This window comes from Flavobacterium branchiophilum FL-15, from assembly GCF_000253275.1.
Lineage (GTDB): Bacteria > Bacteroidota > Bacteroidia > Flavobacteriales > Flavobacteriaceae > Flavobacterium > Flavobacterium branchiophilum.
On sequence record NC_016001.1, the window covers coordinates 3105514 to 3163184 of the forward strand.

The window sequence follows — 57671 nt, forward strand, 5'->3', positions numbered from 1 at the left end:
ACCGATAATTGCAACAATAGCAGCACAGTGATTATCTTTACTATTTTCATTATTATTATTTATTAAAAATTGTGTTTAAAAATTGTGTAGAAGAATTTACAACTTCTTCAAACCACGGGTGAAAAAACCAGAAGGAATGAGGAGCATTAGCAATATTTTTTACTTCATAGTGAATCCCATAGTCTCTTAACTTATTGATCATGTCATTCTCTCCGGCATGAAAACGGGTAATTGGACTATTTATAAAAAGTATGGGGGGTGTTTTACTGTTGCAATGTTCTAGTGCAGAAGCTTCCTTCCATATATTTGGCACCTCTTCATAACTTCCGTTTAACCACAAAGTTGCTAGTTTTCCTTCTTGAGACTCTGGGTGGTTAAAAGCTAAAATCCCGTCGAGATTGATAATGGCTTGAACATCTGAATTATTATTTTCAATATGCTCTTCAAATTTTCTATTGCCATTTGTTGTTCCTATTAAAGTTGCCATTTGCCCACCCGAAGAACATCCTAATACAGCAATTTGATTTTTGTTTATTGAATATTTTTGTGCGTTTTTTTTAACAAATTGTATTGCCGATTTAATATCCAATATCCCAGCAGGGAATTTTGCTTCGTCTGACAATCTAAATTCAACGCAAATACAGGTAAAACCATTAGTTGCAATTTCGTGAGCTAAACTATGCATTTGTGTTTTGTTGCCCGACTTCCAACCGCCACCATGAATAAGTATAACTCCCGCATGACTATTGTTGTCTTTTTTGATAAATATATCTAAAGTTAAATTTCTGTTTTGTATTGTTTTATAAGAAACATCATTAAATAATTGTACCTTATTATTAATTGGAAAAACAGCTTTTTTGATAAACGGAAATTTTTTTACTTCTTTATTATAAGTACTATGAATGGTATATGACGTATCAATGATAGCTTGAGAAAAGCAGCAATTAAAAGTCAAAAATAACAATAGCACTTTCATGATTGTAATCGATTACAGATTTATAACTTTATAAAAATAGTCGTTTCATTATCTATTTATTTTACTTTTAGATTTTCCTTCCACTTTGGATATTTTTTCAAGACTTCTTTAGGTTCGTTTCCATACCATTTATAACCAGTTCTTCTTTCATATCCAATTTCAGATAAAGCCTGTTTTTTAATGCCATCTCTATCACAAAAAAAAGGTTGATTGTTATTCAATTCCATAAATCGTGCCCAAATTGGTTCTGCATCAAGGCTTTCAACCAGAACTTTGTCTGTTTTTTGCTCCTTTTCAATTGGAATACTAATCACTTTATATCCTACTATTTTTGTAGCTTCAAACCATTTATGAGCCGCTTCCACCGATTGGATTATTTCTACTGAAGGATTTTCAATAGCCATTAGTAATAATACAATTTTAGCCGATTCACTTCCGCTTAAAGATGCCAATTCAAATGCTCTTGCGTTTGCAGGTGCCAAAGAAAATTCATCATATTGAGCACACCAACCTGTCAAAACACCATTTTGCAAATACTGTGTTTTTAGGATACATTGGATTCCTTTATCAAATGCAATAACCGATTTAGTGTAAATTTCTGTTGGAATTTCAATGGTGTTATACTTGGAATGGACTTTGATAACGTGTAAAATATTTAAGATGTTTGCCATCAAATCATCATTATAGGTAATGTGTGTGTAATAGCCTTTTTTTAATGGATAAAATTGCGGCCAACCTCCGTTATCATACTGAGCCACAAGCAAATAGTTCAATCCTTTTAAGAAAGCATTTTTATATTTTTCCTCTGGAAAATGACGATACACATTAGCCAAAAAGACCATTTCTTGGCAAGTTGCACCATTATCAGCCGTACAGCCTGTTGGGTCGTTTTTTATTTTTAGCAATTGACGCACCTCATTATCAGACAATGAATTTTGCATTTGAATATTTTTGGGCCAACCACCAATATCTCTTTGATATAACAGTACATTTTCAGCAATGTTGTGAGCCTCTTCAGATCCAAACCATTGCTCCTCTTTTGATGCCATAAATTTATTCCAATCAGTAACTTTTTCTTGTGGTTTTGTTTGCTTGGTGCTTTCTATAGCTTTAGCATCTTGTGCAATTGACTTGCAAGAAACCGTAAAAAACAATACCATTAATAGAATTGAAAATTTCTTCATTTTTATAAATAATTTAAAGCAATCTCATTTTTTGTTAAACAATATAGAATCAAATTCAATATGCAAAGTTACAAAACCAAATTTATAAGCATTCCCTTTTCATTTAATGCTTCCAGTCTATTTTTGAAATCAAATAATTTGTCGTAACTAATTGATTTACAATTAAAAAAACTTCATATTACTATCTATTTAATTCTAAAGCAGCCAAAATAAAAGGACCCGTTGCTTTTGGATCATCGTCTTTTTTTCTTTCATTTATGTAATAGGAATATGACCCATCTCGATACGGTTTGCCTCCTAAACCCGCTACTGCACAAGCCTGAGTAATATGTATTTGACCATCAGCATCTGTTTTTATTAAATCTTTTATAAGTGCATCAAAAGCTTTATTGGCCATTTTAAAATATTTTTTTGGAAGATATCCTTTGTTTGCTCCTTTTGCCAAAGCATAAATAAACATAGAAGATGCAGAAGATTCAATATAATTTCCTTCACTTGATCCTTTATCGGTTACTTGATACCAAAGTCCCGATTGATCTTGTTGCTTGATGATACTTTTTGCAATTTGATTTAAATAATTTACTAATTCTTTGTGCCTTGGATGTTCTTTTGGAAAAAAATCCAAAACATCAACTAAAGCCATCATGTACCACCCCATGGATCTAGACCAGAAATTTGGTGAGCACCCAGTTGTTTTATTTGCCCACGGCATTTGCTTGCTTTCGTCCCAACCATGGTACAATAAACCCGTAGTGGCATCTGTTGCATTTGCTTGTATTATTTTGAATTGATTGGAAACATCATCTAAATCCTTTCCGTTTTCAAATTGAGTTGTATAATGCGTATAAAAAGGTGTGCCCATATACAAGCCATCGAGCCACATTTGATTTGGATATATTTTTTTATGCCAAAAACCACCACTTTGTGTTCGTGGTTGATTTTTTAATTGATTTCTCAATTGTTGCATTACCTTTAAATACCTTTCATCTGCTGTTGTTTCATACAAATCAAAAAGGATGTTTCCTGCTGCAATCATATCGATATTAAAATTGTCATATTGATACGATTGTACATTTCCTAGACTATCTATGGTTGCATCTGCATAATTTTTTACATAGTCAAAATATTTTTTATCATTTGTTTTTTGATATAATTTTTGAAAAGAGGACAAAACCAAACCGTGCACATAATCCCATTTGGGTGCTGTTTTTTCATCAATTTGAAAGGCTTCAGGATGTCGTTTCATGATCGACAAAGCCATTTTTTCAGACCATTTTATTGTATTCGGAATTTGATTTATTTGAGCAAATCCATTTGAAAAAATAAACAAAATAAAAAAAAGGCAATAACTGTTTTTTTTACACATAATAATGATATGAAAATGAGAGGTTAATTTTATAAATATACCTCTCATTTTTTATTAATAAAAACAAATCAAACTACTAATAACCATAATCATTGGTTAGCTGTCCATTACTAGATTGAATGAACACCAACCAAATTGGCCAAAATTGTCTATTATCTGGATTTACTCCTGCTTTATACAATGAATTTATTTTTGTGTTGTCTAAAACATTCCATGCAAAAGAGGTATAACCAGCCCCAGGATTTGTAAGCTCCCCATGATTTAAACCATAAATATTCAAAGTAACATTATCTGCATTATATTTAAAATATAAAGTTGAAGCTACATCAGCATATTCGCCTGTATGTTGTTGAAGTCTAGACATTTTACTTTTTGCATCGTCTAATTTTGTTTTTAATAAATTCCAACGAATCAATGCTTGTTTACGTTCCATTTCGCCTGTAAATTCAAATTTATGTTCGTCAACAATAGCATTAAACATAGCACTTTTGGTGGTCAAAGCATTCACATAACCATCTACTTTTACAGCATGCTGAGCAGGTGCAAATGCTCTTCTGCGAATTTGTTTCAAATAATCGGCAGCGGCACCGGGACCTTGCAATTCGTTTGCAGCTTCGGCAGCCATTAATAAAACCTCAGCATATCGCATATAAATTTTATTTACACCATCGTCATTGGTAGAAGTTACTCTACGGTTCATCCATTCGTATCGGTATTTACCAAAATACCATTTATTTAAAGCACCTAATTGTTGTTTGGCAGTTGGAAAGCCGTTTGTTAAAACAGTGCTACTTGCTGTTCCATATCTATAAGGCACACAGGTTACATCTCTTCTTGTATCTGCAACATCATAATCATAAAACACGTGAGGAAGAGGGCCTGCAACCCCGCCTTTATTGGTTCCATTGGCTTGAAATTGATCAACTGAAGCGTGTGCAACAGCAAATGTGAATAACATTCTGCCTCTTCCTTCTGCAAATGGAATTTCCCACAAAGATTCACCACCAGCTGCAATATTTTCTTGATTGTATTTTTTCCAAAAAGTTTCAAAAGAAGATTCTAAATGTGCAGAACCACTTTGAATGATAGCAGTACACTCGCTTAAAGCCAATGAATACATCGTTTGAACAGATAATGCGGCATCGTTACTTCTTCTTATGCCATCAGGATATTGTTGAAAACCACTTGCTACCATTGCTAACCTTGCTCGCAATCCTTTTACAAAAGCCTTGTTAATTCGTTCAACGCTAGAAGTAGCAGCACTTTGACCAGGCCAAGGAACAAGAGTAGCAGCTTCACCTAAATCTGCAATAAGTTGTTTGTATATTACATCTCTGTTGGTTTTTGGCAAATAAATGGTTTTTGTACCAATTGGTTCAAAACGAGCAGGTACATCTCCCCAAGTTTTTAATAAGTCTGCATAATAAATAGCTCTCAAAGTTAAAGCTTCGCCCAATAAATATCCCATTTCATTACTAGAAGTTGGGTTTCCATAATTACGAATGCCACGAATACAAATATTGGCACGTTCAATTCCGGCATACATTTGAGCCCAAACGTTATTTGAAGTATTCATTTGACTGTTGTTCGATTTTGCATCATAAGTACACAAATCGGCCTTATCATCTGCAGTTGATTCAGAAGTATTATACCATTCCGAGTCGGTATTGAGTCCGTACCAAGGCAAAAAACGTCCTCTGTATGAGTTGGTTTCACCTAATGGAATTTTGATGCCATCCACAGCACCTTTTGCTAAATCTGGATTAGAAAAAATTACAGATTCATCGAGAGTTGATTCAGACGGAGCGTCTAAATACTCATCACAGGAAGTAAATAATCCTGATATTAATAGGGTCGTAATTAATAATATCTTTTTCATAATTCAATTATTTTATTTATTAAAAATTTAGATTTAATCCAAATACAAACTGTCTGCTTCTTGGATAAGGAGATGAATCTACACCTGGTGTTAAAGGCGTATCTCTTCTTGTTGATACTTCTGGATCTAAACCAGAATATTTGGTTAATACAAATATATTGTTACCTGTTACATAGAATCTGAATTTAGAAACTCCCAATTTGTCAATTAATGACTTTGGTAATGAATAACCCAATGTTAAGGTGTTTAATCTTAAGAAAGAACCATCTTCTACCGCCCAGTCAGAAAAAACAAAACGGTTCATATTTGGAGACCATAAGGTGGTATTGGCATTCAGTGCCGCTAACGCTGTTGGGTCTGTTACCAATTGTCCTGCCGCATTAATATTGGTCCATCGAACGCCACCTGCAGCTTGGGTGCTTAAATTTCTATATTGACCGTTTACATTTGAAGTTGTGTACTCAATTTTATCTGCATTATAAATATCATTTCCATAGCTATAATTAAAAGCGGCAGACAAATCAAATGATTTCAAATTGGCATTAATCACAAATCCACCGGTGTGTTTTGGATTGGCATTTCCAATAACGGTTTGATCCTGAATATTTACTACACCATCTCCGTTAATATCTTTCAATTTCATACTTCCAGGAACAACAGTGCCTACAACAGTAGATGCGTTTGCAACTCCTGGTTTCAAAGTATATATACCACCCGAATAATTGAAATCGGACACTTCATAACGGCCATCATTTTGATAACCATACATCAACCCAATTGGCTCTCCAACATTTACAACGAAATCATTTCCGATAGCCGTTGAAGCCCAGTTTGTAGCTTGTCCAAAATTGGCTAATTCGCCTAATGAATTGATTCTGTTTTTATTAAAACTTATATTAAATCCAAAACTCAATCCATAGTCTTCTTTATCTAATGCAATTAGGTTTAAAGATGCTTCAATACCTGAGTTTTGAATTTCACCCACGTTTCTAAATTGGTAATCATATCCTGTTCCTGGAACTGGGAAACGAACTAATAAATCTTGAGTTAAATTTTTATAAACTTCAACAGTACCATTTACTCTTCCGCCAAATAAGTCATAATCAAGACCAACATTTTGAGTTATGGTTGTTTCCCATTTTAAATTGGGATTTGCTAAAACTTTTGCCGCTGACCAATAATTTGTTACGCCATTAATCCATGCAGATGATGTCGATTGAAAGGTTTGCAAGGTTTGCCCTGTTGGAATATTATTATTTCCTGCCTCACCATAACTTATTCTTAATTTAAGAGCTTTGACCCATGAAACGTTTTTCAAGAAATCCTCTTCTGAAATTTTCCAAGCTACCGCTGCAGAAGGAAAGAAACCCCATTTGTTGTTTCCTAAAAATTTACTAGAGCCATCGGCACGATAGGTTGCTGTAAATAAATATTTATTATTAATATCATAATTTACTCTACCAAAAAATGACACTAATTTATCGTCTGGATTGACAAAATTATTAACCGATTGGGGTTTTCCTTGTGAGGTAAGATTCATGGCGTCTTCAAAATCAAATAATTTTGGCAAAGCATGAATTGTTTCTGTTTTGGTTGTCGATTTATAATTGATAGTTTCTTGACCAACCAGTAATTTTAATTTGTGTTTGCTACCTAATAAATCTTTGAAATCGTAATTTAATGTGTTTGCAAATCTAAATTTATTATCCACTCTGTCGCTTGTAACAAGTGCAGACAACCCTTGATTTTCTGCTAGAGGAATATTGTCCACATAATAGGTTGAACGGCCATAAAATCTATTATCAGAATAAAAATAATTATCAAATCCAAAATCAGATTTAAAATCTAAATTTTTGGCTAAGTTCCATGAAATTGCTCCAAGTAAATTGTAGTTTTTTCTGGTTTGCAAACGATCATTATCGGCAACAGCCACAAATGGATTTACTAAATAAGAAGAAATTGCCTCATCTGTATTATCAGTTGTAACGCCAGTGAGTGAAATTGGGGCATACCCAACAACGTGTCTTAATCTTGAATCGGAAGACGATACTTCATTTTTTTCATTTGCTCCACCACCTCTAATTTCTGTATCAGAATAACGCAAAGTAAACGACAAATCTATTTTATCACTTGCTTTATTTTTTAAATTTAAAGAGATATTATTTCTCGTAAAATCAGAACCAAGCATGATCGCTTTTTCATTATATCTTGTATAATTGAAGTTATAATTGACTTTTTCGTTACCACCTCTAATTCCTAAATCATTACTTTGAGTAGTTCCCGTTCTGCCATAAATTTCTTTTTGCCAGTTGGTTGTTGCTGCGTTTGTAAATTTATTTGGTTGCCAAGCCCCAAACGCACTCACATAAGAAGGCAAAATATTATTTAGTAATGCATATTCGTATTGCCAATTGGAATAATCTTGAGCATCTAAAACATCAATTGTTTTAGCTATTTTTTTATTTCCATAAAATGAATTAAAACTTACAGACACTTTACCGTTTTTGCTTCCTTTTTTGGTAGTGATAATGATGACCCCGTTGGCCCCTCTTGAACCATAAATTGCAGTAGAAGAAGCGTCTTTTAAAACGGTCAGGTTATCAATATCTGAAGGAGAAACATCATTAATGCTATTTACAGGAAAACCATCCACAATATACAAAGGTGCTGCATCTTGGGTTAAAGAACCACCACCTCTAATTCTTATGTTAATTTCTGAATCTGGTGCTCCTTCTGCCGAGGTTACTCTTACACCTGCAATACGACCTGTTAATGTTTCTGCAACGCTTGGCATAGTGATTTTTTTCAAATCATCGCCAGAAACTACTGATACAGACCCTGTTAAATCTGATTTTTTTCGGGTTCCATATCCAATAACAACCTCATCGAGTTTGGCTGCGGTACTTTTCAAAACAATACTTAACGTTTTTTTGTTATCTACGACTTGAGACAATTCCTGAAATCCTATATAGGAAAATACCAGTACACTTTTTGAACTTGATACTTGTATTTTAAATTTACCATCCAAATCTGTGCTTACAGCATTTTTGGTTCCTTTTTCGACTACGTTAACGCCAATTAATGTCAATCCAGTATCGTCAAATACGGTGCCGCTAACATCTATTTTTTGAGAGAATGCACTTTGCCCATAAAGCAAGAACATCAAAACCAAAAACGAAAAAAAACTTTCAGTTCTTTTTTTAAATAAAATTCTAATACTCATAATTTTCTTTTTTTTGTTATTTAATAGGTGATTATTGTTTTTTTGGACTTTCTATCAAGGATCCATTGATATAGGTATTTATAAATTTTAAATTTTCAACATTTTCTATAGCATAATCCGTTTCCACTTTTTCTATGGTAACTTCTTTAAAACGGATGTTGCTAATGGGAAACCCCGGATGTCCTTTGGCTAAAATTCCGTATAAACCGCCGTTTTTTATAGTGCTATTTTCAATAAATATATTTCTAACAATGGGCATAAAAGTACCCGTTTGATTGCCATGAACACCATAGTGCAAATCGATACCCAAAACCGATTCTTTGACTTCACCAACAGTAATATTTCTTACATAAATATTTTCGATTATACCACCGCGTCGGGTATTGGATTTTATTCTAATTGCCCTATCCAGTTCCGGACTATCCATGATGCAATTTTCTACAAAAACATTGCTAACTCCGGCTGAAATTTCGCTTCCAATCGTTACACCACCATGACCATCAAACATTTTACAATTTTGAATTAAAATGTTTTCACTTTTTATGGCAACCCTTCTGCCATCTGAATCCCTACCAGCTTTGATGGCGATACAATCATCTCCCGTATCAAAAGTACAATTGCGAATAATGACATTTTTTGAATATTCAGGATCGCACCCATCGTTGTTGGGACCATGACTTTCAATATGTATTCCATCAACAATAACATGATTTGATTTTATAGGATGAATGATCCAGAACGGGGCATTTACAATTTTAAAGTCTTTGAGGTGTACATTTTTACATTCAAAAAACTCAATGAAATTGGGTCTCAAATAATTTCCATCGCCAAAAACACGATCCTTAACAGCCATTCCTTTTTCGGCAGACTCCATTAGTTGTTTCACATTTTGTATTGGATCCCCTTTTTTCCAACCATAAACACTTTTGCCACACCAAGGCCACCAGTTATCATTACTGGCTTTACCATTTAAAATTCCTTTTCCAGTAATTGCCACGTTTGTTTTATTGTATGCATAAATCAATGGCGAATAATTCATGAGCTCTGTTCCTTCAAAAGAGGTGTGAACTAAGGGATAATCTTTTGGATTGGTACTAAACACTATTTCTGCTCCTTCACTTAGATGAAGATTTACGTTGTTGTCTAAATGAATTGGCCCAGTAAAATAGGTTCCTTTTGGAATTAAAACCATGCCGCCACCTTTTTCTGAACATGTTTTGATTGTTTTGTTGAAAACAACCGTATTATCAAACACCCCGTCTGAAATAGCACCATAATCCATTACGTTGAAGGTTTTATTTGGAAACACAGGTGGTTGAACATCTTTAAAAATGGTGTTGAGTTGGTCCCAATTGGAGTTTGATTTTTTCTCACTAGACAATTTTGAAGCACACGAAATCAAGAGCAACATGATAAGTATCGAAAAAGAAACTTTAAAGGATGTATTTGAAAACTTCATAATTATAAAATTAGTACTATTATTGTCCTATTGCAGGGCATTATTTCATTTAATGCAATCGATTGCGCAAACATAAAAATTATATTTTGTTTTACCAAATAAAAAATCATATTTATAAAGAAAATTGTTTTTTTTTATTCGTATTTCAAAAAAGTAAACAAATTGTTGCTTGGATGAAAAATAAATTAAAGATTCAAAATCTACATTTATTATTTTTGCTACATTTACCAGAAAAAAAGGACTTAGACAATGAGTGAAAAGAAAACAATTTATGATATAGCGCAAGTACTTAATATTTCTGCAGCCACTGTATCTAGAGCGTTAAATAATAATCCTAGAATAAGTAAAGTTACTTGCGACCTTGTTAAAGAAACTGCCGCTAAACTTAATTATAAACACAATAAATTGGCCGCAGCATTAAGAAGCGGAAAAAGCAACAATATTGGCGTTATTGTTCCAAGAATTGACAGTAATTTTTTTGCCTCTGTCATTCGGGGAATTGAAGAAGAATTATACCCTCATAAATATAATGTCATCATTTGTCAAACACACGAAAATAGTAAACGAGAAATTGAAAACATCAATACCTTATTAAACGCACAAGTTGATGGGGTATTTATATCCATCTCCAATGTGAGTTCAGAAAATGAACAAGTGATTAAACGGGTAATAAAAAGCAACGTCCCTTTGGTTTTTTTTGATAGAAAAATGAATGTAGATGGCGTGAGTTCAGTAACTATTGATGATTTTGAGGGAGGTTATATAGCTACGAAACATTTAATTGATGAAGGTTGTACTAAGATCGCACATCTTTCTGGAGATCAATCCCTTGAGATATTTCAGAATCGTTTTAAGGGATACCAACAAGCATTGCTTGATCATGGAATTGTTTTTGAAGAAGACTATGTAATAAGAACCAAAAGTAGTGTTGATGCAGGAATAAATGCAACCAAAACATTGTTAGCACTAGATAATCCGCCTGATTCGATTTTTTCATCGAGTGATTTTGCAGGATTAGGTGCCATTCAAGAATTAAAAGAACAAGGCATTTCTATACCAAAAGATTTTTGTGTTGTGGGTTTTGGTAACGAACCTTTTACAAAATTTATGGAGTTATCTATCTCATCTATAGACCAATCGCCCATGATGATGGGTAAAATGGCAGCCAAAGTGTTTTTGGAACAAATTAATAATACCGAAAATATAAAAATAGAAAAGAAAGTTGTTCTTGTGCCTGAGTTACTCACTCGAAAATCTTCCAATAGACAAAATCAATAAAAATAGGTGTAGTTTTGAAGCTACACCTTCTTTTTTTTAATACAAATCTATCTTGAAAACTGATGTTGCGTTAGGGATAGTAGTGGAAATCCTTTTTTTGGGTGGGTGCGGGCTTTTTCTGCCTGCACCCACCCAAAAAAAGATTGCAACGAATAGCCCGACCCTTGGGGAACGCCCAAAATATTCTATTTCTGAATTGTCTTTTTTATAAAGAAACCCCTCGTTTCCACGGAATAAAATCATTTTGGTTTAAAATAGCCGCTTTGGTTTTAATTTCTCCACTAGCTACTTTAATAATATATTCTAACATTTCGTCTGCCATTTCTTCAATCGATTTTTCACCAGTAATAATTTCACCCGTGTTAAAATCGATAATATCAGACATTTTATTAGCCAATTGCGTGTTCGATGACACTTTTACAACTGGAGCAATTGGATTTCCTGTTGGAGTTCCTAAACCTGTTGTAAATAATACCATATTGGCACCTGAACCTACCATTGCAGTAGTACACTCAACATCATTTCCTGGAGTACATAACAATGTAAACCCTGGCTCGTTTATGTATTCTCCATAATCGTAAACCCCTACAATTGGAGAAGTTCCACCTTTTTTAGAAGCTCCTGCTGATTTCATTGCATCTGTAATCAAACCGTCTTTAATATTACCCGGAGATGGATTCATATCAAATCCCGAACCGGCATCAACCACTGATTTTTCATACCATTTCATTAATTCTAAGAAACGTTCCCCATCTTTATCATCTATACAACGGTTTACTAATTCCTGTTCCACTCCACATAATTCTGGGAATTCAGAAAGGATGGTAGTACCCCCTAATGCCACTAATTTATCAGATAAAACACCTAATGTTGGGTTAGCTGAAATTCCAGAGAATCCATCCGAACCACCACACTCTAATCCAATTGTTAATTTAGATAATGGAGCTGGTTTTCTAACAATTTTATTAGCTTCTTTAATTGCAGCAAAAGAATCTTTTACTACAGTACTCAACATTTCTTCGATAGTTCCAATAGATTGTTGATCGTAAATCAAAACAGGCTTATCGCTGTTTGGATTAATCGCTTTCATAGCATCTTGGAAAATAGAAATTTGTAAGTTTTGACAACCCAAACTTAAAACAGTAGCACCTGCTACGTTGGGATTGTTCACGTATCCAGCCAAAAGCTTAGCTAATGAGTGAGAATCCTGACGAATTCCGCCACAACCGCCTTGATGCTGAATAAATTTCACATCAATATTTTCAAATAAATCAACTTCTGCTGATTTTGTAACTGCATCATCAGCTCCCGTTTCAGAATTTACTAAAGAGCGAAGTAACAATTGGTAATCGTTTTCTTTTGGTTTTTTCAATTCTTTTTCGAAAATTCCTTTTAAGATTTCGATATTTCTGTTCTCACAGAATACCAATGGGAAAAACAACCAAACATTTTCGGTTCCAACCTGACCATCTGTTCTATGAAATCCCATGAAAGTTTTATCTTTCCATTTGTCAACGTTAGGAACATCCCAACCAATTGTATCTGTTTTACCTGTTACTTTAGCACTTTCGTGTTTAACATTTGCAATAGTGATTACATCTCCTTTAGCAATTGTTTGACTTGCTTTTCCAACGATTACACCGTACATAATAATTTTGTCTCCAGATTCAAAATCTTTCATCGCAATCTTATGCTTCATTTTAGTATCTGATAATACTACAACGTCTTCTCCTTCAAATGCAATAGTTTCTCCAGCAATCAGATCCACTAAAGCTACCGCTACATTATCAGTAGGATCTACTTTTATTAATTTTTTTTGCATGTTATTATCTTTTTAAGGATTACTAAACCAACTTATTTACTGATTCTATCAATATTTTAGTGGGTTTTATATGAACCTTTGTTTATACAAATTTGAACTTTTAATATATTTTAATGAACTTAAATAACATTTTTACCATAAAGAGAATTAAGCATCAATAACTTATTTTTTTTATAACTTAATGAACCTTAGTGTCTTAATGTTTAAATAGAATTTTCACCATTAAGAAATTAGGCATTAATAACTTGTTTTTTTTATAACTTAATAAACCTTAATGTCTTAATGTTTAAAAAAAAATTTCACCATTAAGAAATTAAGGGATTAAGAAAATTAAGCATTAATAGCTTGTTTTTTTTATTCTAACTTAATGAACCTTAATGTCTTAATGTTTAAAAAAAATTCCACCATTAAGAAAATAAAACATTATTAATTTTTTATAATAAACCTTAATGCCTTAATGTTTAAAAAAAATTTTCACCATTAAGAAATTAAGGGATTAAGAAAATTAAGTATTAATAACTTGTTTTTTTTTAATTCTAACTTAATGAACCTTAATGCCTTAATGTTTAAATAAAAATTTCACCATTAAGAAAATAAAACATTATTAATTTTTTATAATGAACCTTAAAGCCTTAATGTTTAAATAAAATTTTCACCATTAAGAAATTAAGGGATTAAGAAAATTAAGTATTAATAACTTGTTTTTTTTTAATTCTAACTTAATGAACCTTAATGCCTTAATGTTTAAAAAAAATTCCACCATTAAGAAAATAAAACATTATTAATTTTTTATAATGAACCTTAGTGCCTTAATGTTTAAATAAAATTTTCACCATTAAGACATTAATATTGTACTTTTAATTGTTTTAAAATTAAACCAAACCTTCGTGGTAAAATAATTATTGTTTACTAAAATTTACAAAACCTTGTTGAATTCCATTGGCTTCAATTTCATTTAATGCATGCACTACAGCTTGTGAAAGTCCTTCAACCTGGTTTAAATCTTCATCCCAGAAATCGGTATTTGCTAAAACTGCAGCAACAACTGATTCTATATTTCCTAATTCCCAAGCTTTTTTAAATGCTTCAACTAATTCTGGAGTGTCTTTTACCGGTAAAGCTTCATTATTCCAAGTTCCTTTATAAAATTGGATCAAACAAGCTAATGAAAAAGTCAAACTTTTAGGCAATTTTTTAGTAGTAGTATAATACCCTAACAAACTTGGCAAAACTCTTACTTTGAATTTTGAAATTGAATTTAAAGCAATGTCCGCTAACGCATGCTTGATAAATGGATTTCTAAAACGATCCATTACCTCTTCAGCATAAGCCGTAATTTCATTTTTATCCATTGGTAGCGTTTCGCTAATTTCAGCGATTACCTTATCGACAAACGGCCCCGTAAAACCTCCATTAACGGTTTCCATAACCAATTTGTTCCCAAATAAAAGAGAAACAGGAACCATTGCAGTGTGTGCACCATTCAAAATTCGAACTTTAATCATTTTGAAAGGACGAATATCGTCAACAATCTTCACGTTCAAATCTGTTTTATCGAATGGAAGTTTGGCTTTCAAATCTGCTCCTCCTTCAATAGCCCAAAGGAAAAAGGGTTCAGCAGCTACAATTAAGTTGTCTTGATACGCTAATTTGCTGTTGTACTCTTCAATTTCAGCTCTTGGGTATCCCGGAACGATTCTGTCAACCAAAGTACTGTGATAGGTGCAATCTTCTGAAACCCATTTAACAAATGCAGCATCTAAATTCCATAAATCACAGTATTGTAAAATGCATTTTTTTAATGTCTCAGAGTTATAATCTATCAATTCACAAGGAATAATAGTTACTGCTTTTGAAGCATCTCCATTGAAATGTTTGAATCTTTCGTATAATAAAACAGTTAATTTAGCAGGAAAAGCTGCAGGCGGCTGCATATCTGGAGTGTCTGTATCCAGAAATTCAATTCCAGCTTCGGTTGTGTTTGAAACAATAAACTGAAGTTCCTCTTCTTTAGCTAATGCCAAATAATCTGCAAAATCACTATAGGGATTAATCGCTTTTACGATATTGGAAATCAACTGTATATCTTGAATTTTTTCTCCTTTTTTGATTCCGTTCATAAACAGCGTATATAAACCATCTTGATCGTTAATCATATTTACCATACCATCCTTCAATGGCTGAACAACTGCGATACCCGCATTGAAATCCACTTCATTGTTTAATCTTTGAAAAGCGTAATCCACAAAGGCTCTCAAAAAATTTCCTTCTCCAAATTGAACTACTTTTATGGGTAATCTGTTTTCTAAACCTGTACTTTTTCTGTTTAATTTTTCCATTGTATTATTAATTCGATGCTATTTTATAATTACCTAAATTAGAATAAACGACTTATTTTCTTCTTCTTAATACCCCCCATTAGAGGAATAGCAGGGGATATTTTAAAAAATAATCATAAGCCGTTTATTACCATTTTATACTCCTCCAAAATTGGTAAACCCTCCATCAACTGTAATCGTGGTGCCTGTGACAAATTTTGAGGCATCACTTAACAACCAAACCAAAGCCCCATTTAATTCTTCTGGGCTTCCAAATCTTTTGTAGGGGGTGTTTTTTATGATTAAAACCCCTCTTTCTGTCAAACTTCCATCGGGATTCGTTAACAAAGTTCGATTTTGTTCTGTTAAAAAAAATCCCGGTGCAATAGCGTTCATCCGAATGGCATCTCCAAAGCGATTGGCTAATTCGGTTGCAAACCATTTGGTATAAGAATCAATAGCCGACTTTGCCATGCTGTACCCTAAAACCTTTGTTATAGCCAACTGAGAAACGACTGAAGAAATATTGACAATACTTCCTGAACCATTCTTTTTGATTGCTTTTCCAAAAACCTGTGTAGGCATTACTGTTCCCATCAAATTCAATTGCATCACATCTTGCAATGCTTGGAAATTAAGTTGAAATATATCCTGATTCGGTTGTACAACTGCATCCGGTATATTCCCTCCTGCCGCATTGACTAATCCATCTATTTTTTCATAAGTAGCAAGCATTTGCTGGCAAGCTGATTCCAATTGCAATTCATTTGTTACATCAGCAATTAAAGCCAAGGCTTGTCCGCCTTTTTGATTAATTGCAATTGCTCTTTCATTTGCGATTTTCTCGTTTCTCCCTAAGATTCCAACGATACCACCAGCAGCAGCTATCGCTTCAACGAATGCTCCTCCTAGGACACCGGTTCCTCCGGTTACAACGATTACCTTGCCCGCTAATGAAAAATTAGGTTCCAATGAATTATAAATTTGTTCTAACGGTTTGTACTAAATGCAATACTTTTTTTGTTTCTGATTCAATAGTGGTATAATCTTGATCAGCCATTAACTTTTTGCTGATTAATTTACTACCCATCCCCACTGCAGAAACTCCTGCTTTAAACCAAGCTTCAATATTTTCGTGTGTAGTATCTACTCCTCCTGTTGGCATAAACACCAATTTTGGAAAAATATCTTTGATGCTACTCAAATAATCAGGCCCTAACATATTGCCGGGGAATAATTTTATAAAAGTTACTCCCGCATTTTCAGCCGCAATGATTTCTGTTGGTGTCATACAACCTGGGCTGTATAAAGCGCCTTTTCCAATCAAAAATGTAGCAACTTCAGGCACAAATCCCGGACTGATAAAAAAATCTGCACCAACGGTAAAATATTCTTCGGCTTGTTCTACATTTTTAATAGTTCCAATTCCCAATAATAAATCGGGCATTTCTGCATTTCGAACTTCAATCATTTTGGTGAAATTTCGCAATGCTGCCTCACCTCTACTCGTGTATTCAACCGCTTTGATTCCACCTCTATAAATGGCTCTCAAAACCTCAATAGTTACATTCTCGTCTTCATTGTAATACAATGGAAGCATGCCTTGTTGAATGATAGCGTCTGTTATTTTTTGTATTGTACTCATATTCTATTTTATCTTGAAACCAGCGCCGATCCATCGCCATCTATCATGTTTTCAACTTCCTTAAGTGTAACCAAATTATAATCCCCCGCGATACTGTGTTTTAGTGAGCAAGCCGCTACAGAAAAATCAACAATACGTTGTTTGTTGTTAGGTTGAGAAATCAATCCGTAGATCAAGGCACCCATAAAAGCGTCTCCACTTCCAACACGATCTACCACTGGAGTAGCTTCTCTAACCACGGAATTATAAATTGCTTTTTTATCATACAAAATTCCGCCTATTCTTTGATGCGAAGCACTTACCGAATAGCGTAAGGTTGTTGCCATTGTTTTTAAATTGGGACACCAATCAAATAACCTATCGTAAACAACAGGCAATGAATTCGTATCTTGATAATCTGGATTTACCTTGGCTTGACCTAACATAAAAAAAGCCGTATCAATATCACCTAATATCACATTGGTAAAGTGTAATAATTCAGGCATAACCTCAGCAGGAGTTTTTCCATACTGCCATAATTTAGATCTGTAATTCAAATCGCAAGAAATGGTTAATCCCAATTCATGAGCTGCTTTTACAGCTTCCAAACAGGCTTTAGCAGCTGAATCTGAAATAGCCGGTGTTATACCGCTCCAATGAAACCAAGTTGCTCCTTTGAAAATTTTCTTCCAATCAATCATTCCTTTTTCAAGCGATGCCATGGCGCTATGAGCTCTGTCATACACCACATTACTGGCTCTACTTCCGGCACCAGTTTCCAAGTAATAGATTCCTAAACGGTCGCCACCAAAAAGTACATTTTGAGAAGCCACATTCATTTTTCGCATTTCTTTTACTGCGCACATACCAATTTCATTGTTCGGTACGCGAGTTACAAACTCGGCATCAATTCCATAATTTGCTAATGAAACCGCTACATTAAATTCGCCACCACCATAAGTAGCGGTAAATCCCTTTGCTTGTTCAAAACGCAAATGACTCTCTGTGGAAAGGCGCAACATGATTTCGCCAAAAGTGACTACTTTGTTCATAATCTATAGTTTAAAAAGAGTTTTTCAAAATTTAGGGCATGTACCGATTAAAATTTGAAATATTCTTTTGCATTATTGTAACTGATATCAGATACCATTTTACCAATCCATTCCATATCATTTGGCAATTCCCCTCTTTGGATTTCGTCTCCTAAAAGATTACACAAAATACGTCTGAAATATTCATGTCTTGGGAAAGATAAAAAGCTTCGTGAATCGGTTAACATTCCGATGAAACAGCTAATTAAACCCATGTTTGATAAGGCATTCAATTGTTTGGTCATTCCGTCTTTTTGATCTAAAAACCACCATCCAGAACCAAATTGTACTTTTCCTTTGACACTACCGTCATTAAAATTTCCAATCATCGTTGCCATCACTTCGTTGTCGGCTGGATTCAAATTGTAGATGATTGTTTTAGTCAATTTATCTTTGCTATCTAAGGCGTTTAAAAACCCTGATAGTTTTTGTGCTTGTGGATAATCTCCAATAGAATCCCAACCAGTGTCAGGACCTAATATGCGGTGCATACGTGCATTGTTATTTCGTAAAGCTCCCAAATGCAATTGTTGTACCCAACCAAATTCATGATAGGTTTCAAATAAGAAAAATAAAATCGCACTTTGGAATTTCAAAGCTTCTTCATTCGTAAGTGCAGCGTTGTCTCTTTTCTTTTTGAAAATCGCGTTGACTTCACTTTCGGTATAATTTTCAAAATAGACTTGATCCAAACCATGGTCACATAATTTGCATCCGTTTTTGTCGAAATAGTCAATTCTGTTTCGAAGTGCAGCACATAAATCAGCATACGAATTGATGGAAACACCAGCTACTTCTCCTAAAGTATTGATGTAGTCATTATAGCCATCTGCAGTAATTAAAATAGCTCTATCTGGTCTAAATGCCGTACTTACTTTTACTTCAAAAGCACTTTTACATAATTGTTGGTGGTACTCTAAATTATCGATTGGATCTTCGGTAGTACACACAAATTCAGCATTCACTTTGCGAAGCAAATTTTGCGTGCTGTATTGTGGCGAATTGATTTTGGCAGAAGCCTCTTCATATATTTTCTCTGCTGATTTTTCATTCAACAAATCGTAGATATCAAAATAACGAGCCAGTTCTAAATGTGTCCAATGGTACAAAGGATTACGCATCGTATATGGAACCGTTTTAGCCCAATTCAAAAACTTATCTTTATCAGAACCATTCCCGGTAATGAATTGTTCATTCACCCCTAAAGTACGCATCGCACGCCATTTATAATGATCCCCATTGATCCAAACTTTGGTTACATTATCAAAAATTTTATCCTCAGCAATAAACTGCGGAGACAAATGATTGTGGTAATCAATGATAGGCTGGTTTTTAGAATAATTATGGTATAATTCTTCTGCGTATTTATTCTCTAATAAAAAATTGTCGTGAATGAATGTTGTGCTCATGCTATTTTAAAAAATAATTAATTTTCGTTTGAAGGTTTACCTATGGTAGCCAAAATACCACCATCTACATAAACAATTTGTCCGTTTACAAAATCACTAGCTTTGGATGCCAAAAACACCGCGGCACCAGCTAAATCTTCTGGGTTTCCCCAACGAGCAGCAGGTGTTCTGTTGATGATGAATTCGTTAAATGGATGACCATCCACTCGAATAGGTTCGGTTTGAGAGGTAGCAAAATACCCTGGACCAATTCCATTTACTTGGATGTTGTGCTTGGCCCATTCAGTAGCTAGATTTCGAGTTAACATTTTGAGTCCACCTTTGGCAGCAGCATAAGCCGAAACGCTATTTCTTCCCAATTCACTCATCATGGAGCAGATGTTGATTATTTTGCCTTCTTGTCTTTCAATCATTTGTTTGACTACCAATTGCGACATGATAAAAGGCCCAACTAAATCTACATCGATAACTTGTCTGAAATCGGCAACCGACATGGTCGTAGCCAATTCTCTTTTGATGATTCCGGCATTATTCACTAAAATATGAATGTCGCCTAATTCTTTCGCAATCAAATCTATATTCTCAGCAGCTGCTTTTTCATTGGTTACATCAAATAAATAGCCTGAAGCTTTGTACCCTTTATTGCTATAATAGTGCAATGCATCTTCCATTTTAGAAGGTGTTGTTCCCGTAATTACTAATTCAGCTCCGGCATGTGCCAATCCTTCTGCCATTGCCATACCCAAACCATGAGTTCCGCCAGTAATCAAGGCTCTTTTGCCTGTTAAATCAAATAAATTCATCGCTTATCGTAATTCGTTAGGTGCCACAATATCCATATCGCCATAATCTAAATTCTCACCCGCCATTCCCCAAATAAAAGAATAGTTTGACGTTCCCGCCCCAGAGTGAATCGACCATTCTGGAGACAATACCGCTTGGTTATTTTGCATGAAAATGTGTCGTGTGTTTTGAGGTTCGCCCATAAAATGACTGATGGTTTGTCCTTCTTCTAAATCAAAATAGAAATAAGCTTCCATTCGTCTATTGTGTGTATGAGATGGCATTGTATTCCAAATATTTCCTGGTAACAATTCGGTTAAACCCATTTGTAATTGGCAAGTTTCAACCACGCTATTTACAATCAGCTTATTGATGATGCGTTTGTTGGCAAATTTTTCTTCTCCTAAATGCACAATCTCGGCATTTTCTTTGGTGACTTTTTTGTTTGGAAATTTGTGATGCGCTGGAGCCGAATTAATATAAAACAAAGGTTGTTCTCCATTAGTGGCAGAAAAAAGCACTTCTTTACAACCTTGTCCTACATACAAAGCCTCTTTTTTATCTAAGAAATAATCCACACCATCCACAGTTACTTTTCCGCTTCCACCTACATTGATAATTCCTAATTCTCTTCGGTCAAGAAAATGCTCTGACTTCAAATACGGAATCGTTTCTAATTTGATACTTCTATCAACAGGCATTATACCCCCAACGATATATCTATCATACATCGAGTAAGTTAACTGGATTTGATTGGGAACAAAAAGCGTTTCAATTAAGAAATGCGCTCTCAATTCGCTTGTGTTATATGTATTCGCATCTTTTGGATGAGATGCGTATCTGAATTCAAAATTGGTCATTTTCTATTTATTTAGTTATACTAAAAATTTTCTTTTAATAATTACAAATCAGTAATCGGACTGTATTTTGGCACCAAGGTTTTCATTACCGACCAGCCAATTAAATAACAAACCGCACAGATTGAAAAGATAATGAAGTAACCCGCTTCGATTCCTTCAAAACCCATAAAAGCCATATTCGTTTCTTTTGTATAATCGAATAACACCCCTGAACCTTTATTAATAAGGGTAGAGCCTAATCCGCCTGCTAATCCGCCAATTCCTGTTACCGTTGCAATGGCTTTTTTAGGAAACATGTCGCCAACAGTGGTGAAAATATTAGCCGACCAAGCTTGATGCGCTGCACCCGCAATACCAATAATAATTACGGGCAACCAATACGAATAGTGTCCCAAAGGTTGCGCTACTAAAGCCAACAAAGGGAAAAATGCAAAAATCAACATTGCTTTCATTCTTCCATCATACGGATTCATTCCTTTCTTATCAACAAAATAGGTTGGCAACCATCCGCCAATAATCGAAAGTAAAGTAATCATGTACAATACAAATAATGGCAAAGCAGCTTCTGTTGAATCCATGTTATAAACCGAACTTAAATAGGCTGGTGTCCAAAATAAAAAGAACCACCAAACTCCGTCTGTCATGAATTTTCCAAAGGCAAAAGCCCAGGTTTGTTTGTAACGAAAACAATCTTTTAAACTTACTTTGGTAGTCGTTTCAGCAACATAGCCTACTAATTTGCTATCGGCAATTACATCTTGTTGAATGTATTCTAATTCTTCAGGACTAACTTTGGGATGTTTTTCAGGTTTGTCATATAAAAACACCCAAAATCCCATCCATACAAAACCTAAAGCTCCTATGATAATAAATGCCATTTCCCATCCAAAAGCTTTTGCAATAAAAGGAATTGTAATTGGTGCTGCCAAAGCGCCAATAGTTGCTCCCGAATTAAAAATACTGGTAGCAAAAGCCCGATCTTTCTTAGGGAAATATTCTGCAGTAGTTTTGATTGCTGCTGGAAAATTGCCCGCTTCACCCACTGCTAAAACAAATCGTGCAAAAATAAATAGGGTTACACTGGTAGAGATAACCATACCGGTGTCATTCACGTTTTCAATTATGTCCTTTGCTCCTTCAAAACCAACCAACCAATTTCCAGTTAAAATTCCTGAGGTGGCAATACCTGCAAAAGCATGTAAACAAGCTCCAACAGACCAAACCCCGATAGCCCAAAGAAATCCTTTTTTGGTATCCAAAATATCCACAAAACGACCTGCAAACAATAAAGATACCGCATAAAAAATAGAAAACAAAGCTGTTATATTACCATAATCATTATTCGTCCAATGAAATTCTGGTGCAATAAAATCACTCCAAGTTAAGGAAAGCACTTGCCTGTCTAAATAATTGATTGTTGTGGCAAAGAAAAGTAAACTGCAAATGGTCCAGCGGAAATTTCCTTTTATGTTTTTTTCTTCTTTCATTTTGAATAGGTTGATTTAGTAAATACGATTTAATTTGTTATCAACACAATAAAGTGCAATCGATTGCGCAAATATATATTTAATATTTTAAAAAACAAAGAATATTTAAAATAACTTCAATTTAACTTGTGATTTACCAATAATTTTCTAAATTAATTAACATCTAAAAACAAGTGCTAATAAAAAAAGTAAAAATAAAATATTGATAATCAAATAGTTATAAACCAAATGGAGTAGCTTTTTGGTGTTCTAAATAAATCACATTTGAAAAACAAAAAAAATAGTTTCATAGCTAAACTACAAAACTATTTTTAATCAATCTTTAAATTTTTGAATTTTTATATCTCACTTCACAAAAATCTCCTTCAATTGCCCAATAAGATTGCCACTTCCCGAAACTGTAATCTCTCCAATTTTATCCGAAATTTTCTCCACATATTCCATTTCTTTCAACTTCCACAACATCTCATTTTCTTCCATCAATTTGGCGGTGTTCAACATGTTTCGCATCGCAGCGGTTTCTTCTCTTCGCATAATGCTGTTGGCTTGTGCCTTTTTTTCAGCCATAAGTACCTGATTCATAATCTCTTTCATCTCGCCAGGCAAAATCACATCTCGAATTCCAGCATCAGAAACCTCCAAGCCCAATCGTTCCATTTTTGTGGCAACTTCCTCCAAAATAATGTTGGCAATAGTGTCTTTTTTACTCAACAATTCATCTAAAGTGTAAGTGCCTACAAACGCCCGAAGTGCCAATTGCAACATTACATACAACTGTTTTTCAAAGTCTTTGTTCTCCACAATCGCCTTCATGATGTCTGTTACTTGGTAGCGAGCAAAGAAATTCATTCGCAAAGTGGCTTTGTCTTTGGTAAGCAATTCTTGACCCAAAATTTCGATTTGCTGTTGCCTAACATCCACTTTTTTCACCTCAACCGGAATGGCATTGTTCCAAAAATAATACACCCCTGATTCCAATTTTTGCTGAAAAACATCATTCACAAACAACAAACCTTGCTCATAACTCATAATTTGAAATTTTCTAACATAACTTTTCACTTTCATGTTTTCCAAAATCGTTTTAGAAATTGGTTCCGAAATCGCCACTTTAGACAAATCCACTTTGGTAAAACTGTTTTCCTGATATCCTTTCCAAAAAGCATAACGCCCCGTTCCCAAAACCTCTCGAAACAAGCCGTTTACAAAATACAAAACAATCTCGTGTTCCTTCACTTCAACTACTTCGAGCATGGATGCCAACGTGCTGTTTTTCAATGCAATAGTCAATTCAATTGGTGACACAAACGACTGTTTCATATCATACAATTTTACCTCATTAGTACCCCACAACCAATAATTTCCTTGGTTTAAAACTTGGTCCAATGCTCGGTTTTTCATTACCAAACCCACTTGGTACGCCTCAATTTTTACTTTTTTTATCATTTTTTTTAATTTTTTAGATTTTTTTTTAATTCTTTCGATTTTTTTAATTTTTTCGATTTTTTTTATTATTTGGGCAGCTATTCCGCCCTCCGTTCCCGCTTTTTTTTCTTGCCAAAACCACTAGCCGCACAGGCAAGAAAAAAAGAGCTCCACTCAGGTCGGGCTGCGGGCATCCGTGTTCCAAAGCCATTTTTCGTTAAATTGAAAATCATCAATTTGTTCACTTTTAGACTCATTCGTTTGTACTTCTTTATTTCTAATCAAAAAAGCCATTGCAAATTCTAACTTAATGATTCTTAATGCCTTACTGTTTAAATAAAACTAATTTTAAAATTTAATTTTTTTAAAAAAACACGTAACGAAAATCCAAGCTCAAAAGCGGAAAACAGTGAGTTAGCAACGGCATTGAGAGGGTTTTTTATCGATTCAAACCCAAAATAAATCGGGTCTTTTCTAATAAAAATAAATCCCAACGGCATGGAAAACGAAGCTGATTTCAGGCTTTATCACCTGTGTTTTTAAACCCACATTTTGCAAGTCAAAAACCGACTTTCGTCCAAGTGTTTTTTATTGATTTTTAGTTTATTAAGCGACTAAAAACGCTCCAAACAGACTCACATCTGTTACTCTGCCAATTGAGCAATCACCTGTTAAGGCGGGGATTCGAACCCTAAATAAGCTATTATTCTAACCAGACTGAATTATTTATCCCGAAAGATAAAATGGGACTCGAACCCATGACCCATAGCGTGGTGGAATTTTTTGGAAAACCCCGAAACCATCAAATCAAGTTGCATAAGAAACCGAGATACAAAACTGCATCAGTTCTCACAATAGTGCCTTTCTGAAACACCCAACTGGACTTGTTTGATATTTTTATTTATTTCATTTTCAAAGAACGTTTTCATTTCAACAATGCAAAGATGCAATCGTTAGTACGTAACTATTTTGCGTAGAAGAAAAAAAGTTGTAATTTTGTAAAAAAACGAATGAAAATCCAAAATATATACCCCAATTTAATGCTCAAAATAGGTTTTGAACCCAATCAAATTTCAATACTTTGGGAAGCATTGGCACAAAAATACAGCTCAAAATCAAGGCATTATCACAATTTGACCCATTTGGAAGAAATGATTACTTGCTTTGAACACTACCAAACAGAATTGAAACAGCCGCTAGAAGTGTTGTTTAGTCTATTTTATCACGATTATATATATAGTGCAACAAAAAAAGACAACGAACTCAAAAGTGCCGAATTTGCATGTAATTTATTGAAAACCAATGCCATATTGGATAAAAATTTGGTGTTTGAACTCATTATGGCTACTAAATTGCACCAACACAATTCGGTTGCAGATGTGAATTGGCTCATCGATTTTGATTTGAAAATTCTGTCCAAAGATTGGGAACAATACCAGATTTATTGCAACCAAATCCGAAAAGAATACCGCATTTATCCTGATTTTCTATACAAACCAGGTCGGAAAAAAGCCTTGGAACATTTTCTCGAACAGCCATTTATTTATCAAACAACGGCTTTCAGAGATTTATATGAAAAAACAGCTCGAACCAATATTGAAAAAGAAATTCAAATGCTTACTTAAAATCACCACCCATGGCACAAAACAAAAACGCTTTAATTCGGTACAAAACCATTGATAAATGTTTGCAAAACCAGTATAAACAATGGACACTTGAGGATTTAATAAATGCTTGTAGTGAAGCACTTTATGAATTTGAAGGTAAAGAAAATCCGGTGAGCAAACGCACCATTCAACTCGATATTCAGCTCATGCGGAGCGAGAAATTGGGGTACAATGCTCCCATTGAAGTCTATGACAAAAAATTTTACCGTTATGCCGACGAAAATTTTAGCATCACCGATATTCCGCTGACGGAAACCGACATCAATGTCCTCACCGAAACCGTTTCGATGCTGAAACAATTCAAGGATTTTTCGCTTTTCAACGATGTTTCGGATATTGTCCAACGATTGGAAGATAAAATCTATGCCGAAAAATCACATACACAACCCGTGATTCATTTAGATAAAAACGAAAAGCTAAAAGGACTTCCTTTTTTGGAACAAATTTATCAAGCCATTATCAAAAAAATTGTTTTGGTAGTAAGTTATAAATCCTTCAAATCACAAGAAGCGAATCAGTTTACTTTTTATCCTTTTTTACTCAAAGAATTCAACAATCGCTGGTTTATGGTGGGTAAAAGAAAAGAATCGCACCCCATTTCCAACCTCGCCTTGGATCGGATTGAGAGCCTGGATTTCAACTTTCAAATGCCCTTTATTGCTACCGATTTTGATGCTGAAGCATTCTACAAAAACGTCATTGGAGTAACCGTTAATACAGGAGTGCAACCCCGAGCCATTCGCCTTTGGATAGATGCCACCAATGCGCCTTATGTCCTAACAAAACCGCTCCACAATTCGCAACGTCATTTGCAAACCAACGAAGACGGCAGCATTATCATCAATCTTTTTTTGATTGAAAACTACGAAATGGAACGTCTCTTCCTTGGTTTTGGAAACGGACTAGAAGTGCTCAAACCCGAACGTCTTCGCAATAGAATGAAACGCATTTTAAAAGAAGGTTTGATGCGATATGAAGCCGAAGATGGCATATAAATTTTATACCTGAAACCACTATTTTAATTATGTAAGATGCTTAATATCGATTAATTAATTTTAAAATTCATTAAAATGGGTACACCATTTTAGGAGTTACAACACAATCCAAACGAATATCAGTGTCAGATACATTGGCTATTTGGTTTTCTGGTTCAAAAAAAGAAAGCCCTATTTTCAATACATTATCTCTACATTTTTTAAGCATTTTATCATAAAATCCTTTGCCATACCCCACTCGATTGCCATGCGTGTCAAAGGCCAAAAGGGGTACAAATACTACATCTAGTAGCTCATTTGGAACGACTAAACCATCTTGAGGTTCTGGTATTTGAAAAGCATTCAGCCGAATCGTGGTATGATCTGTCAATAAAAAGTGGGCCATTTCCATGGTTTGAAAATTGGATTGCGACACAACAATTTCTTTGTCTTTTCCAGCTAAAATAGGTAAAATAAATTCGGTATTGACTTCGTTTTGTTTTTGAATGGTTAAAAAAATATGGTAATAGGAGAAATCCCAAATAGGCAATGTCAATAATTGATTAGCAATTGCTATACTATAACCTTCCGTTTCAATGGGACTTAAATTGGCCCGCTTTTGTTTGTAAAGGATCCGAAGTTCATTTTTAGTTATCATGGTGCAATAGAAATGAATTTAATATTATATAAAAAAAAGGTTGCCTATAATTATAGGCAACCCTTTGTGGAGCGAAAGACGAGGCTCGAACTCGCGACAACCAGCTTGGAAGGCTGGAGCTCTACCAACTGAGCTACTTTCGCAGGATGTAATGGATAAACGAAAAAACCGCTTAGAGCGAAAGACGAGGCTCGAACTCGCGACAACCAGCTTGGAAGGCTGGAGCTCTACCAACTGAGCTACTTTCGCATGATTAACAGTGCAAATATAAATACAAATCATTGTTTATTGCAAATTTTTTAATGAAAAAATTAAATATTTTTTATAATTTTGCATTTTTATTTTGATTATCAACTGTTTATAATATTGTTTTTTTTTGAAATATGGTAATAAAATTGGATCCGTGTGCTGTTTTAAGTGTGCGTCAGAGCGTTTTGCGAATTGGATTACCTTTAGAATCTTGTGTTTTTGAAGGCGACAATGAGCCAAACACACAACATTTTGGTTTTGTTGTGGGCCAACGCATTGTAGGTGTAGTAACTTTGATGAAAAAAGAACACCATCAGCTGAACCATCAAAATTCATTTCAGTTGAGAGGCATGGCTGTTTTAGATGCTTTTAGAGGTCAAAATATAGGCAATGCCCTTTTGAAACAATGCGAAATAGCAGTAGCTTCTTTTGAAAAAAGCCTTATTTGGATGAATGCCCGAAAAGGAGCTTTAGATTTTTATTCAAAATTTCAATACGAAGTTGTTGGCTTTGGTTTTGAAATTGATCAAATAGGTACGCATTTTTTGATGAAAAAAGAATTTTATCGTTAAAAAATGTAACTTAACGAAATGTGTATGCCCTAAAAAAATATAATTTATTTTCAACTTTTTTTGATTTACTTTTGCATCATGAAAAAAAGTTTACTTCTAGTATGTATCATTATAGTGAGTTGCCAGTTCCGAAACACAGAATTGGCATCCGATGGCTTTACGTTGATTCAACTTTTTGATAACACCGAAAAATTAAAAATAGATTCTACTTTAATTCTACAAACCAACAATAGTACTTTATTAGATTTTTATCGAAAAAATGACTTTAACACTGTTTGGCAATCAGAAATTATTCGTAAAAATATACTCTCAGAACTCCATAATTGTCATCTCGAAGGATTGGATCCTATGGATTATCGACTGAATGTTTTGCAACAATTTGAAGAAAAACATTTGTTTTTAAACGATGCCGAGATGGTCAATTACGACATTCAATTAACCAATAGTTTACAAGATTATTTAACACACGTAAGCATTGGCAAACTGAATCCTAAAAAAATATATTCTGATTGGGATTTGAAACCAAAAGAATTTGATGTTAATGAAATTATTAATACTGCACTTAAAGAAAATTTCGAAAACAAACCTTTTGAATCTGTAAAACCTACTAATAAAAATTATGTAGATTTAAAAAAAGCTTTACAAATAATAGACCAATTACCCAACGATTATACTACTCCTTTGTCTTTCAAAATGAAAGAAAAAATAAAACCAAACGACAAACACACTAAAATTAATTGGATTAAAAAACGGTTAATGTATTGGGATTATCTATCGAAAAATGATTCTATTAACAATGTTTTCGACAAAGAAACTGTTGCTGCGATTCGGTTATTTCAAAAAAATAATGGCTTGATTTCCGATGGAATTATTGGAAAATCAACGGTTACAGCACTTAATTTTAACAAAAGTGAAAGACGAGAACAAATTATTGCTAATTTGGAAAGATGGCGCTGGTTTCCAAACGAATGGAGTGCTCATTATGCTCTTGTAAATATTCCAAATTATCATTTGAATGTTTATAAAGACAATGAATTGGTACAAAACTATAAAATCATTGTTGGAACTGATAAACGAAAATCTCCCGTTTTAACTTCAAAATTAGCATCGGTTGTTTTTAATCCAACTTGGACAGTACCGCCCACAATTATAAAAGAAGATTTAATACCCGAAATGAATAAAAGCAAAAGTTATTTGAATAAAATGAAAATTATTGCTTATGATTATAAAAAACGTCGCATCAATCCTTGGATTTGGAAAGAAGAAGATGCGTTCAAATATACATACGTTCAAGATCCAGGTATTCATAATTCTTTAGGATTAATGAAAATACTATTCAAAAACAAATATGCTGTTTATTTGCACGATACCAATCATAAAGATGGGTTTTCAAAAAACATTCGCAGCTTTAGTTCGGGTTGTACCAGAGTTGAAAACCCCTTGCTTTTAGCAAAATATGTATTGAATGACACGGTTAATTACAATAATGTCAAGATAGATTCTATAATCCAACTCAAAAAAACAAAGATTATCCCAATCAAAGCGTCAATCAATTACTATCAACTGTATTATACAGCATGGTTAGAAGGCAAGCATCTTGCTTTTAGAGAAGATATATACAATTTAGATGCAGAATTGTATTGCAAATTAAGAAACAAATCTTATTAAAAATTACTCTTTAATAAGATACTTACCGCATTTCCACCAAAACCCACCGCATTAATTAATACTTTTTTCATGCTTCGGCTATGGGTAACGTAGGCTGTGTTGGGTACTCCAATAAAAGTTTGGTGCTGCATCATAAGCAATGCAAGTTCTAAACTCAAAGTTCCAGAAGCACCAAAAGTGTGACCAATTTTCCATTTATTAGTTGTCAGTAAAGGTAAATGAGCACCAAATATTTTTTGAATGGCCTTAAATTCAGTCAAATCGCCTTTTATGGTACCCGGAGCGTGCATGACAATGGCGTCTATTTCAGATAAAGCGGTGTTTTGAAGGGCCATTTTCATCGATTTTTGAAAACAAGTAGCCTCGGCAGATATCGATATATTATGCTCTAAAATTTCTGTCGCATAGCCAAATCCTTCAACAAATGCTAATGCGTTGTCTTTTTTTCCAAATTCCAAACAACAAACTGCGGCTCCTTCGCCCAAAATCATCGTGTTTTTGGTTTTGTTTAAATCCAAAGCCCTATTAGGAAAAGGACCTGTTTCTGTTGAATAAATTTTCAATGCTTGCATTTGTGCCAACGTAAACGGGGTCAATGGAGCCTCGCTGCCTCCAATTAAAAATTTGGTGGCCATACCCGATTTGAGCCAAGCAATGCCATTTAGCATGGCGTGCAATGCCGTAGAGCAGGTTATGGAATGAGATATTTCGGGCCCTGTACATTGCAAGTCGTGCCCCACCCACGAAGCAATGTTGCCCAAAGTGGTTGTTGGCGAACTCAATGTTTGTGCTTTGCCCGTTTTTAAAAATGTTTCAAAATGGCTTTCAAATAATTGTGTTGCCCCTCTTGATGAACCAATATTGATTCCAAAAACAGCTTCAGGTGTCCAGCCCGCTTGCCTAACAGCACTCCTTGATGCTGCTATTGCAAACAAAACGGCATCGTCCAACGACTTGTATTTGGAATCCGAATGTCGCAATTCTACCATTTCTGCTTTCAATGAAGCCTCTAAGGCACTCACCCAATACGTGTTTGCACCGCTTGTTATAGTGCTAAAGGTTGTTTGGTTTTGTAAGTAATGCTCCCAAATACTTTCGGCTTTATTACCCAAAGCCGATACGGATGAAAATCCTGTGATACTGATTGTTGAAGTCAAAAAAATTACGGTTTTATAAAATTCTTAATAATGTCATCAAAAAGCATCAAAATGTGATGCTATTGGGTGCAAAATTAAACAATTTCTAATGCACTTTCGATAGTTTGATACACTTTTTGCAATTGGGCTGTCGAAATAATATAAGGAGGCAAAATATAAATGATGCCCCCAACAGGCCGCAAAATAACCCCATTTTCTATAAAAAAATGATATAATCTGTTGCGTAATTCACCATAATAAGCAGCATCCGCCACTTGCAATTCTAATGCAAAAATAACTCCTAAAACTCTGGTTGTTGCCACTTTTGGATGTTTCTGTATATGCCTTTCAAATGCCAAATGCAACGCATGTACTCTAGCAATATGTGCCTGCATGGTCGTAGTTTGCAACAAGGTCAAACTGGCCAATGCCGCAGCACAACCCGTTGGATTTGCCGTAAATGTATGGCCATGAAACAAGGCTTTGTGCACATCTTCATCGCAAAAACCATCAAATAGGGCTTGCGTAAAGGAGGTTATCGCCATGGGAATTGTACCTCCCGTCAAAGCTTTAGACATACAAACCATATCGGGCTGTTCTTGCAAATAATCGCAAGCAAAAGTTTTACCTGTTTTGCCAAAACCCGTCATCACTTCATCTGCAATGGTAAATACATTTTGTGTTTTACAATATGCCATCAATGGGTCTAATGCTGCGGCTTCATACATCACCATTCCTGCTGCCCCTTGAACGAGTGGTTCAAATATAAATGCAGCACAATCATGCGTTGCTATTGCTTGTTGCAATGCTTCAAAACTCATCGCTTCTTTTCCTGCAATGGGCACTGGTATTCTAACTACGTTAATCAATTGCCCTTTAAAAGCTTCCGTAAAAAACGAAATCCCGCTGGCTGCCATAGCCGCAAAAGTATCGCCATGAAAGGCGTTTTCAAATGCTATAATGGTTTTTTTGTGCTGATTTTGATTATAAAAATATTGCAAAGCCACCTTCAAAGCTACTTCTACTGCGGTAGATCCATTATCCGAAAAAAATATTTTCTTTTGATTATTAGGCAATATCGACAACAGCTTTTCCGACAATAAAATGGCGGGCTTGTGCGTAAAACCTCCAAACAAAACATGTTCTAATGTAGTCAATTGCTCATAAATGGCCTTTGCAATGTCCTGGTTTGCATGTCCAAATGGATTCACCCACCATGAGGCAATCGCATCTATATATTCCTTGCCATTTTCGTCCCAAACCAATGCGTCTTTGCCTCGAAAAATTGTAATGGGTGGCCGTGCCGTTTGATGTTGTGTATAAGGATGCCAGTTGTGGGCTTCGTCTCGTTCGGACCAGCTTGGTGTGTTAGGATTCATATCAGCATTTGTTTTAAAAAATCCGAAAATAAGTCGGCATAATAAGCAACAACCATTTTGTCAAAATAAGGCTCCTCTTCTATTCTTCCTATAACGGGAACTCCCGTCTGAGAGGCTATAATACTTTCGCTCGCCTTGTTTTCGTCTCCCGAAAAAAGGAGTCCACTCACGCTCAAACCCCTGCTTTTCAAACAGGCAATCGACAGCAAAGTATGATTGATACTGCCCAAATAATGACGGCTTACCAGTATCACTTGATCATTTGGAGCTATCAAATCTACAACAAATTCCTTTTCATTTATAGGTACCAATAATCCCCCTGCCCCTTCTATTACCAAAACATTCGCCGTTTCTGGCCTTACAATTGCTGATTTTTCAATACAAACACCATCAATTGCTGCTGCCAAATGCGGACTCGCTGCTGTTTGCAATTGATAAGCATTCGGATAAAAAACACTCCTCCCATTGGAAACCCATCGTTGCACTTTTTGAGTATCGCCATTATTTATATCGCCCGCCTGTATAGGCTTCCAATAATCTGCCTCCAAAGCCTCAACCACTACAGCTGCCGCAATCGTTTTGCCAACATCTGTGCCAATACCGGTAATAAAAATTGCCATATTTTTTTTGAAGCAAAGTTCGTAAAGTTTTGATCAAATCTACAAACAAATCCACGCTTATTTACATTTGATATACCAAGTTTATATCAATAAACTGGGCTACGAAACTTTTTTTTTACTCATTTTAACAAAAACGAACCAATAGATTAGGCTATTTTATACCAAACACTTATATAAAATAGTCTAAAAATGTAAGGCTATTTTTTTTCAAGATTTCATAAAAAAATCATTTCATAGCTGGTCTACGTAATTATTTTTTTGTGAAAAATTTGGAGAAAAAGAGCTAGCAGATTGGGCTATTTTATATGAGTGTTTGGTATTATAGGTATATTTGGTATTAGAAGCCAATCCAGCTTTTCGCTACAAGCCCACGGCCACAAAAGGGTTTTTTGTATGCTACAAAAGGAGCTTCCGGTGGTCGCTCTTTTGTAGCAACAAAAAAATCCCTTTTGTGTCCGTTGGCTTTTCGCTTCAATCTGGGCTAAAAAAACCACGTATCAAAGCAACTCTTTTTTTATTCACAACAGCCTTTTTGCTTTTCAAATCCTTTATTTGTTTCAAAAAAAGTCTTTTTTAAAAACTTTTACCTTGGTCTAGTAACTTTTGGCTTCAAATTTGCACTAACAAACCGTCATCAATCATTTGCGTCAAAAGATGCAACACTAATCAAACCCAAAAATATGTTAAAACGATTTTTTATTGTATGCTCTGGAGCCGATAAAAACCTCCTAAAAGCTTGTTCGGAAGGCGAACAAACCAAATATGTTGGCATTGGAGCCACTGTATTTTTTACGGCAATCATGGCTTTTTTAGCCAGTAGTTATGCCTTGTTTACCGTGTTCAACAATAGTTTTTTTGCTCTTATGTTTGGCTTTGTTTGGGCCTTATTGATTTTCAATTTAGATCGTTTTATTGTTTCAACTATTCGCAAAAAAAATCAAGTACTAGACGAATTTATCCAAGCAACTCCACGGATTTTATTGGCCATTATTATTGCAATTGTTATTTCAAAACCATTAGAAATAAAAATATTCGAAAAAGAAATCAACACCGTTTTGCTACAAGAAAAAAATGCGATGTTGCTTCAAAACAAAAAACAAGTTTCGCAATATTTTCAAACCGATGTTGCCCGAAATACCAATGAAATAGACCAGCTAAAAAAGGAAATTGCCCTCAAAGAAAAAGAAGTAAACGACTTATATGAAACCTATATCAAAGAAGCCGAAGGCACAGCAGGCACAAAAAAACTAGGAAAAGGCCCCGTTTTTAAAGAAAAAATAGCCAAACACGATACCGCTAAAAAACAATTGGACAGTTTGCGGCAAGCCAACGGCATTAAAATTGCCGAAAAAGAAAAATTAGGACTACAATTGCAAAAAGATTTGGACCAAAAAGTAGCCCAAACCCAACCCATCATTGACGGATTTGATGGCCTAATGGCCCGAATAAATGCGTTGAACAAACTGCCAAAAGCACCTTCCATTTTTATCATGCTGTTGTTTTTGGCCATCGAAACATCGCCAATTATTGCCAAATTATTGGCACAAAAAAGCCAATACGATTTTGCTTTAGAAGATGCCGAGAATATTTTTAAAAGCCATTTGGAACAAGAGCAACACCAACGTGATTTACTAACCGCAACCAACAAAAACATCCATACCAAAGTATATGAAACATTGGATGATGATGCTGGTTTACAACAAAAACTTCGAGCCAATGCTTATGACTTAATTGTCAATCAAGACCAATATTTTTTTGAAAAACAGCGGCAAAACCTGCCCAAATCCTAAAACCCCATATTATTGATGGTAAAAAAAAACTCTGGCACAAACCAGAGTTTTTTAATCATCAATCAAAAACCGAACAAGTAATCAGCCTGTTCTATTGTGAATCTTTTTAACATCAATAAGATTATCCCAAATATGTTTTTAAGATTTTGCTTCTCGAAGTATGTTTCAATCTGCGAATGGCTTTTTCCTTAATTTGACGAACTCTTTCACGAGTCAAGTCAAAAGTTTCGCCAATTTCTTCGAGCGTCATCGGATGTTGGTCGCTCAATCCAAAATACAGTCGAACGACGTCTGCTTCGCGAGGTGTTAAAGTTTCCAACGAACGCTCAATTTCTGTACGTAACGATTCGTGAATCAGGTCTCGGTCTGGATTTGGCGATTCGCCCGAACGTAATACATCGTATAGATTAGAATCTTCGCCTTCTACCAAAGGGGCATCCATAGACAAATGACGACCCGAGTTTTTCATAGATTCTTTAACGTCATTTACCGTCATGTCGAGCTCTTTTGCAATTTCTTCGGCAGAGGGCGGACGCTCATTGGATTGTTCCAACAAGGCATACATTTTGTTAATTTTGTTGATAGAACCTATTTTATTTAAAGGCAAACGCACAATACGAGACTGCTCTGCCAAGGCTTGCAGAATAGATTGACGAATCCACCAAACGGCATACGAAATGAATTTGAAACCACGAGTTTCGTCAAAACGTTGTGCGGCTTTAATCAAGCCCAAATTGCCTTCGTTAATCAAATCGGGCAATGTAAGTCCTTGATTTTGATACTGTTTGGCAACAGACACCACGAAACGTAAATTGGCTTTAGTCAATTTTTCTAACGCACGTTGATCGCCCGCTTTGATTTTTTGAGCCAACTCCACTTCCTCGTCTGCGGTAATCAAATCAACCTTACCAATTTCTTGCAAATATTTGTCTAATGAAGCCGTTTCACGGTTGGTTACCTGCTTCGTAATTTTTAACTGTCTCATCGTCGTTTTCTTTTTTTTTTAAAAGATTCTGGTTGTTATACGTAAGGCATCCTAAAAAAGTTACAATTTAGGGTTTATTTTTTTTTATTCTATATCTAAAATGGTGTTTAAGGTATTTGAGAGTTTTTTTTGAGTTTAGAAGATAGTTTTCTTTTGTGGATTTATTTAGGAGTGGATTTTTGAAATTAATGTTTTCATGGATAAGCTTATTTTTAGGTATGGAAATTAATGTTATATTTGCAAGGGAAAATAAAACACGGTTTGTTGCAAAAGATTTCAAAAATAATCACCACATCATATTTAAGAAATAACAAGAGATATAACAAGATTTTAAACTATGGGGATATTAATAGATAGTGTTAGGATTTTAAATTATAGAGCAATAAAAAATTTAGAAGTGAATTTGTCTAAATTGACACTGCTAGTTGGTGCTAATAATGCTGGAAAAACTTCTTTTTTAAAAGCTTTGAATTTGGCTTTAGGCATAGATCGCAAAACAGTCAATAGGGAGGATGTTCACGAAGATGGAACTCTTGATGTGTATAAAAAAGAAATAATTATTGACATTAGAATAATAGCTGTTGATGATACTGGAATAAGAATACAGGATTTTGATGAAAACTGGGCAGAATCTGATCGAATAAGTGGGAACATTAAAACTGATGCAGCGGACTATCAATTTTTAGGAATCAGAACAAAGTATAAGTTTGATAATTTGAGTCAAACCTTTAAACAAGAATCTTACACTTTAAAACAGTGGTTGCCTTTTGAAAATTGGACATTAGAAACGAATGAAGATAAAAAATTTCAAAAACCAGATACAATACCATTAATTTTTGTAGATGCACAAAGGGATATTCAAGCAGACTTAAAAGATAGAAGTTCGTTTTTAGGAAAAATGACTAATAAGCCCGATATAAAACAAGATGATATTGAGCCAATAGAAAAACAAATTAATACACTTAATGAATCAATAATATCAAAAAGTAGTAATCTTAAAACATTAAAAGAAAAGCTAAAAGAGTTAAATAAAACGGTTTTATCTGCAACAGATGAAGGTGTTGAAATTGCACCTATAAACAAAAAGATTAGCGATATTGGGAGAAACTTAAACATCAATTTTAATGATTCCGGCACACAAAGTTTTCCACTGGAATATCATGGAATGGGAACCCGAAGTTGGGCATCTTTATTAACCTTAAACGCATTTATTTCATGGCAAGAAGAAATCAATAATCCTTATTTTCCGATATTAGCATTAGAAGAACCCGAAGCACATTTGCACCCAAATGCGCAACGCCAACTGTATCATCAATTAAAGGAAATAACGGGACAAAAAATCATTAGTACACATTCGCCATTTGTTGCAGCACAATGCGATTTGATGGATTTAAGACATTTTTATAAAGATAGTGATGGGTTAAAAGTTGGGCAATTAGAATTTTCAGAACCTTACGAAAAGAGAATTGCAGAATTACAAGATCAATTAAAAGACCCATTAACAGACTCTAAAATAAAACAAGCCATTAATGAAGAAAAACAACAATTACTTATAGAGAAAAGAGGTAAAATCAATAATGAAGAGAAAAGAAAAATTGAACGTAATATTTTTAATACTAGAGGAGAAGCATTATTTTCAAAAGCATTAGTGTTTTTTGAAGGAGAAACAGAAGAACAAGCTTTACCGATTTTATTTAAGGAAAAATTTGGTTGCTATCCATTTGAAATAGGCATCAATTTTATTGGAGTTGGTGGAAAGGACAACTATAAACCATTTATAATTTTTGCTAAATTTTTAAATATAAAATGGTACATCCTTAGTGATGGTGATAATACTACAGAAGTAGATGTTAAAAGGCAGATTACTGAATCTTTTGGGAGTAATTATTTTGAAGCCCTTTTTACTTTAGACGAACTTGATTTTGAGCTATATGTTCTAAAATACGGGTATAGTAATGAAATAATTGCTGAAATAAATCAACATGAAACGAAAGCGGATTTTTTATCGGAATATATTCAAAACCATAACTATCAGCCAAAAGGAAAAGATGTAGAAGGAAAAGATATTCCAAGAAATTATACTTCTGATGCAGATGGTGGAAGAAGTCGTGCTTTATTAGACGCATTACATAGTAATAAAACAAAATATGCCCCATTAATTGCTCAGGCTATTTTAAAAAAGAAAGATGGTAATGGCAAAACTATCTTCCCACCTAAAATAGACGAATTGTTTAAAAAAATTGCTTCTGATTTAAAAATAGATTTACCATGACAATACAAGAGGAAATAATAAATCATAAAGAAGGGGCATTATTGGTAATGGCAAGTGCTGGTAGTGGAAAAACACGTGTACTCACAGAAAGAATCAAAGAATTATTGAAAAATGAAAGTGAAAAATTTCATGTTTTGGCACTCACCTTTACCAATAAAGCCGCAGAAGAACTAAAAGAAAGATTATCTGATGTAAAAAATATTGAAAAGAGGGCTTTTGTAGGTACTTTTCATAGTTTTTGTCTTGAGGTTATTCAAAGTCATGGGTATGCGATTAACAAAAGTGTACAACCGCATATATTTGAAAAAAATGAAGATAGAACAAATCTATTAATACAAGTTTTTGAAAAACCTGAAAATTGGGACTTAAGAAAACATTATGAAAATAAAGATGCAAGAGAGAAGCAACTTTTTATTAGCAATGCACTTACCTATATCAGTAAAAAGAAAAAACAACTAAAAGGAATTGAGAAATTTGATTTTTTGGATGGTGATAATGAAAAAGAACTAATTCAAAAAATGTACAGCGAATATAATGACCTTTTAATACTTCAAAATGCAATGGATTTTGACGATGTTTTGATATATGCATATCAAATATTTTCGGATAGACCTGCTATTGCAAAATTGTATAGAAACCAGTTTAAATACCTATTTATTGATGAAGCACAAGATTTGAATTTTGCACAATATGAATTATTAAAGATAATTTGTAATGGAGAACACAGAAATGTAATGATGGTTGGTGATGTAAAACAATCTCTTTATGATTTCAATGGTTCTGATTATGTATATATGAAAAATAATTTTATTAAAGATTTTAATGCTGAAACAAAAAAATTAAACACAAACTTTAGATCATCGAAAAAAATAATTGAAGTTGCTAACTCTGTTTATGCTGATGCAATGCAAGGGTCTGATTCAATTGTAACTGGAAAATTTAAAATATTTGATAATTGCGAAGATGAAAAAGCTGAGGCAAATGCTATTGTAGAGGAGATAAAAAAATATTTAAAACAAGGTAAATATCAAGAGGATGGATTTATTGGTGATACTATTAGCTACAAGGATATTGCAATTTTAGCAAGAAGTAGGTATTTATTAAAAAATGTTGAAGATCTATTAACCCAAGAGGGTTTGCCTTCTTATCTTAAAAAAGGTAGTGATAGTTTATTTTTTGATAGTCAATTAATGAAAATTTTCGATTTAGGGCTTCGGATTTTAATTAATCCTGTTGATGTTTTGCATTTTTCTGAAATACTAGAAATATATTCAATTACAACCAACATTTCAAACCTCAATAATTTAAGTGGGCTAGAAAAGTTAAAATCTATTCATAATTTTATTACCGAAGATGACAAAGTACTATACTCATTGCTATTAGAGAGTTGGACTATTTTGAATAATCAGAATAAATTTAATTTAAGAGAAGCTTTAGTTCCAATAATGAGTTTATTTGAAGTTGAAAACATTTTCAAAGTAAATGAACCTTATGAAGAGTATGAAGGTAAAACCATAGATGAAAATACAGCAATTCGATTTGACATTGAAGAACTTGAAAAGTATTACAGCATTTATGCTAGAAACACTCCAGCTGAATTAAAATCACTAACTCATTTTAAAACACAATTGTCATTAGGTTTAATTCTACCAGAAAAAGAAGAAAATGGTATTGTGTTGAGTACGATTCATTTAGCAAAAGGGTTAGAATATGAAATTGTATTTGTACTAGGTTTGGATGATGGTTCATTGCCTTTTTATAAAAGTAAACAAAGTGGCGGCAAAGCATTATCAGAAGAAAAAAATATTTTCTATGTTGCTGTAACTAGGGCTAAAAGAGCTTTATACCTGTCTTATCCTAAAAGTAGAACAATGCCTTGGAATCCTTATAGTATAAAAACTATGACGCCTTCAGAATTTTTAAACGGTTTAAAAGAATTAGAAAATTAACCAAAGCAACAAAAATTAATAATTTAATAACCCAAAACTAAAGGAGGTGCGTTGCTGTACCTCCTTTTTTATTATTCTATTTCTAAAATGGTGTTTAAGGAATTTGTTAATGTAACTTATATTTCCTAAAATTGTCTTATCAAATCAATTGCTTCTTCTAAATTGTAAGCCCCATTAATAGCATTTTTATCAAAAACCATTATGTATTTATATTGGGGTGAATTGGTGCTTTTTTCCCAAGCATTACCTAATCTCAATTTTGCTGCACTATCTGAATTATCTCTATCTGAACCTTTTGTTTCAACCACAATTACTCGATTTGTTTTCGTTATTAAAATAAAATCAGGATAATGGTTAGACTTAAACCCATTTAATGAAAATCCTTTTCCTCTACCCAAATTTCTGTGCCAAAAAGCAATATTTGATAAATTTGAAATTTCTAAAATAAATTTCTCTTCCAAGCCATTCATGTCGCCTTCATGAACATACAGTGAATTTCCTATATCATTCCCCGTTTTTGATGGAATTATGGCAGGTTCAAATTTCCAAATTCCTTGACTTGTGATTTTATCAATTCTCAGCCATTCTAAAAATGTTTTTTCGGCTTCAATATCTGCCAATTCATTGATTTTCTTTTTAATTAAATCGGTATATGTAAATTTATGTTGTAAAAAATCTTGCAATTCTTCTGCCGACATATTTTCTAAAATCCGATTTACATATTTCTTAATTTCAGTATCTGCAATGGGTGGCATTTTATCTATTTGTTTCACAACTTGATAGGCTATATCTTTAATTTGACTTTCTTTTGGTTTAGCCAAAATATATTCGGTTATTGGTTCTCTCAGCACGTTATCAATTTTTAAAGAAACCATTTTATAGCCGCCATCATTGGTGTTTTCAGTATCTATTTTATACAAATCAGACGAAATACTTTTAAAAGGAATATCAATATCTTTGTTTGAAAGTTTAAAATTTTTCAGCAAATTTACTCTATCTAATAATTGCATCTCGCCTAGACCCATATCCAAAAAATCGTTTTTAGGAACTTCAATCACAAATTTTGGTAAGATTATTTGTTTTGCTTGATCTGCAACTGCTTCACGCATTTTATATTGTTTCACTTTCATGCCCACTTCGGAATAAATTTGTTGAATAGTTGTATCGTTTTCTTGGTTTGCAATTGTTTTTTGAAATGCTTCGCTTGTTGCAATGGCTATTTCTTCTATCTCAAAAACAGTTGTGTTTGTACTTTGATTGTTTTGGGTTGGATTGAAATTAATCTTTTGAACATCTATGAAATTTTCTTCAACCACTTCTATTTGTTCTGGAAAAAAGAAATTGTCTAATGATTCTTGCTTTACTTCTTCTTTCACAAGTTCAGGCATGATATCTTTTTCTCGATAATCTTTTTCACTAAAACCCGATTGTTGCAACCCTTTTATAATATTTTGCAAAGTGTTTTGAAATTTTACAGAAGCCGTAATAACATAAGATAAATTTAACATCGTGCTATTGTGTTTCATCACATAAGGCTGACGTAAAATTCTTCCAAGTATTTGAGTAACATCAACTTCTGATGATTTATCTGCCAACGATGCCAAGATATAAGCAAACGGGCAATCCCAACCTTCTTTCAAAGCATTAATCGTGATAATGTAACGAACTGGACAATCTTTGCTCATCAAATCTTCGTTTTTCAACTCGTCTTTATTGGCTGTTTTTATTTTGATTTGTTCCTCTGGAATGCCAATTTTGATTAGTTGCTCTTTGAGTTTTTCAAAAGTGGTATTATCTTCTTTTCCTTTGGGTTGGGCTTGAAAAAGAACAATTGGACGAATATATTTTCCGCCGTTTTGTTCCATAATTTTAGCTTCGTTTTCCAATTTATTTTGCAAATGCAATGCACTTTCGATAACCCCTTCACTATTTTGATGATTGTAAACAATAACAGGTAATTTTACCATGTGTTCTTTTTTCAATTCAATTGCCGAAACCAAACTCACAATATTGGCGTTTTGTTTTGGTGTTGCGGTTAAATCTAAAATGAAACTTGGATTTAAATTGTTTAACATTTCAACACTTAAATCACTTTCTGCATTATGACTTTCATCCACTATTAAAATGGGATTTAAACTTCTAATTACGTTGATTAATGCTTCTTTTTCTGTGCCTTCCAAAACATCAGCATCGTTTATCATTGAAGCGAAGTTTGCCAAATTAGAATTCTGCTCATTGACTTTTCTGTCTTCTTTATTTTTTGCTCTAATAGATGCAAAATTCATCACCATTATGTTTAATTGTTCTTTTACTGATGACGAATTAAAATTAGCTCCTTGCAACAATTCTCGTTTTTCATATACTTGAACTCTATTATTAAACAATGAATTCAGTTTTTGGCAATAGGGATGATCTGGATTAGAAAGATTTTTAACCGTTTGGTCTAATAAATTACTCCAAGGCACCAACCAAATCACGGTTTTTGTTTGATTATCGGGCATGGCATCAAATATGGTTTTCAAGGCATTGCAAGCTATGAATGTTTTTCCGCCAGCTGTTGGGACTTTTATACTTAAATGCACTGCATTGGGAACGGTGTTTTGATAAGGTCGCATTCCTTCGCCAGAAAGAGGGTTGTAAAAACCCACTTTATCTTGCCAAAAAGTATTGAAAGCAACATTGGCTTTCTTATGGTTTTGTAAATAGTCAAAATACAATTGCAAATCATCAATAACTTGCTTTTGATAGGTTTTTAGTTCCATAATTTTTAGTTTAGACCTAACATTTTAAAACCTGTTAAGTCTGGTAATTGCTAAAATCGGGTTATATCTCTTGGGATTTTTTTAAATTCTATATTTTTTTCTCTCAAAAAGGTTTCTGGTAGCAAACAATTATCAGCATAAATGATGTAGCGTTCTGCTTTTTGTTGCACATATTCCGCTAATGAGTCATAATCGAGCGTGGTTAAATTGTCTTTTTCGTAGATAAAATAATAAGCGGTTTCGTTATGGTTTCCTAAAAAAGGGGTTGCCATGGCTTCGTTTCTCGCAAAGTCGGTTACTGGAAAAGGATTTCTTGTTTCGGTAAACCAAACGTATTCTCTGATTTTCTCGATGCCAACATTTTCGTTTAAGTTATTGTTTTCATCAAAAAGGGGTTCTCCTAAAGTATAATAATCAAAACTTCCGCCTGTTCCTTCTTTATCGGCATAACCGTTGATTACCCGTTTTACACGCTCGGCAGTGATGGTTTCGGCATAATCTTCCATTTCTATTAAAATGAATTTTCTGTTGCCACCATCTTGCTTGTTTAAGTTTAAAACCGCATGAGCTGTTGTGCCTGAACCTGCGAAACTGTCTAGGATGATGGAGTTTTTGTTACACAAAAAATTTATCAAATACTCTATTAAAGAATGTGGCTTTGGATAATCAAAAACTTTTTCTCCAAATATTTTGAGTAATTCTCTGCCTGCATTTTCAGTTGTCTCAACATCAACTTGTTCATCAATTAAATTCGGCGGAACTTCATTGTTATAATTTTCTTTTTTATAAGATAAAACTAATGATTTTGAATTGATATTAATTTTAGTATTGTTTAATATTTCTTCATTAAGTTTATCTTGAACCCAAATAAATCTATTTCTAAACCTTACATCATTTTCATTTAAACCATTTTTTATAATTAAATCATCTAAGAGTTGATTTGGGAATTTTGTTGTTCCATAAATTCCTTTTTCAATTATTTGGTCTTCTAATTTTATATTAATGATTCCTTTAGGAAAACTTAAATCTTTATAAGAATTTTGAGGCTTTGTAAATGGATCATCACTCGTACTTTCCTTTTTAATTCCAGTAAACTTATCTGAATTAGATTTTTTAGAATAACATAAAATGTATTCTAAATTCTTTTTTATTTTAAATGATAAATTCGGAGGTGTTGCAGATTTGAACCAATTATATTGTCCTACAAAATTTCCTTTTCCAAAAATCTCATCCATTATAATTTGTAAATTATATAATTCATTTTCATCAATAGAAATAAATATAGCTCCATCTTTTGACAATAGCTTGTGCAATAATTTCAATCGTGGATACATCATACACAACCATTTGTCGTGCCGGGTTAAATCTTCACTTTCTTTGCCTACTACTTTGCCTAACCATTTTTTGATTTGGGGCGAATTGACATTGTCATTATACACCCAACTTTCGTTTCCTGTATTATAAGGTGGGTCGATATAAATACAATTTACTTTTCCTTCGTATTTGGGTAACAATGATTTTAAGGCTTCCAGATTATCACCGTTTATAATCATATTACCACTCAAAACTCCCCCTTTTGGGGTTGGGGGGCTGGTATATTCGTGATTCAGTACTTTGTAGGGTACCTCTAAATGATGATTGATGATTTTTTCTTTTCCAATCCAATGTAGTGTAGGCATATATCTTGCAGTTATACAAAATACAACGTGGGCTAATTCCAACTTGTTTTACCAGAAGCCCGACCAAAGGCAGTAATAAAAGCAAAAAGGAACGCCCACGTATAACGCAGACGTTTCCACTTCTTACTTTCCCTTATTACTTTGAAAAATTGGTCGTATTTCTGGTAAGGAAAATTGAAAGCGAAACGCTATATTTTAATTATTTTACTATTTTAGTTGTTCAATAAATTGTTTTTTTAATGAATGGCAAATGTAGTTTTTTTTTAAATTGGATGGTGTGATTTGGTTTAAAAATAATGGCTTGTTTGTAATTCTAATGCGTTAGGGATAGTAGTGGAAATCCTTTTTTTGGGTGGGTGCGGGCAAAAAAAGCCCGCACCCACCCAAAAAAAGATTATTACACAATATTATATTTCTTTTGGAGTTCAATGAACGTTGTTTGCAACGGATAGCCCGCCCCTTGGGGAACGCCCAAAAAAAAGTTTTTATTTGGTTTATGAAAAGTGCTTTTGGGAATTGTAGCTCTTTATTTTCAAAGACTGGAACGTATTGGTGTGTTTGTAAGCCAATTCAAATTGATGCAAAAGTACTTCGTTTAGGGCCTTGTTGCTTGTGTTTTTTTATGACTTATTGTAATACCAAATATACATATAAAATATATTTGGTATAATTAAATTTCTTGATTTTTGTTATTTTTTGTGCTTTTCGCAATTATACGAATTATATTTATTACTTTTCGCCAAAAATAATAGCCATCAGCACCCTATTTTTGGTGTTTTAATATTAATGTTTTGGCAATGAAAAATAAAATAGTTGTTGTTTTGGTTTTATTTACCCTTTCAAAGGTTAAAGCACAAAGTCCCGTGGCTTTTTATGTGTCTTACTATAATTCTGACAGATCTCAGTTAAAAATGGGGGCTGAATGGTTTAGTACGGCAGCTCGTTATCGTGTTTTTTATGGTATGGGCTATGGCATGGTAGCTACACAGAAGCAATACAAAGGACTTTTGGATTACCATGTTTCGTGTAATACCAATAAGGGGTTGTTGTTTAAAGTGAGTGGTTCTGATGTAAATTTGGCTCCAACGGTTGGCATAAGTCTTTTGAATGCAATGGATTTGGATGTGGGGTATTCGTTTGCTATTAACAAAAAGGAAGTTCCTGTTATTCAGGGGTTTACCGTGGGATTTACGGTTAGATTGTCCAAAAACAAAAATGCTTTTGAAAAATGGCACATAGGATTTTGAAAAGGATGGTGTTTGATGCCCAAGTTGATGTACTATTTTTTGAGTGTGAATGAAATTAAGTGTGAATGAAAACTAAAGAACAGATTTTTAATATTCCGAATTTACTGTCGTTTTATCGATTATTGGCTATTCCGTTGATTATTTGGAGTTTGACAACAGGACAACGTAACTTATTTATTATTTTGATTAGTATCAATTTAATTACTGATGTTTTAGATGGTTGGTTGGCAAGGTATTTTCAACTTTGTACAGAATTTGGAGCCAGACTGGATTCGTTGGCAGATATTGGTACTTTTTTGTTATCCATTTGGGGTTTTTTAACTTTTGAAAAAACATTTGTTTTAGCACATCAAACGGCCTTTGTATTGCTATTTAGTTTTTATGCAATTCCTCAATTGGTTTCTTTAATTAAGTTTAGAAGGCCAACGAGTTTTCATTTGTATTCAAATAAATTTGTGGGCTATGTTCAAGGAATTTTTATATTTACTTTTTTTGTATTTGGCTATCACAAAATTTATTTTTATTTTATGATTGTTGCAAGTTGTTTGGCCGATTTTGAAGTGTTTGTATTGGTTTTATATATGCCAAAAATCAAGTCGAATGCTAAAAGTTTGTATCATATTTTAAAAGCAAATCAAGATGTCAATTTATAATTTTGTACTTATTTATTTTTTAATAGGCGGTTTTGGCATTGCTATGATCAACCGAAAATCACTTCATCAAGAAGCAAATGGCAATCGTTGGAAAAAATATTGGGTATATTTGCTATTGGTTTTGGTTCAATTATTTCTAATTGACAAAGGGTGGTATTTGTATTTTGGGGGTGTGGTGGTACTTATTGGGCTATATGAAATAGCTATTCATATCAAACAAACGAAGACCTTACTACTTTCGTGGGGGGTGCTGCTGGTTGCAGGTGGGTTTTACATCACTTTTTTTTATCAAAATAATGTTTTATATCAGCAATTGCTGTTTGTTACTGTTGTTATATTTGATGGTTTTTCGCAGCTTTTTGGACAACTTTTTGGCAAAACAAAATTATTTCCAGTTACCAGTCCAAACAAAACAGTAGAAGGACTATTGGGGGGCATTTTATCGGTTATGGTAACCTATTATTTTATTATAAATGCGTTTCATTTGGACTTGTTGCAGGTTTTTGTTTTAGGGGTTTTTATTTTATTTTTTGCTGTTTTAGGCGATTATTTAGCCTCGTTATTTAAAAGGCTACATCAAGCTAAGGATTATAGTCCAATCATTCCAGGGCACGGTGGTATATTGGATCGTTTTGACAGTTTAATTTTGGCTAGTTTTGGGGGGTATATAGCGTTGAAGTTAGATTTTTCAAATCCTTATGTATTTATTTGTGTTGTATATGGCATTATTATTGCTGTTATATTTACAATATCTGAAATATTATTTCATTTTTACACCATAAAAGTTGAAATTACTAGAAAAATAACTCATTTTTTATCTGGAATTGTTTGTTTGTCTTTCCCTTATACGCTCCACAACCATTGGATTGGGTTGTTGCTTTGTATCTCATTTGTTGTGATTTTGTGGGTAAGCGAAAAATATCATTATTTGCAATCTATACACGCTATAGATCGTTTTTCGTTTGGATGTATCTTATTTCCTATAGCCGTATATGGTTGTTTTTTTGTTTATTGTACGATTTATAATCATAAAATATATTTTTATTTGCCCATTATTATTTTAGCAATAAGTGATCCTTTGGCCGCCTTATTTGGTAAAAAATTTCCTATTGGGGTTTATCGACTGGGGGCCATCAAAAAAACCCTGATGGGTTCCGTGGTATTTTTTCTATCTTGTTGGGTTTTGGTTTGGATTGCTTTTGCCCAAAGCACTTTTCCTATTGAGTCTAAAGTGTTTAAAAGCATCGCCATTTCTGTTTTGGCAACTTTTACCGAAGCCATAAGCGGCAAAGGTTTTGATAATTTGTCTATACCATTGGTGGTCGAATTGTCATTGGTGTTGATGTAAGTATATAAAAACATCATATTCAGTTTAATAGCAAATATAAATTAGTACAATCTATTGGTTCTTTTTGCTAAAATGAGTCAAAAAAAATAGTTCCGTAGCCGAGCTATGACATCCTTTTTTTGAATTTTTTTTTAAAATATCTTTTACATTTATGAATTATTTTATAAATATATTTTGTGTTATTTGTGGTTGATTTTGCGTTAGGGATAGTAGTGGAAATCCTTTTAGAAGCCCACCAGCCCCCAAAAGAGGTGTTGTATTGCACGAATATAGTTTCTGAATGTGTAATCAAAAAAGATTATTTCACAATATTATATTTCATTTGGAGTTCAATGAACGTTGTTTGAAACGGATAGCCCGACCCGTAGTTTACGGGAGGGACACGCCCTTATTTTTATGAGATTGTTTAAAATTGGTTGTTACGAAATTTTATTTTTTTCTTGCTTTTTGAGAAATGAAAATTGGATCAAGGGAAAGCATGGGTAAGAGGGTTACTTAACAATTTTTCAACAATTCGGTTGTTAATTTTTCAATCCAAATCCTGAAGCGATATGATTTTTCTAACATTTTTTCAATTCCAGTGAGCTCGGCAATATCCATTCCGTCAATAATTTTATTGTACTTTTTACCATTTTGTTTGTAAATTGCTTCTAGTCTTTCAGATGGTCCAAAACCGCTATTGATGTCCTCAATGTTTGGATATTGATTACAAATAGCAACTACAGCATTTTTTATATTTTCATCTTCAAGAGAAAAGCCCATTTCTGGATTTGCAAACATAAGTGTTTCCATTTCATGCTTTTGGATATATGGAATAAAGTAATTGTAAGGTTTTATTTTTTGAACGACATCATTTAATTTATTCTCTAAACATTCTAATTTCTTGTCAGTTGTTGACATATTTGAAGATTCTAGAAATCCAGGCAATTTAGTTTCACTATTTAACTTAAAGTAATCAATTAATGTAGTAATGAATGGTTCATTCTTGTAATTGAGAACTGGTTTAATAGTGTTTTCAAAATGTTTAATATTATTAAAACCATGACCACCGCCGCTCATTGTTATTGCAATTCCTTGAATGTGAGTTGTTATCCCTTTAGAATTAAAATAAGGAATTAAGATTCTATCGACAAACTCTAATTCTGTTGGACCTTCAACAATTATGTATAAATGCTTCATGGTCTTGCTCCAATAATATTTTTATTCCAAAGCTCTCCAATACTATATTCATTCAACCAATCTTTAAGATTATCATTATCTAATCTATTAAAAACGGATTGATGATCTTTTCTATCAACAGCAATTATTTCATTTGGCTCAAAATTATTAACTAAATCAACAGATTGTGTTGCAATAATTATTTGGCTATTTGCCGATGCTTTTCTGATTAATCCAGCTAACTTATTGATTGCAAATGGATGTAAACCCAATTCTGGTTCATCTATTATAATTGTTTTAGGTGGATTTGGCTGCAATAATAATGTTGCCAATGCAATAAACCGAATTGTTCCATCAGAAAAATCCTTAGCATAAAACTCCTTCTCAGGATAATTTATTTCTGTCCATTCCAAAGCAATTTCATCTTCATTATTTCTATTAGGTTCCAAATTAAATCTTTCAAAAAAGGGTACAATCGTTCTTAGTACTCTTTCAATTTTAATGAAATCCTTATTATGTTTCAGCATTAAATGATATAAAAATGCAGGCAAATTACTTCCATTTTCTTTTAAATATTTATTATCATTTACATTACAAGAAGAGCGTAAAGCCGAAAATTCACTAGTGTCATGAAAATGATAATTTTTTAAAGTTTTAAAATAGTCATTTACATAAGCTCCAATCCCTGAATTAACTGCCTTTAATGCACTTTCTTTTGCATTTTGATTGATTACTTGCGTACTCCACCCTTCTCCATAAACATTAGAAAGATTACCTTTCGATTTATTAAATCCAATTTGTTCACGATTTATAAAAAGTTTGTTATCGGTTGTTGGCTGTAACCATATTTCATATCCATTTTTTTGATCAAATTGTATTTGAAATCGTATTAACTCGGTCGTTTTTCTGCCAAAATATAAAAGATTATCCGCTGAATTTGTTATTGAGTAATTCTCTAATCGCCTCTCATAAATAATATTGATAAGTTTAAAAAACGAAATAAAATTAGATTTCCCAACGCCATTAGACCCTATTAAAACATTGATTGGAAGTAACTCCAATTCCATATTTCTAATAGATTTATAGCCTTCTATTTTAATTTTATTTATCATTTTTCTTTAAAAAAATTCATAATTAAACAAAAACCTAACAACTTTTGCTTTACCCTATTTATATCATTTCTATTTCCCCCTTCGGGGGTTAGGGGGCTTTAATCATTCAACTTCAACACAGCCATAAACGCCTCTTGCGGAATCTCAACATTACCCACTTGACGCATTCGTTTTTTACCTTTTTTCTGTTTTTCTAATAATTTTCTTTTTCTAGAAATATCCCCGCCATAACATTTGGCAGTTACATCTTTTCGTAATGCTTTTATCGTTTCTCGGGCAATGATTTTTGCACCAATTGCAGCCTGAATCGGAATGTCAAATTGCTGTCTCGGAATCAATTCACGCAATTTCTCGGTCATTTTTTTACCGATATTATAGGCGTTATCTTCGTGAATCAAAGCCGAAAGTGCGTCCACCGTTTGGGCATTCAAAAGCACATCTAATTTTACCAATTTAGAAGTTCGCATCCCAATTGGCGAATAGTCAAAAGAAGCATATCCTTTGGAAACGGTTTTCAAACGGTCGTAAAAATCAAATACAATTTCTGCCAATGGCATATCAAAGTTCAACTCCACTCGTTCGGTTGTCAAGTAAGTTTGATTGGTTATCAATCCTCGTTTTTCGATACACAAACTCATTACATTCCCCACAAAATCAGACTTTGTAATGATGGTTGCTTTGATATAAGGCTCTTCCACACGATCCAGTTTTGAGGGTTCTGGCAAATCTGACGGATTATTAACAATCAATGGTTTTTCCGGCTCTTTTTTGGTGTAAGCCAAATACGAAACGTTGGGCACTGTGGTAATTACCGTCATGTCAAACTCTCGTTCCAGTCGCTCTTGGATAATCTCCATGTGCAACATTCCTAAGAATCCACATCGGAAACCAAATCCTAAAGCCGCTGAACTCTCTGCTACAAAAACCAAGGAAGCATCGTTCAATTGCAATTTTTCCATAGAAGAACGCAAATCTTCATAATCCTCAGTATCAACAGGATAAATTCCAGCAAAAACCATCGGTTTTACATCCTCAAATCCCGTAATCATATTTTTAGTTGGCTCTTTGGCATCGGTCAAGGTATCACCCACTTTTACTTCTTTGGCTTCTTTAATTCCCGATATTAAATACCCAACATCGCCTGCCGAAATTACTTGTTTTGGTACTTGATTTAATTTCAAAGTTCCTATTTCATCCGCAAAATATTCATTGCCAGTTGCCATGAACTTAATCTTTTGCCCTTTCTTAATTTCACCATTAATAACCCTAAAAATAACCTCAATTCCTCTAAAAGGATTGTAAACAGAGTCAAAAATTAAGGCTTGAAGTGGCTCGTCTTTGTTACCTTTTGGCGCTGGAATCTTTTCGATAATAGCAGCCAAAATATTTTCAACCCCAAAACCTGTTTTTCCCGAAGCATGAATAATATCTTCCAGTTTACAACCCAATAAATCAATAATATCGTCGCTAACTTCCTCAGGATTAGCGCTTGGCAAATCTACTTTGTTCAAAACCGGAATAATTTCCAAGTCGTTTTCCAATGCCAAATATAAATTAGAAATCGTCTGAGCCTGAATACTTTGTGCTGCATCCACAATCAACAAAGCGCCTTCACAAGCTGCAATCGATCGAGAAACCTCATACGAAAAATCTACGTGTCCAGGAGTGTCAATCAAATTTAAGATGTATTCTTCACCCTTATATTTGTACTCCATCTGAATGGCGTGACTTTTAATCGTTATCCCACGTTCCCGTTCCAAGTCCATGTTGTCCAACAATTGTGCTTTTTCTTCACGGGCTGTTACGGTTTGTGTAGCGCCAAGAAGTCTGTCTGCCAAGGTACTTTTTCCGTGGTCTATGTGGGCAATGATGCAAAAATTTCTAATGTGTTTCATTGTTTTTTATTTGAAAATACCAACTGATTTTGGTAAAATTGAATGATCTGTTTTTGATGCAAATATAAATCAAACATATCCAACCTCAAAGGCATAGGCGGATTTAGTTTGCACTTTAATTTAGAATATCATAAAGGCCAATGGATAGCCAAAATCAATGCCCTTTTGGAATAACTTCAAAAAGGGTTCCGCTATCACATTTAAGTGTTTTGGAAGGGAATTTCATTAATACAGCATAGTCATGCGTGGCCATAATAACTGTTTTGCCGTTGGCATTTATTTTTCTTAATACATCCAACACTTCTGCGCTTGTTTGTGGGTCTAAATTACCCGTTGGTTCGTCTGCTAAAATAAGTTCTGGATCATTTAGTAAGGCTCTAGCAATGGCAATACTTTGTTGTTCGCCACCCGAAAGTTGGTGTGGCATTTTTTGTGCAAATTGCTGCATTCCTACTTTTTCGAGTACTTCTTGTATTTTGCCGTTCATCATTGCTAGATCTTGCCATCCTGTGGCTTTTAATACAAACAACAAATTGTTATATACCGTTCTATCTGACAATAATTTAAAATCTTGAAAAACGATACCAATTTTTCTTCTCAAAAAAGGAATCTCTTTGTCTTTCAAGCCGTTTAATTCATAGCCAACCACTTTGCCTTGTCCGGTTGTCAAAGGAATATCGGCATACAGTGTTTTGATTAAACTACTTTTACCCGTACCCGTTTTGCCAATAAGATAAATAAATGCTCCTTTTTCTACTTCCAAATCAACGTTCGTTAAGATGGTTTTTCCTTCCTGAACGATATTGGCATTTTGTAATGATATGATGCTTGAACACATGTCGTTAAATTTTGGGTAAATGTATAAATTTTTACGTCATTTTCAAAAAAAAACTATTGTAACAAGTCCTTATTTGATTGTATTTAATTGATTTACAAGGGTATTTTTGTTGTACTTTTTACTTCGGCCATTGCAAAAAAAGTATGGATTTGTGAAACTCCCGTTAAAACTGATAATTTTTTTTGATGAAAATGGTGGTAGGTTTCCATATCGGGCAAAATAATTTTGAGCATATAATCAAAACTACCCGAAACAAAATGACATTCGACCACTTCGGGCAAACTCATGATGGCTTTGTTAAAAGATTCTGCTACATCAATGGTTTGTCTTACGAGTGTTACTTGGCAATAAACGACTAGGTTTTTGCCTGTTTTTTTTTTGTTTAAAATGGCAACATATTTTTCAATTACCCCTTCTTTTTCAAGTTTTTTTACACGATCATGAACGGGCGATAACGACAAATTTATTTTGGAAGCTATGTCTTTCAACGTAAGTTGGGCGTTGTCCTGAAGCAACTGTAATATTTTTTTATCTATTTCGTCAAATATCATTTTTTTCTTATTTAATAAAATTATGTTTTTCCGTTTATTTTTCTTTTACAAATCTTATTTTAGTACTATTACCAAAAAAATTGCTTTATAATTTCAAAAATAAAGAATTTTTTCTGAATTGAAACCAAATTACACTTAATATTTTCTAAAATAGTAGTTTTGTATCATTGCTAACCCAAAAAAATATAACCATGATAATAGGTGTTCCAAAAGAAATTAAAAATAACGAAAATCGTGTAGCTGTTACACCTGCTGGTGTTTCTGAGTTTAAAAAAAATGGTCATGAAGTGTATGTTCAAAAAACGGCTGGCGAAAACAGCGGTTTTAGCGATTTGGCCTATGAAAATGCGGGTGCTGTCCTTTTAAACACTATTGAAGAGGTATATGCCATTGCCGAAATGATTGTAAAAGTAAAAGAGCCAATTGCCTCTGAATATCCATTGATAAAAAAAGACCAATTGTTGTTTACTTATTTTCATTTTGCCTCTTCAGAGCCTTTGACGCATGCCATGATTGCTCAAGAATCTGTTTGTTTGGCATACGAAACTGTGGAAAAAACAGACCGAAGCTTGCCCTTATTAATACCAATGTCTGAAGTTGCAGGGCGAATGGCTATACAAGAGGGAGCCAAATATTTAGAAAAACCATTAAAAGGAAAAGGGATATTGCTGGGTGGTGTGCCTGGTGTGCCACCAGCACAAGTATTGGTTTTGGGGGGTGGTATTGTGGGTACACAAGCTGCAAAAATGGCCGCTGGACTTGGTGCAAAAGTTACTATAATGGATGTAAATTTAGCTCGATTGAGACAACTTTCAGATTTTATGCCTGCCAATGTTACCACCGTAATGTCTAATCATTACAACATTTGCGAAGCTATTACAAAATCGGACTTGGTAGTAGGTGCCGTGCTAATTCCTGGTGCAAAAGCCCCTCATTTGATTACAAAAGACATGCTCAAATTAATGAATCCTGGTACGGTAGTGGTAGATGTTGCCGTAGATCAAGGGGGTTGTATAGAAACTTGTACACCCACTACGCATGAAAACCCTACTTTTATTATTGATGATATTGTACATTATTGTGTGGCCAATATGCCTGGTGCTGTGCCTTATACTTCTACATTGGCACTTACAAATGCTACCTTGCCGTATGCCATTCAACTGGCCAACAAAGGTTGGAAAAAAGCTTGTTTGGACAACGAAGAACTTAAAAAAGGATTGAATATTGCACAAGGCAAAATTGTTTATAAAGGTGTTTCAGATGCTTGGAACTTGCCTTTCTATGACGTTGCAACTATTTTGTAGCCTCAACCTATACCCTTTTAAAAGGATCTATTTTAAATTTTAATTTTGTTGCAAATCCCTCAGAAGCTACTGTTTTTTTTGAAATGGTAATTTTTGAGGTTTTTTTTATTGAAGGTTGATTTTGCGTGAGGGATAGTAGTGGAAATCCTTTTTTGCCCCCTCTTTTGGGGCAAAAAAGATTGCAACGAATAGCCCGACCCGGAGTTTTTACGGAGGGACACGCCCATATTTTTATTAAATTTGATGATTTGATAAAAAAAGTTTGTTTATTTTATGAATCTGATTGATGCGGTATATGCTTGTTTATTTATCTGTTGAATCGTTTTTGAGATTGTTTATAAAAAATTATATTTGCAGTTGAAAACAACAACTAAACCATACTAAATGACAATTTCATTACAACAATCGACATGTGCAATACAATCGGACGTAGCTGTAACAGGTTCAAAATCAGAAACTAACAGGTTTTTATTACTTCAAGCTTTGTATCCTTCTATTGTGTTGGACAATACGTCGAACTCGGACGATTCTGAGGTTATGACACAGGCGTTAGCTACACAAGAACATACAATAGACATCCATCATGCGGGTACTGCAATGCGTTTTTTGACGGCCTATTTTGCCATTCAGAGCGGCAAAACGGTTGTTTTGACGGGTTCGTCAAGGATGAAGGAGCGTCCTATACAAATTTTGGTTGAGGCTTTGAACCAGCTTGGGGCAACAATTACTTATACAGAAAAAGAGGGTTTTCCGCCGATAAAAATAGTGGGGCGGCAATTATGTAACAACCAAATAAAGATGAAAGCTAATGTGAGTAGTCAATATATTTCGGCCTTGTTGTTGATAGCACCCAAACTAGAAAACGGTTTAGAACTGACACTTGAAGGCGACATAACCTCTGTACCATACATCAAAATGACTTTGGGATTGTTGCACGAAATTGGGGTTTGTACCCGATTTGAGGGTAATAAAATTACTGTTTTGCCCATGTCAAATATTGAAAACCAAGTAAGAGGACTTGTAGAATCGGATTGGTCGTCGGCGTCGTATTTTTATTCCATTGTGGCCTTGTCAAAAGTTGGGACACAAATAAAATTAACAAGTTATAAAAAGCATAGTCTTCAGGGGGACAGTGCATTGGCACAAATTTATCTGCATTTTGGTGTAACTACAACTTTTGAAAACGAGTCTATATTGCTTTCAAAAGTTGGTGCTCCGTCCATAGTTGATATGAATTTAGATCTTAATAACTGCCCAGATATTGCCCAAACCATAGTGGTTACTTGTTTTGGATTGTCGATGGGTTGTACACTTACTGGGTTGCATACTTTAAAAATTAAAGAAACAGACCGCTTAGAAGCCCTAAAAGCGGAGCTAACCAAATTTGGTGCCAATGTTCGGGTTAGCAACGATAGTTTGTGGTTAGAGGCTCATTCTGGCAGGATAGTTTCTGGTGCTACTGTTGCAACTTATAACGACCATCGAATGGCTATGGCCTTTGCTCCATTGGCCCTAAAAGTGCCGTTTACAATTGAAAATGCTGATGTAGTTTCTAAATCGTTTCCAGATTTTTGGACAGACTTGGCAAAAATTGGATTCAAATTTGATAGGGTTTGATAGATTGAAAATGAATACCTATTTTATATAACAAATCCCTCATTTTTTTATATTTTGAGGGATTTATTATTAAAGTATTTTTATTTTTAACTTTTTATTATACAAATGTTTTATATAAGTGATGTGGAAAGTATGTAAATATGTTTGTATCATTGCTAATGATTGATTTTTCAATTGGATGATCGTTTTTTTTGATTTGTGGCCTATACCAAATATATTTTTAATAGTTATTTTACTTATTTTAAAAATATTAATTTAACCATACTTTTATTATAAATATCAGTTTTATAAAAAGGCTTAAAATTTTTTGAAATTAGATAATAATGTTACATATTTGCATTCCTATTTTAATAAAACAATGACTAAACAAGAAAAAATTCTAAATTTTGATCCCTCACAACCAGGCTTGGCAGACGAGAGTATTTTTGGGCTACCATTTTCGGCAGATGAAAGTGAAATTATCATTATTCCAGTGCCGTGGGAAGTAACTGTTAGTTATGGATCTGGAGCTTCAGAAGGGCCAGAGGCAGTGCTAAATGCCTCGTTTCAAGTAGATTTACACCATCAAGAGTTTCCAAATTTATGGAAACAAGGTATTTATTTAGACCTTAATGATCAAACTCAAAAGTGGGCCACAGACAGTAATAAATTCAAATCTATGGCACAGCCCATTATAGATGCTCTAACAGCTGGCGAAGTAATTGAAAGTTTGCCAGCATTGCAATCTGATTTGGATAAAATCAATAAAGCCTGCAAAGATTTGAACGAAGAGGTAAAACAACGTACCTTATATTGGTTAAAAAAAGGCAAAAAAGTAGCCCTTTTGGGTGGCGACCATGCTACACCATTAGGATATTATCAGGCCTTGGCAACCAAGTATGATAATTTTGGGATTTTACACCTAGATGCTCACATGGATTTGCGAATTGCTTATGAGGGGTTCACATATTCTCACGCATCAATAATGTACAATGCTTTGCAAATTCCTCAAATTTCAAAAATTGTTCAAATTGGCATTCGTGATTTTTGCAAACAAGAAGCAGAAACTGCCCTTAGCGAAAGAGTGTGTGTGCATACGGATATGGATTTAAAATCGGCACAATTCAAAGGTACAACCTGGCACGATCAATGTTTGCAAATCATAGCTTCGTTACCCAACAATGTGTTAATAAGTTTTGATATTGATGCTTTATACACATGGTATTGCCCCAATACAGGAACTCCTGTACCAGGCGGCATTTCATTTGAACAAGCAACATACTTACTAAGTCTATTGGCTTCGTCTGACAAATGTATTATTGGATTCGACTTAGTAGAAGTGGCACCTGGCAACGATGATTGGGATGGCAATGTGGGAGCAAGATTGTTGTATCACTTATGCGGTGTTATATCAAAAAACAATCATTT

Annotated in this window: 43 protein-coding genes and 2 tRNA genes (2 of these 45 only partly in view); 14 read left to right on the forward strand and 31 right to left on the reverse strand. The window is 33.9% G+C overall.

Annotated elements, in window-relative coordinates; all coding sequences use genetic code 11:
- The 7 genes from FBFL15_RS13475 to FBFL15_RS13505 form a co-directional block, all read right to left on the reverse strand.
- Positions 1–50: the start of a DUF4861 family protein gene (locus FBFL15_RS13475; RefSeq protein WP_014085105.1), read on the reverse strand. 913 nt of this gene lie to the left of the window's left edge; only the first 50 of its 963 coding nucleotides appear in the window; it begins with the start codon at positions 48–50; the stop codon falls past the left edge of the window.
- A 5-nt stretch (positions 51–55) separates the two neighbouring features.
- Complete coding sequence (locus FBFL15_RS13480; RefSeq protein ID WP_014085106.1) at positions 56–976, reverse strand: alpha/beta hydrolase; 921 nt, start codon at positions 974–976, stop codon at positions 56–58.
- 56 nt (positions 977–1032) lie between these two features.
- Positions 1033–2160 (reverse strand): pectate lyase, encoded by a 1128-nt coding sequence (pelA, locus tag FBFL15_RS13485; protein WP_014085107.1) that lies wholly within the window; start codon positions 2158–2160, stop codon positions 1033–1035.
- 181 nt (positions 2161–2341) lie between these two features.
- On the reverse strand, positions 2342–3574 hold the full coding sequence (locus FBFL15_RS13490; RefSeq protein ID WP_231847470.1) for a glycoside hydrolase family 88/105 protein: 1233 nt from the start codon (positions 3572–3574) through the stop codon (positions 2342–2344).
- A 28-nt stretch (positions 3575–3602) separates the two neighbouring features.
- Positions 3603–5405 carry a RagB/SusD family nutrient uptake outer membrane protein gene (locus FBFL15_RS13495; protein WP_014085109.1) on the reverse strand — a complete coding sequence of 601 codons (1803 nt, stop codon included), beginning with the start codon at positions 5403–5405 and terminating at the stop codon, positions 3603–3605.
- A gap of 19 nt (positions 5406–5424) precedes the next feature.
- Positions 5425–8628, reverse strand: a complete 3204-nt coding sequence (locus FBFL15_RS13500) for a SusC/RagA family TonB-linked outer membrane protein (RefSeq protein WP_014085110.1) — start codon at positions 8626–8628, stop codon at positions 5425–5427.
- Between the two features lie 31 nt (positions 8629–8659).
- On the reverse strand, positions 8660–10087 hold the full coding sequence (locus tag FBFL15_RS13505) for a glycoside hydrolase family 28 protein (RefSeq protein ID WP_014085111.1): 1428 nt from the start codon (positions 10085–10087) through the stop codon (positions 8660–8662).
- A 249-nt stretch (positions 10088–10336) separates the two neighbouring features.
- Here FBFL15_RS13505 and FBFL15_RS13515 point away from each other — a divergent pair, with 249 nt between their 5' ends.
- Positions 10337–11365, forward strand: coding sequence for a LacI family DNA-binding transcriptional regulator (locus FBFL15_RS13515; RefSeq protein WP_014085112.1), 1029 nt, complete (start codon positions 10337–10339; stop codon positions 11363–11365).
- Between the two features lie 205 nt (positions 11366–11570).
- Here the strand turns inward: FBFL15_RS13515 and FBFL15_RS13520 are convergent, their stop codons facing one another.
- From FBFL15_RS13520 to FBFL15_RS13565, 10 genes are all read right to left on the reverse strand, one after another.
- On the reverse strand, positions 11571–13187 hold the full coding sequence (locus FBFL15_RS13520; protein ID WP_014085113.1) for a UxaA family hydrolase: 1617 nt from the start codon (positions 13185–13187) through the stop codon (positions 11571–11573).
- 899 nt (positions 13188–14086) lie between these two features.
- Positions 14087–15526 carry a tagaturonate reductase gene (locus tag FBFL15_RS13525; protein ID WP_014085114.1) on the reverse strand — a complete coding sequence of 480 codons (1440 nt, stop codon included), beginning with the start codon at positions 15524–15526 and terminating at the stop codon, positions 14087–14089.
- Positions 15527–15661: 135 nt separating this feature from the next.
- On the reverse strand, positions 15662–16477 hold the full coding sequence (locus FBFL15_RS13530; protein ID WP_014085115.1) for an SDR family oxidoreductase: 816 nt from the start codon (positions 16475–16477) through the stop codon (positions 15662–15664).
- Positions 16478–16481: 4 nt separating this feature from the next.
- A complete protein-coding gene (locus FBFL15_RS13535) occupies positions 16482–17150 on the reverse strand; it encodes a bifunctional 4-hydroxy-2-oxoglutarate aldolase/2-dehydro-3-deoxy-phosphogluconate aldolase (RefSeq protein WP_014085116.1) in 669 nt (222 codons plus the stop codon).
- 8 nt (positions 17151–17158) lie between these two features.
- On the reverse strand, positions 17159–18181 hold the full coding sequence (locus tag FBFL15_RS13540) for a sugar kinase (RefSeq protein ID WP_014085117.1): 1023 nt from the start codon (positions 18179–18181) through the stop codon (positions 17159–17161).
- A 47-nt stretch (positions 18182–18228) separates the two neighbouring features.
- Complete coding sequence (gene uxaC / locus FBFL15_RS13545; protein ID WP_014085118.1) at positions 18229–19629, reverse strand: glucuronate isomerase; 1401 nt, start codon at positions 19627–19629, stop codon at positions 18229–18231.
- A 17-nt stretch (positions 19630–19646) separates the two neighbouring features.
- Positions 19647–20432 (reverse strand): gluconate 5-dehydrogenase, encoded by a 786-nt coding sequence (locus tag FBFL15_RS13550; protein ID WP_014085119.1) that lies wholly within the window; start codon positions 20430–20432, stop codon positions 19647–19649.
- Positions 20433–20435: 3 nt separating this feature from the next.
- The gene (kduI, locus tag FBFL15_RS13555; RefSeq protein ID WP_014085120.1) at positions 20436–21272 is read right to left on the reverse strand and encodes a 5-dehydro-4-deoxy-D-glucuronate isomerase; all 837 of its coding nucleotides are present in this window, start codon (positions 21270–21272) and stop codon (positions 20436–20438) included.
- A gap of 41 nt (positions 21273–21313) precedes the next feature.
- Positions 21314–22759: an MFS transporter gene (locus tag FBFL15_RS13560; protein WP_014085121.1), complete on the reverse strand. Its 1446-nt coding sequence runs from the start codon at positions 22757–22759 to the stop codon at positions 21314–21316.
- Positions 22760–23104: 345 nt separating this feature from the next.
- Positions 23105–24202, reverse strand: a complete 1098-nt coding sequence (locus FBFL15_RS13565; protein ID WP_014085122.1) for a slipin family protein — start codon at positions 24200–24202, stop codon at positions 23105–23107.
- A 989-nt stretch (positions 24203–25191) separates the two neighbouring features.
- Here FBFL15_RS13565 and FBFL15_RS13570 point away from each other — a divergent pair.
- A complete protein-coding gene (locus tag FBFL15_RS13570; RefSeq protein WP_014085123.1) occupies positions 25192–25806 on the forward strand; it encodes an HD domain-containing protein in 615 nt (204 codons plus the stop codon).
- An 11-nt stretch (positions 25807–25817) separates the two neighbouring features.
- The gene (locus tag FBFL15_RS13575) at positions 25818–26843 is read left to right on the forward strand and encodes a helix-turn-helix transcriptional regulator (RefSeq protein WP_014085124.1); all 1026 of its coding nucleotides are present in this window, start codon (positions 25818–25820) and stop codon (positions 26841–26843) included.
- 70 nt (positions 26844–26913) lie between these two features.
- On the opposite strand, the gene FBFL15_RS13580 is transcribed toward FBFL15_RS13575, so the two are convergent.
- The 3 genes from FBFL15_RS13580 to FBFL15_RS13590 all read right to left on the reverse strand — a co-directional run bounded on the left by FBFL15_RS13580 (position 26914) and on the right by FBFL15_RS13590 (position 27729).
- The gene (locus FBFL15_RS13580) at positions 26914–27480 is read right to left on the reverse strand and encodes a 5-formyltetrahydrofolate cyclo-ligase (RefSeq protein ID WP_014085125.1); all 567 of its coding nucleotides are present in this window, start codon (positions 27478–27480) and stop codon (positions 26914–26916) included.
- 67 nt (positions 27481–27547) lie between these two features.
- Positions 27548–27623: transfer RNA gene (locus FBFL15_RS13585), tRNA-Gly, on the reverse strand.
- A gap of 33 nt (positions 27624–27656) precedes the next feature.
- Positions 27657–27729 (reverse strand) — tRNA-Gly (locus tag FBFL15_RS13590).
- A 134-nt stretch (positions 27730–27863) separates the two neighbouring features.
- Here FBFL15_RS13590 and FBFL15_RS13595 point away from each other — a divergent pair.
- Together FBFL15_RS13595 and FBFL15_RS13600 are read left to right on the forward strand one after the other, a co-directional pair.
- Positions 27864–28301, forward strand: coding sequence for a GNAT family N-acetyltransferase (locus tag FBFL15_RS13595; protein WP_014085126.1), 438 nt, complete (start codon positions 27864–27866; stop codon positions 28299–28301).
- 78 nt (positions 28302–28379) lie between these two features.
- A complete protein-coding gene (locus tag FBFL15_RS13600) occupies positions 28380–29969 on the forward strand; it encodes a L,D-transpeptidase family protein (protein ID WP_014085127.1) in 1590 nt (529 codons plus the stop codon).
- Here the strand turns inward: FBFL15_RS13600 and FBFL15_RS13605 are convergent.
- From FBFL15_RS13605 to bioD, 3 genes are all read right to left on the reverse strand, one after another.
- Complete coding sequence (locus FBFL15_RS13605; RefSeq protein WP_014085128.1) at positions 29966–31126, reverse strand: beta-ketoacyl synthase N-terminal-like domain-containing protein; 1161 nt, start codon at positions 31124–31126, stop codon at positions 29966–29968. The genes FBFL15_RS13600 and FBFL15_RS13605 overlap by 4 nt on opposite strands.
- Before the next feature lie 74 nt (positions 31127–31200).
- On the reverse strand, positions 31201–32484 hold the full coding sequence (gene bioA, locus FBFL15_RS13610) for an adenosylmethionine--8-amino-7-oxononanoate transaminase (RefSeq protein WP_014085129.1): 1284 nt from the start codon (positions 32482–32484) through the stop codon (positions 31201–31203).
- Positions 32481–33104 (reverse strand): dethiobiotin synthase, encoded by a 624-nt coding sequence (gene bioD / locus FBFL15_RS13615; RefSeq protein WP_014085130.1) that lies wholly within the window; start codon positions 33102–33104, stop codon positions 32481–32483. Before bioD ends, bioA begins: the two co-directional genes overlap by 4 nt.
- A gap of 680 nt (positions 33105–33784) precedes the next feature.
- Between bioD and FBFL15_RS13620 the strand changes: the two genes are divergently transcribed.
- A complete protein-coding gene (locus FBFL15_RS13620) occupies positions 33785–34894 on the forward strand; it encodes a DUF4407 domain-containing protein (protein ID WP_014085131.1) in 1110 nt (369 codons plus the stop codon).
- Positions 34895–35015: 121 nt separating this feature from the next.
- Here FBFL15_RS13620 and FBFL15_RS13625 read toward each other — a convergent pair whose 3' ends face one another.
- Positions 35016–35879, reverse strand: a complete 864-nt coding sequence (locus tag FBFL15_RS13625; protein ID WP_014085132.1) for a sigma-70 family RNA polymerase sigma factor — start codon at positions 35877–35879, stop codon at positions 35016–35018.
- Between the two features lie 337 nt (positions 35880–36216).
- Here FBFL15_RS13625 and FBFL15_RS15850 point away from each other — a divergent pair, with 337 nt between their 5' ends.
- Together FBFL15_RS15850 and FBFL15_RS13640 are read left to right on the forward strand one after the other, a co-directional pair.
- Positions 36217–38151 carry an ATP-dependent nuclease gene (locus FBFL15_RS15850; RefSeq protein WP_014085133.1) on the forward strand — a complete coding sequence of 645 codons (1935 nt, stop codon included), beginning with the start codon at positions 36217–36219 and terminating at the stop codon, positions 38149–38151.
- Entirely contained in the window at positions 38148–40100 is a 1953-nt protein-coding gene (locus FBFL15_RS13640) for an ATP-dependent helicase (RefSeq protein ID WP_014085134.1), read from the forward strand. The genes FBFL15_RS15850 and FBFL15_RS13640 overlap by 4 nt, the downstream gene beginning before the upstream one ends.
- Before the next feature lie 125 nt (positions 40101–40225).
- On the opposite strand, the gene FBFL15_RS13645 is transcribed toward FBFL15_RS13640, so the two are convergent.
- Positions 40226–42862, reverse strand: coding sequence for a DEAD/DEAH box helicase (locus FBFL15_RS13645; protein WP_014085135.1), 2637 nt, complete (start codon positions 42860–42862; stop codon positions 40226–40228).
- 50 nt (positions 42863–42912) lie between these two features.
- The gene (locus tag FBFL15_RS13650; protein ID WP_014085136.1) at positions 42913–44541 is read right to left on the reverse strand and encodes a site-specific DNA-methyltransferase; all 1629 of its coding nucleotides are present in this window, start codon (positions 44539–44541) and stop codon (positions 42913–42915) included.
- A gap of 797 nt (positions 44542–45338) precedes the next feature.
- On the opposite strand from FBFL15_RS13650, the gene FBFL15_RS13660 reads away from it, so the two are divergent.
- The 3 genes from FBFL15_RS13660 to FBFL15_RS16230 all read left to right on the forward strand — a co-directional run bounded on the left by FBFL15_RS13660 (position 45339) and on the right by FBFL15_RS16230 (position 47789).
- Entirely contained in the window at positions 45339–45788 is a 450-nt protein-coding gene (locus FBFL15_RS13660) for a hypothetical protein (RefSeq protein ID WP_014085137.1), read from the forward strand.
- 65 nt (positions 45789–45853) lie between these two features.
- Positions 45854–46441 (forward strand): CDP-alcohol phosphatidyltransferase family protein, encoded by a 588-nt coding sequence (locus FBFL15_RS13665; RefSeq protein ID WP_014085138.1) that lies wholly within the window; start codon positions 45854–45856, stop codon positions 46439–46441.
- The gene (locus FBFL15_RS16230) at positions 46428–47789 is read left to right on the forward strand and encodes a phosphatidate cytidylyltransferase (protein WP_014085139.1); all 1362 of its coding nucleotides are present in this window, start codon (positions 46428–46430) and stop codon (positions 47787–47789) included. The genes FBFL15_RS13665 and FBFL15_RS16230 overlap by 14 nt, the downstream gene beginning before the upstream one ends.
- A gap of 495 nt (positions 47790–48284) precedes the next feature.
- Here the strand turns inward: FBFL15_RS16230 and FBFL15_RS13680 are convergent, their stop codons facing one another.
- From FBFL15_RS13680 to FBFL15_RS13700, 5 genes are all read right to left on the reverse strand, one after another.
- A complete protein-coding gene (locus tag FBFL15_RS13680) occupies positions 48285–48968 on the reverse strand; it encodes a DUF4276 family protein (RefSeq protein WP_014085140.1) in 684 nt (227 codons plus the stop codon).
- Positions 48965–50059 carry an AAA family ATPase gene (locus tag FBFL15_RS13685; RefSeq protein ID WP_014085141.1) on the reverse strand — a complete coding sequence of 365 codons (1095 nt, stop codon included), beginning with the start codon at positions 50057–50059 and terminating at the stop codon, positions 48965–48967. Before FBFL15_RS13685 ends, FBFL15_RS13680 begins: the two co-directional genes overlap by 4 nt.
- 98 nt (positions 50060–50157) lie before the next feature.
- Complete coding sequence (gene lepA / locus FBFL15_RS13690) at positions 50158–51954, reverse strand: translation elongation factor 4 (RefSeq protein ID WP_014085142.1); 1797 nt, start codon at positions 51952–51954, stop codon at positions 50158–50160.
- Positions 51955–52108: 154 nt separating this feature from the next.
- Complete coding sequence (locus FBFL15_RS13695; RefSeq protein ID WP_014085143.1) at positions 52109–52792, reverse strand: cell division ATP-binding protein FtsE; 684 nt, start codon at positions 52790–52792, stop codon at positions 52109–52111.
- Positions 52793–52884: 92 nt separating this feature from the next.
- Positions 52885–53343, reverse strand: coding sequence for an Lrp/AsnC family transcriptional regulator (locus tag FBFL15_RS13700; RefSeq protein WP_014085144.1), 459 nt, complete (start codon positions 53341–53343; stop codon positions 52885–52887).
- A 191-nt stretch (positions 53344–53534) separates the two neighbouring features.
- Here FBFL15_RS13700 and ald point away from each other — a divergent pair, with 191 nt between their 5' ends.
- The 3 genes from ald to FBFL15_RS13715 all read left to right on the forward strand — a co-directional run.
- The gene (ald, locus tag FBFL15_RS13705; RefSeq protein WP_014085145.1) at positions 53535–54647 is read left to right on the forward strand and encodes an alanine dehydrogenase; all 1113 of its coding nucleotides are present in this window, start codon (positions 53535–53537) and stop codon (positions 54645–54647) included.
- A gap of 384 nt (positions 54648–55031) precedes the next feature.
- Positions 55032–56264 (forward strand): 3-phosphoshikimate 1-carboxyvinyltransferase, encoded by a 1233-nt coding sequence (locus tag FBFL15_RS13710; RefSeq protein WP_014085146.1) that lies wholly within the window; start codon positions 55032–55034, stop codon positions 56262–56264.
- 358 nt (positions 56265–56622) lie between these two features.
- A protein-coding gene (locus tag FBFL15_RS13715) for an agmatinase family protein (protein WP_014085147.1) crosses the window boundary here: on the forward strand, positions 56623–57671 show its 5' portion. The gene runs 34 nt beyond the window's last position; the window shows 1049 of its 1083 coding nt (coding positions 1–1049); its start codon is at positions 56623–56625; its stop codon lies beyond the right edge, outside the window.

Coding starts and splice junctions, on each gene's coding strand:
- FBFL15_RS13480 (WP_014085106.1), bottom strand. CDS start 976: ATGAAAGTGCTATTGTTATTTTTGACTTTTAATTGCTGCTTTTCTCAA.
- pelA (WP_014085107.1), bottom strand. CDS start 2,160: ATGAAGAAATTTTCAATTCTATTAATGGTATTGTTTTTTACGGTTTCT.
- FBFL15_RS13490 (WP_231847470.1), bottom strand. CDS start 3,574: ATGAGAGGTATATTTATAAAATTAACCTCTCATTTTCATATCATTATT.
- FBFL15_RS13495 (WP_014085109.1), bottom strand. CDS start 5,405: ATGAAAAAGATATTATTAATTACGACCCTATTAATATCAGGATTATTT.
- FBFL15_RS13500 (WP_014085110.1), bottom strand. CDS start 8,628: ATGAGTATTAGAATTTTATTTAAAAAAAGAACTGAAAGTTTTTTTTCG.
- FBFL15_RS13505 (WP_014085111.1), bottom strand. CDS start 10,087: ATGAAGTTTTCAAATACATCCTTTAAAGTTTCTTTTTCGATACTTATC.
- FBFL15_RS13515 (WP_014085112.1), top strand. CDS start 10,337: ATGAGTGAAAAGAAAACAATTTATGATATAGCGCAAGTACTTAATATT.
- FBFL15_RS13520 (WP_014085113.1), bottom strand. CDS start 13,187: ATGCAAAAAAAATTAATAAAAGTAGATCCTACTGATAATGTAGCGGTA.
- FBFL15_RS13525 (WP_014085114.1), bottom strand. CDS start 15,526: ATGGAAAAATTAAACAGAAAAAGTACAGGTTTAGAAAACAGATTACCC.
- FBFL15_RS13535 (WP_014085116.1), bottom strand. CDS start 17,150: ATGAGTACAATACAAAAAATAACAGACGCTATCATTCAACAAGGCATG.
- FBFL15_RS13540 (WP_014085117.1), bottom strand. CDS start 18,181: ATGAACAAAGTAGTCACTTTTGGCGAAATCATGTTGCGCCTTTCCACA.
- uxaC (WP_014085118.1), bottom strand. CDS start 19,629: ATGAGCACAACATTCATTCACGACAATTTTTTATTAGAGAATAAATAC.
- FBFL15_RS13550 (WP_014085119.1), bottom strand. CDS start 20,432: ATGAATTTATTTGATTTAACAGGCAAAAGAGCCTTGATTACTGGCGGA.
- kduI (WP_014085120.1), bottom strand. CDS start 21,272: ATGACCAATTTTGAATTCAGATACGCATCTCATCCAAAAGATGCGAAT.
- FBFL15_RS13560 (WP_014085121.1), bottom strand. CDS start 22,759: ATGAAAGAAGAAAAAAACATAAAAGGAAATTTCCGCTGGACCATTTGC.
- FBFL15_RS13565 (WP_014085122.1), bottom strand. CDS start 24,202: ATGATAAAAAAAGTAAAAATTGAGGCGTACCAAGTGGGTTTGGTAATG.
- FBFL15_RS13570 (WP_014085123.1), top strand. CDS start 25,192: ATGAAAATCCAAAATATATACCCCAATTTAATGCTCAAAATAGGTTTT.
- FBFL15_RS13575 (WP_014085124.1), top strand. CDS start 25,818: ATGGCACAAAACAAAAACGCTTTAATTCGGTACAAAACCATTGATAAA.
- FBFL15_RS13580 (WP_014085125.1), bottom strand. CDS start 27,480: ATGATAACTAAAAATGAACTTCGGATCCTTTACAAACAAAAGCGGGCC.
- FBFL15_RS13595 (WP_014085126.1), top strand. CDS start 27,864: ATGGTAATAAAATTGGATCCGTGTGCTGTTTTAAGTGTGCGTCAGAGC.
- FBFL15_RS13600 (WP_014085127.1), top strand. CDS start 28,380: ATGAAAAAAAGTTTACTTCTAGTATGTATCATTATAGTGAGTTGCCAG.
- bioA (WP_014085129.1), bottom strand. CDS start 32,484: ATGAATCCTAACACACCAAGCTGGTCCGAACGAGACGAAGCCCACAAC.
- bioD (WP_014085130.1), bottom strand. CDS start 33,104: ATGGCAATTTTTATTACCGGTATTGGCACAGATGTTGGCAAAACGATT.
- FBFL15_RS13620 (WP_014085131.1), top strand. CDS start 33,785: ATGTTAAAACGATTTTTTATTGTATGCTCTGGAGCCGATAAAAACCTC.
- FBFL15_RS13625 (WP_014085132.1), bottom strand. CDS start 35,879: ATGAGACAGTTAAAAATTACGAAGCAGGTAACCAACCGTGAAACGGCT.
- FBFL15_RS15850 (WP_014085133.1), top strand. CDS start 36,217: ATGGGGATATTAATAGATAGTGTTAGGATTTTAAATTATAGAGCAATA.
- FBFL15_RS13640 (WP_014085134.1), top strand. CDS start 38,148: ATGACAATACAAGAGGAAATAATAAATCATAAAGAAGGGGCATTATTG.
- FBFL15_RS13645 (WP_014085135.1), bottom strand. CDS start 42,862: ATGGAACTAAAAACCTATCAAAAGCAAGTTATTGATGATTTGCAATTG.
- FBFL15_RS13650 (WP_014085136.1), bottom strand. CDS start 44,541: ATGCCTACACTACATTGGATTGGAAAAGAAAAAATCATCAATCATCAT.
- FBFL15_RS13660 (WP_014085137.1), top strand. CDS start 45,339: ATGAAAAATAAAATAGTTGTTGTTTTGGTTTTATTTACCCTTTCAAAG.
- FBFL15_RS13665 (WP_014085138.1), top strand. CDS start 45,854: ATGAAAACTAAAGAACAGATTTTTAATATTCCGAATTTACTGTCGTTT.
- FBFL15_RS16230 (WP_014085139.1), top strand. CDS start 46,428: ATGTCAATTTATAATTTTGTACTTATTTATTTTTTAATAGGCGGTTTT.
- FBFL15_RS13680 (WP_014085140.1), bottom strand. CDS start 48,968: ATGAAGCATTTATACATAATTGTTGAAGGTCCAACAGAATTAGAGTTT.
- FBFL15_RS13685 (WP_014085141.1), bottom strand. CDS start 50,059: ATGATAAATAAAATTAAAATAGAAGGCTATAAATCTATTAGAAATATG.
- lepA (WP_014085142.1), bottom strand. CDS start 51,954: ATGAAACACATTAGAAATTTTTGCATCATTGCCCACATAGACCACGGA.
- FBFL15_RS13695 (WP_014085143.1), bottom strand. CDS start 52,792: ATGTGTTCAAGCATCATATCATTACAAAATGCCAATATCGTTCAGGAA.
- FBFL15_RS13700 (WP_014085144.1), bottom strand. CDS start 53,343: ATGATATTTGACGAAATAGATAAAAAAATATTACAGTTGCTTCAGGAC.
- ald (WP_014085145.1), top strand. CDS start 53,535: ATGATAATAGGTGTTCCAAAAGAAATTAAAAATAACGAAAATCGTGTA.
- FBFL15_RS13710 (WP_014085146.1), top strand. CDS start 55,032: ATGACAATTTCATTACAACAATCGACATGTGCAATACAATCGGACGTA.